The 57,671-nt window shown below is 56.9% G+C and carries 47 protein-coding genes (2 of these 47 only partly in view); 13 read left to right on the top strand and 34 right to left on the bottom strand.

Annotated features, from left to right (window positions below):
• From AB1L30_RS11375 to AB1L30_RS11350, 6 genes are all read right to left on the bottom strand, one after another.
• On the bottom strand, nucleotides 1-389 hold the beginning of the coding sequence (locus tag AB1L30_RS11375; protein ID WP_367013539.1) for a DUF1559 domain-containing protein. 1,720 nt of this gene lie to the left of the window's left edge; 389 of the gene's 2,109 nt are visible here — the first part of the coding sequence; the start codon lies at nucleotides 387-389; its stop codon lies off the left edge, out of view.
• 202 nt (nucleotides 390-591) lie between these two features.
• A complete protein-coding gene (locus AB1L30_RS11370; RefSeq protein ID WP_367013538.1) occupies nucleotides 592-1,005 on the bottom strand; it encodes a CrcB family protein in 414 nt (137 codons plus the stop codon).
• A gap of 33 nt (nucleotides 1,006-1,038) precedes the next feature.
• Entirely contained in the window at nucleotides 1,039-1,596 is a 558-nt protein-coding gene (locus tag AB1L30_RS11365; protein ID WP_367013537.1) for a DinB family protein, read from the bottom strand.
• Nucleotides 1,597-1,676: 80 nt separating this feature from the next.
• A complete protein-coding gene (locus AB1L30_RS11360; RefSeq protein ID WP_367013536.1) occupies nucleotides 1,677-2,864 on the bottom strand; it encodes a phosphoglycerate kinase in 1,188 nt (395 codons plus the stop codon).
• Nucleotides 2,865-3,015: 151 nt separating this feature from the next.
• The gene (locus tag AB1L30_RS11355) at nucleotides 3,016-3,768 is read right to left on the bottom strand and encodes a hypothetical protein (protein ID WP_367013535.1); all 753 of its coding nucleotides are present in this window, start codon (nucleotides 3,766-3,768) and stop codon (nucleotides 3,016-3,018) included.
• Complete coding sequence (locus tag AB1L30_RS11350) at nucleotides 3,746-4,108, bottom strand: PadR family transcriptional regulator (RefSeq protein ID WP_367013534.1); 363 nt, start codon at nucleotides 4,106-4,108, stop codon at nucleotides 3,746-3,748. The genes AB1L30_RS11355 and AB1L30_RS11350 overlap by 23 nt, the downstream gene beginning before the upstream one ends.
• Nucleotides 4,109-4,304: 196 nt before the next feature.
• Here AB1L30_RS11350 and AB1L30_RS11345 point away from each other — a divergent pair, with 196 nt between their 5' ends.
• Nucleotides 4,305-4,787 carry a hypothetical protein gene (locus AB1L30_RS11345; RefSeq protein WP_367013533.1) on the top strand — a complete coding sequence of 161 codons (483 nt, stop codon included), beginning with the start codon at nucleotides 4,305-4,307 and terminating at the stop codon, nucleotides 4,785-4,787.
• A 49-nt stretch (nucleotides 4,788-4,836) separates the two neighbouring features.
• Here AB1L30_RS11345 and AB1L30_RS11340 read toward each other — a convergent pair whose 3' ends face one another.
• Entirely contained in the window at nucleotides 4,837-7,044 is a 2,208-nt protein-coding gene (locus AB1L30_RS11340) for a cation-translocating P-type ATPase (RefSeq protein WP_367013532.1), read from the bottom strand.
• A 189-nt stretch (nucleotides 7,045-7,233) separates the two neighbouring features.
• Here AB1L30_RS11340 and AB1L30_RS11335 point away from each other — a divergent pair, with 189 nt between their 5' ends.
• Nucleotides 7,234-8,175 (top strand): ZIP family metal transporter, encoded by a 942-nt coding sequence (locus tag AB1L30_RS11335; RefSeq protein ID WP_367013531.1) that lies wholly within the window; start codon nucleotides 7,234-7,236, stop codon nucleotides 8,173-8,175.
• Between the two features lie 29 nt (nucleotides 8,176-8,204).
• On the opposite strand, the gene AB1L30_RS11330 is transcribed toward AB1L30_RS11335, so the two are convergent.
• Nucleotides 8,205-8,993 (bottom strand): hypothetical protein, encoded by a 789-nt coding sequence (locus AB1L30_RS11330; protein ID WP_367013530.1) that lies wholly within the window; start codon nucleotides 8,991-8,993, stop codon nucleotides 8,205-8,207.
• Nucleotides 8,994-9,271: 278 nt separating this feature from the next.
• On the opposite strand from AB1L30_RS11330, the gene AB1L30_RS11325 reads away from it, so the two are divergent.
• On the top strand, nucleotides 9,272-9,901 hold the full coding sequence (locus tag AB1L30_RS11325) for a DUF1080 domain-containing protein (protein ID WP_367013529.1): 630 nt from the start codon (nucleotides 9,272-9,274) through the stop codon (nucleotides 9,899-9,901).
• Nucleotides 9,902-9,983: 82 nt separating this feature from the next.
• On the opposite strand, the gene AB1L30_RS11320 is transcribed toward AB1L30_RS11325, so the two are convergent.
• Genes AB1L30_RS11320 through AB1L30_RS11300 form a run of 5 tightly spaced genes read right to left on the bottom strand, consistent with a single transcriptional unit; the run spans nucleotide 9,984 to nucleotide 16,781 of the window.
• Nucleotides 9,984-11,204, bottom strand: a complete 1,221-nt coding sequence (locus tag AB1L30_RS11320) for a glycosyl transferase (RefSeq protein ID WP_367013528.1) — start codon at nucleotides 11,202-11,204, stop codon at nucleotides 9,984-9,986.
• A gap of 57 nt (nucleotides 11,205-11,261) precedes the next feature.
• Nucleotides 11,262-12,995: an alpha-amylase family glycosyl hydrolase gene (locus tag AB1L30_RS11315; RefSeq protein ID WP_367013527.1), complete on the bottom strand. Its 1,734-nt coding sequence runs from the start codon at nucleotides 12,993-12,995 to the stop codon at nucleotides 11,262-11,264.
• 49 nt (nucleotides 12,996-13,044) lie between these two features.
• On the bottom strand, nucleotides 13,045-14,325 hold the full coding sequence (locus AB1L30_RS11310) for a glycosyltransferase family 4 protein (protein ID WP_367013526.1): 1,281 nt from the start codon (nucleotides 14,323-14,325) through the stop codon (nucleotides 13,045-13,047).
• A gap of 6 nt (nucleotides 14,326-14,331) precedes the next feature.
• Nucleotides 14,332-15,213 carry an HAD family hydrolase gene (locus AB1L30_RS11305; RefSeq protein ID WP_367013525.1) on the bottom strand — a complete coding sequence of 294 codons (882 nt, stop codon included), beginning with the start codon at nucleotides 15,211-15,213 and terminating at the stop codon, nucleotides 14,332-14,334.
• A complete protein-coding gene (locus AB1L30_RS11300; protein WP_367013524.1) occupies nucleotides 15,210-16,781 on the bottom strand; it encodes a hypothetical protein in 1,572 nt (523 codons plus the stop codon). Before AB1L30_RS11300 ends, AB1L30_RS11305 begins: the two co-directional genes overlap by 4 nt.
• 141 nt (nucleotides 16,782-16,922) lie before the next feature.
• Here AB1L30_RS11300 and AB1L30_RS11295 point away from each other — a divergent pair, with 141 nt between their 5' ends.
• Complete coding sequence (locus tag AB1L30_RS11295; RefSeq protein WP_367013523.1) at nucleotides 16,923-17,501, top strand: sigma-70 family RNA polymerase sigma factor; 579 nt, start codon at nucleotides 16,923-16,925, stop codon at nucleotides 17,499-17,501.
• A gap of 12 nt (nucleotides 17,502-17,513) precedes the next feature.
• Entirely contained in the window at nucleotides 17,514-19,178 is a 1,665-nt protein-coding gene (locus AB1L30_RS11290; RefSeq protein ID WP_367013522.1) for a serine/threonine-protein kinase, read from the top strand.
• An 80-nt stretch (nucleotides 19,179-19,258) separates the two neighbouring features.
• Here the strand turns inward: AB1L30_RS11290 and AB1L30_RS11285 are convergent, their stop codons facing one another.
• The 4 genes from AB1L30_RS11285 to AB1L30_RS11270 all read right to left on the bottom strand — a co-directional run bounded on the left by AB1L30_RS11285 (nucleotide 19,259) and on the right by AB1L30_RS11270 (nucleotide 26,939).
• The gene (locus AB1L30_RS11285; RefSeq protein WP_367013521.1) at nucleotides 19,259-21,043 is read right to left on the bottom strand and encodes a hypothetical protein; all 1,785 of its coding nucleotides are present in this window, start codon (nucleotides 21,041-21,043) and stop codon (nucleotides 19,259-19,261) included.
• Nucleotides 21,044-21,126: 83 nt separating this feature from the next.
• Nucleotides 21,127-23,733, bottom strand: coding sequence for a PVC-type heme-binding CxxCH protein (locus AB1L30_RS11280; RefSeq protein ID WP_367013520.1), 2,607 nt, complete (start codon nucleotides 23,731-23,733; stop codon nucleotides 21,127-21,129).
• A 365-nt stretch (nucleotides 23,734-24,098) separates the two neighbouring features.
• Nucleotides 24,099-26,108 (bottom strand): alpha/beta fold hydrolase, encoded by a 2,010-nt coding sequence (locus AB1L30_RS11275; protein ID WP_367013519.1) that lies wholly within the window; start codon nucleotides 26,106-26,108, stop codon nucleotides 24,099-24,101.
• 396 nt (nucleotides 26,109-26,504) lie between these two features.
• Nucleotides 26,505-26,939 carry a response regulator gene (locus AB1L30_RS11270; protein WP_367013518.1) on the bottom strand — a complete coding sequence of 145 codons (435 nt, stop codon included), beginning with the start codon at nucleotides 26,937-26,939 and terminating at the stop codon, nucleotides 26,505-26,507.
• 144 nt (nucleotides 26,940-27,083) lie between these two features.
• Between AB1L30_RS11270 and AB1L30_RS11265 the strand changes: the two genes are divergently transcribed.
• Nucleotides 27,084-27,296 (top strand): DUF2007 domain-containing protein, encoded by a 213-nt coding sequence (locus AB1L30_RS11265; RefSeq protein WP_367013517.1) that lies wholly within the window; start codon nucleotides 27,084-27,086, stop codon nucleotides 27,294-27,296.
• A 12-nt stretch (nucleotides 27,297-27,308) separates the two neighbouring features.
• On the opposite strand, the gene folK is transcribed toward AB1L30_RS11265, so the two are convergent.
• Both folK and AB1L30_RS11255 read right to left on the bottom strand, forming a co-directional pair.
• Nucleotides 27,309-28,271 carry a 2-amino-4-hydroxy-6-hydroxymethyldihydropteridine diphosphokinase gene (gene folK / locus AB1L30_RS11260; protein ID WP_367013516.1) on the bottom strand — a complete coding sequence of 321 codons (963 nt, stop codon included), beginning with the start codon at nucleotides 28,269-28,271 and terminating at the stop codon, nucleotides 27,309-27,311.
• A 669-nt stretch (nucleotides 28,272-28,940) separates the two neighbouring features.
• Entirely contained in the window at nucleotides 28,941-29,756 is an 816-nt protein-coding gene (locus AB1L30_RS11255; RefSeq protein ID WP_367013515.1) for a carbon-nitrogen hydrolase family protein, read from the bottom strand.
• A gap of 124 nt (nucleotides 29,757-29,880) precedes the next feature.
• Between AB1L30_RS11255 and AB1L30_RS11250 the strand changes: the two genes are divergently transcribed.
• The gene (locus AB1L30_RS11250) at nucleotides 29,881-30,720 is read left to right on the top strand and encodes a glycosyltransferase family 2 protein (protein ID WP_367013514.1); all 840 of its coding nucleotides are present in this window, start codon (nucleotides 29,881-29,883) and stop codon (nucleotides 30,718-30,720) included.
• 33 nt (nucleotides 30,721-30,753) lie between these two features.
• Nucleotides 30,754-32,289, top strand: coding sequence for a lipopolysaccharide biosynthesis protein (locus AB1L30_RS11245; RefSeq protein WP_367013512.1), 1,536 nt, complete (start codon nucleotides 30,754-30,756; stop codon nucleotides 32,287-32,289).
• 12 nt (nucleotides 32,290-32,301) lie between these two features.
• Here the strand turns inward: AB1L30_RS11245 and AB1L30_RS11240 are convergent, their stop codons facing one another.
• The 7 genes from AB1L30_RS11240 to AB1L30_RS11210 form a co-directional block, all read right to left on the bottom strand.
• Nucleotides 32,302-33,666 carry a cyclopropane-fatty-acyl-phospholipid synthase family protein gene (locus AB1L30_RS11240; protein WP_367013511.1) on the bottom strand — a complete coding sequence of 455 codons (1,365 nt, stop codon included), beginning with the start codon at nucleotides 33,664-33,666 and terminating at the stop codon, nucleotides 32,302-32,304.
• Nucleotides 33,594-34,385, bottom strand: a complete 792-nt coding sequence (locus AB1L30_RS11235) for a DUF1365 domain-containing protein (RefSeq protein WP_367013510.1) — start codon at nucleotides 34,383-34,385, stop codon at nucleotides 33,594-33,596. Before AB1L30_RS11235 ends, AB1L30_RS11240 begins: the two co-directional genes overlap by 73 nt.
• Nucleotides 34,307-35,647, bottom strand: a complete 1,341-nt coding sequence (locus AB1L30_RS11230; protein ID WP_367013509.1) for an FAD-dependent oxidoreductase — start codon at nucleotides 35,645-35,647, stop codon at nucleotides 34,307-34,309. The genes AB1L30_RS11235 and AB1L30_RS11230 overlap by 79 nt, the downstream gene beginning before the upstream one ends.
• Nucleotides 35,648-35,657: 10 nt before the next feature.
• Nucleotides 35,658-36,479: a DUF1295 domain-containing protein gene (locus AB1L30_RS11225; protein ID WP_367013508.1), complete on the bottom strand. Its 822-nt coding sequence runs from the start codon at nucleotides 36,477-36,479 to the stop codon at nucleotides 35,658-35,660.
• A gap of 91 nt (nucleotides 36,480-36,570) precedes the next feature.
• A complete protein-coding gene (locus AB1L30_RS11220) occupies nucleotides 36,571-38,343 on the bottom strand; it encodes a DUF885 domain-containing protein (RefSeq protein ID WP_367013507.1) in 1,773 nt (590 codons plus the stop codon).
• A 102-nt stretch (nucleotides 38,344-38,445) separates the two neighbouring features.
• On the bottom strand, nucleotides 38,446-39,750 hold the full coding sequence (locus tag AB1L30_RS11215) for a Glu/Leu/Phe/Val dehydrogenase (protein ID WP_367013506.1): 1,305 nt from the start codon (nucleotides 39,748-39,750) through the stop codon (nucleotides 38,446-38,448).
• 128 nt (nucleotides 39,751-39,878) lie between these two features.
• Nucleotides 39,879-41,051, bottom strand: coding sequence for a glycosyltransferase family 4 protein (locus tag AB1L30_RS11210; protein ID WP_367013505.1), 1,173 nt, complete (start codon nucleotides 41,049-41,051; stop codon nucleotides 39,879-39,881).
• A gap of 223 nt (nucleotides 41,052-41,274) precedes the next feature.
• On the opposite strand from AB1L30_RS11210, the gene AB1L30_RS11205 reads away from it, so the two are divergent.
• The 3 genes from AB1L30_RS11205 to AB1L30_RS11195 are packed head-to-tail and all read left to right on the top strand — an operon-like array spanning nucleotide 41,275 to nucleotide 43,459.
• Nucleotides 41,275-42,024 carry a phage holin family protein gene (locus AB1L30_RS11205; RefSeq protein ID WP_367013504.1) on the top strand — a complete coding sequence of 250 codons (750 nt, stop codon included), beginning with the start codon at nucleotides 41,275-41,277 and terminating at the stop codon, nucleotides 42,022-42,024.
• Nucleotides 42,025-42,042: 18 nt separating this feature from the next.
• On the top strand, nucleotides 42,043-42,771 hold the full coding sequence (locus AB1L30_RS11200) for a hypothetical protein (RefSeq protein ID WP_367013503.1): 729 nt from the start codon (nucleotides 42,043-42,045) through the stop codon (nucleotides 42,769-42,771).
• Between the two features lie 7 nt (nucleotides 42,772-42,778).
• Nucleotides 42,779-43,459 carry a hypothetical protein gene (locus AB1L30_RS11195; protein WP_367013502.1) on the top strand — a complete coding sequence of 227 codons (681 nt, stop codon included), beginning with the start codon at nucleotides 42,779-42,781 and terminating at the stop codon, nucleotides 43,457-43,459.
• Here AB1L30_RS11195 and rdgB read toward each other — a convergent pair.
• The 3 genes from rdgB to AB1L30_RS11180 all read right to left on the bottom strand — a co-directional run bounded on the left by rdgB (nucleotide 43,456) and on the right by AB1L30_RS11180 (nucleotide 47,266).
• Nucleotides 43,456-44,073: an RdgB/HAM1 family non-canonical purine NTP pyrophosphatase gene (gene rdgB / locus AB1L30_RS11190; protein ID WP_367013501.1), complete on the bottom strand. Its 618-nt coding sequence runs from the start codon at nucleotides 44,071-44,073 to the stop codon at nucleotides 43,456-43,458. The genes AB1L30_RS11195 and rdgB overlap by 4 nt on opposite strands.
• Nucleotides 44,074-44,087: 14 nt before the next feature.
• Entirely contained in the window at nucleotides 44,088-46,622 is a 2,535-nt protein-coding gene (locus tag AB1L30_RS11185) for a DUF3656 domain-containing protein (RefSeq protein WP_367013500.1), read from the bottom strand.
• 203 nt (nucleotides 46,623-46,825) lie between these two features.
• Complete coding sequence (locus AB1L30_RS11180; protein WP_367013499.1) at nucleotides 46,826-47,266, bottom strand: hypothetical protein; 441 nt, start codon at nucleotides 47,264-47,266, stop codon at nucleotides 46,826-46,828.
• Nucleotides 47,267-47,707: 441 nt separating this feature from the next.
• On the opposite strand from AB1L30_RS11180, the gene AB1L30_RS11175 reads away from it, so the two are divergent.
• Both AB1L30_RS11175 and AB1L30_RS11170 read left to right on the top strand, forming a co-directional pair.
• Nucleotides 47,708-48,604, top strand: a complete 897-nt coding sequence (locus AB1L30_RS11175; RefSeq protein ID WP_367013498.1) for a DUF4261 domain-containing protein — start codon at nucleotides 47,708-47,710, stop codon at nucleotides 48,602-48,604.
• A gap of 122 nt (nucleotides 48,605-48,726) precedes the next feature.
• Complete coding sequence (locus tag AB1L30_RS11170) at nucleotides 48,727-49,275, top strand: carboxymuconolactone decarboxylase family protein (protein WP_367013497.1); 549 nt, start codon at nucleotides 48,727-48,729, stop codon at nucleotides 49,273-49,275.
• A 66-nt stretch (nucleotides 49,276-49,341) separates the two neighbouring features.
• On the opposite strand, the gene AB1L30_RS11165 is transcribed toward AB1L30_RS11170, so the two are convergent.
• The 5 genes from AB1L30_RS11165 to AB1L30_RS11145 form a co-directional block, all read right to left on the bottom strand.
• Complete coding sequence (locus AB1L30_RS11165) at nucleotides 49,342-51,393, bottom strand: right-handed parallel beta-helix repeat-containing protein (RefSeq protein WP_367013496.1); 2,052 nt, start codon at nucleotides 51,391-51,393, stop codon at nucleotides 49,342-49,344.
• A gap of 94 nt (nucleotides 51,394-51,487) precedes the next feature.
• Nucleotides 51,488-53,305: a serine/threonine-protein kinase gene (locus AB1L30_RS11160; RefSeq protein ID WP_367013495.1), complete on the bottom strand. Its 1,818-nt coding sequence runs from the start codon at nucleotides 53,303-53,305 to the stop codon at nucleotides 51,488-51,490.
• A 98-nt stretch (nucleotides 53,306-53,403) separates the two neighbouring features.
• Nucleotides 53,404-55,134, bottom strand: a complete 1,731-nt coding sequence (locus AB1L30_RS11155; RefSeq protein WP_367013494.1) for an FMN-binding protein — start codon at nucleotides 55,132-55,134, stop codon at nucleotides 53,404-53,406.
• A 9-nt stretch (nucleotides 55,135-55,143) separates the two neighbouring features.
• Nucleotides 55,144-57,414: an FAD-dependent oxidoreductase gene (locus AB1L30_RS11150; RefSeq protein ID WP_367013493.1), complete on the bottom strand. Its 2,271-nt coding sequence runs from the start codon at nucleotides 57,412-57,414 to the stop codon at nucleotides 55,144-55,146.
• Between the two features lie 204 nt (nucleotides 57,415-57,618).
• A protein-coding gene (locus tag AB1L30_RS11145; protein ID WP_367013492.1) for a hypothetical protein crosses the window boundary here: on the bottom strand, nucleotides 57,619-57,671 show its 3' portion. 349 nt of this gene lie beyond the right edge of the window; only the last 53 of its 402 coding nucleotides appear in the window; its start codon lies off the right edge, out of view — the gene reads right to left on this strand; its stop codon occupies nucleotides 57,619-57,621.

The raw sequence follows: 57,671 nt of genomic DNA, 5'->3' as shown, positions 1-57,671 counted from the left end.
GTCGTGGCTGGGGCTGGTGTCGTCGCAGCCGCAGCGGCAGGCTGCGCGGCTGGTTCTGGCTTGCTTGTCGCTGGCTGGGCAGCCGGAGCAGGTGCCGGGGTAGCCGCAGGCTGAGGCTTCACTTCTTCGGCTGGTTTCGGCGGAGGTGTTTCCGCGGGCTTCTCCGGCTGAGCAGCAGTCGCGGAGGGTTTGGCTTCCGCGGCAGGCTTTGCTTTCGCTGCTTGTTCGTCCGCATCAGGGGCACGGGTAAAGTTGAATCGCGCGAGCTTATCACTCGGCGAGCTGCCGCCGCAGCCACCACAACCACTGACCGAAATCAGTAACAGAATGGCCAGAGGTGCCGAAACGAGACGCTGAGAAGTTGCCCAATTCAGGAAGCCGAAAGTCATCGCTAACCATGGGGTTCAGGTTGATGGCGACCAGCACGCATCAACACGGTTTCAGATTTTCATTCCGACCAGATCGTGGGCCGGATTTCATGCCAAGCGCTGCATTGTAAGCAAGTTCCGATTTTGCCAATCCGAACTGAGGTGCAATTAGCGCATTCTTCACGCCCTCGCAACATAGAACTTGCGCAGCATAAATGCTTAGCTAGTTACCGGTCGTTAAACGGCCGATTTGCAGCCCTAAAAGAATCGCGCCGAGGCCCAGCGTCACATTCAGCAAGATGTTGGCGGCCGCCAGGTAAAGCTTGCCGTGCGGCGCGTCTTCGTACAAAAGAATGGTCTCGAAACTGAACGTCGAGAAGGTGGTGAACGAGCCGAGGAGGCCAGACAGTAAGGCCGTTCGCCAGAACGGAGGCAGGACATCGTGATGATGTCCAAGGAAGCCGAGGTAACCGAAGATCAAGCAGCCCAGTACATTCACCAGTAACGTGCCGACGGGGAAGCGGATCGAATCGTATACCGGCACCAGGCCTTGGATGAACGTCCCGAGATAGACCCGGCCGAGTGCGCCGAGGGCTCCGAACAGAGCAATGGTCAATATCAGGTAAGCCTTGGCCATGACGGTGATCCTCTGCCAGTTGCTTTCTGGCGGTTACGATTGTTCCAGCGACTGGGCGCGTGCCAGGGTGATGAGCATCGACTGCGGCAGCGTTTCCACACCGACATGGCGTAGCATGTTGATGGCCTGAGCGGTGGTGTAATGCGCGTGCGTCGCGACATGCAAAAGGACATCCATCGCGGAGACGCCAATCGCCTGACCTTGGAAACTGCTACTGCTCTTTTTGTAGATTGTCACCGAAAGCAGATCTGGCGTGAGCGTTGTCAGGTAGGCGTTCCAAAGTTGATCGAGCCGTTTCCAGCGATCGAACAATTCGGCCGAGGTAGTGACGGCACCCTCCCCTTCCTGATTGCCTGGCAGCTTGCCAGGGACATCGCCGGGGCAAAGCGTTTCGACTTTGCCTTGTAATGCCTCCAGCCAAACATATTCGGCGGCGTACATGTGGCAGAGCGTTTTCCAGAGCGTACCTTGCCCGATGGCGTGCTGCTGATGGAGCTGCTCTGACGTCAGCGAAAGGCAAGCCTGGCGAAGGTTTTCGTTGGCCCACATGCGATGTTCGTGCAGGCGAACAATGGGCGTGGTCGCGTTCATTCGATCGACTTTCTCATAAAAAAAGCGGCCCTGCTATTCAGGACCGCTTCCATGGTATTCGATCACCGAAGTGATGGCGACTACTTGTCGTCGAGGATATCGACAGCCTTGAAGGCCTGACCTTCGAGCATCGAGAGGCTGGCACCACCACCGGTCGAAACGTGGGTGACCTTGTCGTCCAGACCAAACTGGCCGATTGCGGCGGCACTGTCACCACCACCGATGATGCTGATGGCATCCGATTCGGCGATTGCGTCAGCGACAGCCTTGGTTCCGGCGTCGAATGGAGGCATCTCGAACACGCCCATTGGACCGTTCCAAACGACCGTCTTGGCGTCCTTCACCAGGTCGGCGTACAGCTTGGCGGTTTCTGGACCGACGTCGAGGCCCTCGAAGTCGTCTGGAATTTCGCCAGCCTTAACGACCTGCTTGTTGCAGCTTCCGCTGAAGTCGTCGCCGCAGTGGGTGTCGACGGGCAGAACCAACTTGTCGCCACCTTGGGCGATCAGTTCCTTGGCCAGTTCAACCTTGTCCTTTTCGACCAGGCTCTTGCCAACCTTGCCGCCTTGAGCGAGCGAGAAGGTGTAGGCCATAGCACCACCGATGAGCACTTTGTCGCAGATACCCAACAGATTCTTGATGACCATGATCTTGTCGGAGACCTTGGCACCACCCAGGATCGCGACGAATGGGCGCTTTGGGTTGCCGATGGCATCGGACAAGTAGGTGATTTCTTTTTCGACCAGGAAGCCGACAACCTTGGGCTTGCTTCCCATCGCTTCTGGAACGGCAACCATCGAAGCATCGGTACGATGGCAGGTACCGAAGGCATCGTTGCAGTAGATGTCGGCGAAGGCGGCCAGCTTGCCAGCGAATTCGGCGTCGCCCTTTTTTTCGCCCTTTTCAAATCGCAGGTTTTCCAGCACGACCACGCCACCATCGGTCAGGGCGGCAACCTTGGCGGCGGCATCTTCGCCGACGGTGTCGCTGGCGAAAGCAACTTCCTTGCTCAACAGTTCGCCCAGGCGAACGGCGGCTGGCTTCAGGCTGTAAGCCGAGTTGTCGGCGCCTGGTTCAGGACGGCCAAGGTGGCTCATCAGGATCAGTTGGCCACCACGGTCGACAACCGACTTGATCGAAGGAAGGGCCATTTCGATTCGACGATCGTCGGTGATCTTGCCGCTGTCATCGAGGGGGACATTGAAGTCGACCCGCATCAAGACTTTTTTTCCACTGACGTCGACATCGGCGATCGATAGCTTTGCCATTTTGGATTCAAGCTCCAAGAAAGGTTTTCTTTTCGTTTTCGTTTGAAACCGACAATGTAACGTCCTGGCGGGCATCGCAAAAGGTGCCGCAATCGGACGGGGCCAGCGACACCGCAGAGGCCCCTGGAAGGGGAAAACGATCCCCTAGGGGCTAATCGGCGTCGATCGTTCCGGCGGAATGGGGCATGCGTGGCCAGTGATTCAGGCCAAGGCAAACCAGGACGACCAGCATCGGCAATGTCGCTTGCAGGGCCTGGATCGCGAAATCGGAAAGGGACTGCGGAGTACTCATCTGCAAGCTGAGCTGCATGTTCCGGCCCAGTTCGGACTCGACGCTTTGAATCCGCAATGTGATCGTGCTGGCCAGACAGAACACCGCCACCAAACCGGAAGAAAGCCAAATCCAGCCTTTCATCCAACCACCCCGATACGCCAGCCGAAATAATAGCAAAGCACACGCGATCGGGACGACCACTTCACCGATCGTGTTGAGCAACCCGGCAGAAAGGTTGCCCAGCAGTTGAGCTTCGGGCGTATGAGGAATCAGCCAGCCATTCCGCGTCAGCCAAAGGAACGCTTGCGGAATCATGGCTACGCTGACTAGGTAAAACAGAGCTGCTCCGAGAAAGCTTAACGGAATCGGCAGCAGGCCGAAGATCAACCCTGGGTGCCGACCTGCGAAGCTTTGCTGGCGATACTCGGAAACCAGCCGCTGCGTCAGTTGATCGATCGTGCCGAAGCGATCGAGGCACCGGGCCAATTGCTCCGGCGATTGGCTGCTGAAGCGGAGCAGATCCTCGAAATGGTCCTCCAGTTCGAGCACAGTGCGATCGACATAGTTGCGAGGCAAACCTTGATCGATCAAACGTGTTCGGAGTGAGTCAAGAAATGGAAGCGTTTCCACGGTCATCCTCTCCGTGAAGAACTTTTTCAATGGCGAGCATGGTCTGTTCCCAGAGCGATTGCTGCTGCTCTAGTTTCTTACGACCTGCCCGGGTAACCCGATAGACGACGCGGCTGCGTCCGCTGACCGTCTCTCGCTTCGAGGCGAGCTTCTTGTCGCGTTCCAGACGATGCAGGATCGGATAGATGCATCCCTCGCCGAACTCCAATTCGCCATCACTGGCCAGGCGGATCGCTTGAACCAGCTCGTAACCATACATCGGACGACGAGCCAACAGACGCAACAAAAGAAGCTCTGGCACGCCATTGAGGAAATCGGGATTGCTACTTTTCGGGGCCATCCGTGACGACACGATCTCAGGCAAGAAGTGTTCCAATCACGGGATAATACCTAGAACGACAAGGTATGTCAATTAAGACTTAAATCGAGCAATGTCACATTGCCATGCCTTGAACCAATAGGTATCGTCCCGCGTAAGTCAATCAGGCGTTGGTGTCACGGTGATTCCAACCCGTTTTGTGATAGGGAGATCCAAAATGATTCGAGCGATGTTGTGCTGCGGCGTTGTCGCAGGGACCCTGTTGTTGGCGAGTTCCCTCTACGCGGAAGGGCCGATCGGCATGCCTTTGGAAGGGAAATGGGTCGGGCAGATGGAGACGAGCTACGACCGTGTGGACGAAGTGCTGAAGCGAGATGGCATGTCGTTGCCGATGCGACTGATGCTGGTCCCGTACGTGCGTTGGCAGATCAGCAAATGCCAGATGAGCGTCGAATTCAAACCGAACGGCGACGCGGCAATCGAGGTGACGGGCTCCGATTCCATCCATGTCGAAGCCGAAGACCCGAAGTGGCTCGCCAGTCAGAATTCCCAAGGCCAATGGGAAGTGGCCATCGCAGGCAAGGCCAAGACGCATATCTGGCAGGCCGACATGGCCGACGACGGCGACACGCTGTTGGTTTCCGGAGATAGCTGGCAAGCGACGCCGTTTCAAGTGACCCGTTTCCGTCGCCAGCCGTGACGATGCTAGTAACAGACATTCACGCGAGTGAAAGCGTTTGGGCGTGCTTTCACTCGTGCTTGGAATCGATCCGCAGCAGACGGAGGCTGTTGGCAATCACCGCCAGCGAAACGCCGGTGTCGGCCAGGATCGCCAGCCACAGATTGGAATAGCCAATCATCGTCAGTAAGACGAAGACCGCCTTGATCGCCAGCGCGGCGAAGATGTTCTGCCGGATCAGAGACAACGTTCGTCGGCCGTGATGGATCAGCCAGGGAAGCTTTTCGATTTCGTCCGACATCAGGGCGACATCGGCCGTTTCAATTGCCGTGTCACTTCCCATCGCCCCCATGGCGATGCCGACATCTGCCGCGGCAAGTGCCGGGCCATCGTTGATGCCATCCCCGACCATGGCGACCAGTCCGTGCTCGTGATGCAGCCTGCCGACCGCTTCTATTTTTTGCTCAGGCAGTTGCTCGCCCCTCCAGGCATCGACGCCGACCGTTTCGGCCACGCTGCGAACCACGTCGTTGCGATCGCCGGAAATCAATTCGATCTGGGAAACGCCTAACCGATGCAGCGCAGCCACCGCAGCCGTAGCGGTCTCTCGTAATTGATCTTGTAAATAGAATGCAGCGAGCAGTTGATTTTCATGTCCAAGCAGAACAATGTTGCTGCCTGGCTCAGGCGAAGCTTCTTGCAGTAGTCCCGCGTCGATCGATTGTTCTTCCGCCAGCCGCATGCTGCCGAGCCAGACCGAGCGACCGTTGACTTCGCCACGGATACCACGCCCAGGGATCTCTTCGACCTGGTTGGCATCAGCGGAGGTGCCCCCTTGATCTTGGGTGAACTTCAGAATCGCTTTCGCGATCGGGTGCGTACTGTGCTGTTGAAGTGACGCGGCGATGGAGTTGGCTTCGTTCGAATCCATGTCGTTGAACGTGCGAATCGAAGTAACCGATGGCATGCCGGTGGTAAGCGTTCCGGTTTTGTCGAGGACGATTGCTTTGACCTTCGCCAAGGTTTCCAGCGAAAGGCCACCTTTGACCAGCACGCCGTTTCGGGCGGCTGCCGTCAGGCCGGAAACGATGCTGACCGGAGTCGAGATCACCAGAGCACATGGGCAGGCAATCACCAGCAGCACCAGGCCGTTATAGAACCAGGTCGTTGCGTTTTCGACGGTCCAGCCAAACAGCGTCGGCGGAATCACCATCATGGCAACCGCCAGCAGCATCATGGTGGGCGTGTAATAACGAGCGAACTTGTCGACCCATTGTTCGCTTGGGGCACGGCGCTGATACGCTTGATCGATCAGTCGCACAATACGCGTGAGCAAGGTCGAACCGGACGTTCCTTCAACGCGAAACTCGAGGCTGCCGCTGCCATTGATCGTTCCGGCATAAACCGGATCGCCCGGCTGCTTTTCGACGGGAACCGATTCGCCAGTGATGGGGGCCTGATCGACAGCGGACAAGCCTTCAGTGATCGTGCCATCAAGCGGAATCCGTTCGCCAGGTCGAACGACACAAATCTGGCCATCCTGAACGTCGTCGGTGGGGATCTCTTGAATCTCGCAGCAACTCTTCACGCGAGCGATGTCCGGGGCCAGCGTCATCAGCGACTGGATCGAGCGCCGGGCACGGCTCACACTTTGTTGTTCGAGCACTTCCGAGAGGGTGAATAAGAAGACGACCATCGCGCCTTCAAACAGTTCGCCCAGGATCACGGCTCCGGCAACCGCCACGCACATCAGCACGTTCATGTCGGCGGTGAATCGCCAGACCGATTTGAGTGCCTTCGGCAAGATCCAGCGGATCCCCAGCCCAATCGAGACAAGGTAAAGGAAGCTGGCGACGACCGAGACTGAGTGAGCCGATTCTTCGATGCTGAACAGAGCCCAGATCGAACCCATGTCCCAGGCTTGGACGGCGACGGCGACCAGCAAGAACGCACCGCAGCGGATCAAAGCTCGTTCGCGATCACGCCCGGCCGGGGACGGCTTGGCTTCGTCGGCTTTTGCTTTTGTTTCCTGAAAACGCTGAGCCGTCATCCCGAGGGTACCGACCTCGTCGATCAGTTGCTGAATATTCCAATGATCGGAGTCGTAGTAGATATCCATCCGCCCGCGCATGACATCGAAATCGAGTTTTTCGATGCCAGGCTTGCTGGCGAGCCCCTCTTTCAGGATCCGAGCTTCTTCCGAGCAATCGAGTTCTGTCACTTTCAGGCTAACCTGTGAGGACGATTCGAGCGTCTTTTCTGGGGCTGGATTAGGCATCCGGAACTACTGTCGTAATATGGATTTATGAGAGGTTATGGTCTTTGAATCGTAGCGTTCCAGGCCAGCAGGTCAAAGCCCCGCATCCACTTGGCATGGGGGGAATGCGCGTCTAAGCTGAAAGGTTTCCCTGGATTGTGCCGAAATCGGCTAGGGAATCAGGTTCTTCCAACTGTGGAATCGTAGGTCATGTTTCCCCTGGCGTTGATTGCCATTTACTGCCTGCTGATCATCGCCGCCTCTCTGCTGGGAGGTTGGTTGCCGGTCGTCATGCGTCTGACGCATACCCGGATGCAGATGATGATGAGTGCGGTTGGTGGCTTGATGCTGGGAGTTGGCATCCTGCATATGCTGCCGCATGGCATCAGCGATTGCGGTTCGATCGACTGGGCGATGGGTGGTCTGCTGCTGGGTTTGCTGACCACCTTCTTCCTGATGCGTCTGTTTCATTTTCATGAACACGCCCCGGTCGAGAACGACTATCCTGGCACCGCGGCTGGCGACCATGAACATGGCGGTCACCTGCACTGCGAACACGATCATGGCCACCACCATCATGGGCACGATCACTCCGAGGACGCGGCCGATTCGCGAATGCGTTGGCTCGGAATCTTCCTCGGGCTTTCGCTGCACACGCTGCTAGATGGTGTCGCTTTGGCGGCCGGAGTTTCGGCGGCAGCCCATCACGATCCGAACGCGGTCGGAATCATGGGGCTGGGGGTCTTCCTGGGAATCTTTCTGCACAAGCCGCTCGATGCCTTGTCGATCACGTTCGTCATGCGACAAAGCAAGTGGCCGATTCAAACGATCAACATCGTCAACCTTGGCTACGCGTTGATGTGCCCGCTCGGCGTGTTGTTGTTCTACACCGGCTACAACGGGCTCGATACCTCGAAGCAGTTTATGGTCGGCATGGCTCTTTGCTTCTCGGCGGGCGTCTTCCTTTGTATCTCGCTGGCAGACATCTTGCCGGAAGTGCAGTTCCATTCACACGACAAAGTGAAGCTTTCGCTGGTGATGCTGCTGGGGGTTGGCGTTGCCTATCTGATTGGTTTCGCCGAACCAGGCGGACTGCATAATCATGATCAGCCTGCCCCACCTGCCGCGACGGAAGTCTCGCAGCCTGAGTGATCTTCGCGCGGCAAATTCTCACGCCGGTGCTAGGGCGAGCGGGGTACGCGGGCATCGACGCCGGGGCGTTTGCGAGGCTTGGGATCGATCGGCACGTTGATGAACCAGTTCAGAAACAAGCCAAGCAGGAAGCCGACAACCAGCATCGTCAAAAATGGGTACGGCGCATTGGCGGTCTCGAACCCGTGGCGGAGCGACGAACCGAACACGGTTGCCAAAGTAGCGATCGGAAAGAACAACGCCACCAGGATATTGAGCCGATGTGCCGAGACCGACATGCGGTGTGAACTCGCGGCTTGTTGTTCGCTGCGCTGGGCAATCAGGAAATCGAGCTCATTCTTCGACTCGTTGTAGAGCAGTTCGGCGGAACGCTCGAGTTCGTAACTGCGGTCGCGATAGTTGATCATCAGGCGATCGTTGCCAGAGAGTTCGCGAGCCTTCTGGAGCGTCGCGTGCAGGTTTCTAGTGGCTCGCAGCAAGGGGGCCAGTTCGCTGATTACTCGAAAATAGTCTTCGCTCGATTGGGCGTCGTTTTCGGCCTTCTCCAGCCTCTCGATCGCGACAGTGTATTCGTCCAGGTGCTTGAGCATGGCGGAAGGGCCCTGGCCAAGATCGCTGCTAATCCATTTCCCTTCCGGCGACCTCCAAAAATAGCGACCGCTCCGAATGCGATCGCCCAGCTTCGGCGGACGATGCACGACCAGCAGCAGGTGGCCGTTGGCCTCCATCACGCGCTGACGACCAGGTCCATCGCCAAGTCGTTGCCGAAGAATCTCTGGGACTTCCCAGCTCATTGGCAAAATCGAAGGGGTAGCCATGGCCGACCGCTCCAGATGTGGGGTGTGAAATGTTGGGGCAATTGAGATTGGTTCCCGAATGGGATTCGCTACAGACATCAAAAAATACAGGAATATGGCCACGAATCCATAAAAACCGTCCAGGAATGTTTGGGAATCTTGTCATCGCTCGGGGTTTCAACCAAAATCAGTTCTTGAATATCGCGTCGTGACTGCCCAGGGCATAGGTACAAACCCTGAACGCCGCCGCGAACCATCCCCGGACCAAGAAGACATTCGCACTTCGTAAAGGAAAACTCATGTTGAAACGTTTGGCCGCTGGTGCCGCTTTTTGTTTGTTGCTGACCGCTGTCGCAACCGCCGCTGAAGGCGAATGGAAGTCGTTGATGGACGGCAAGACCTTCGACGGTTGGAAGATCAGCGAAAACCCACAATCGTGGGCAGTGGAAGACGGCGCTTTTGTTGCCAAGGGCGATCGCAGCCACTTGTTCTACGTGGGCGAAGACAAGCCTTTCAAGAACTTCGAGTTCAAGGCGAAAGTTAAGACCGACAAGAACAGCAACGGCGGTATCTACTTCCACACCAAGTTCCAAGACAAGGGTTGGCCAAAGTATGGCTTCGAAGCCCAGGTCAACAACACTCACGGCGATCCTAAGAAGACCGGCGGCATTTACTCGGTGAAGGACGTCATGAACAACTCGCCAGCGAAGGATGGCGAATGGTTCGACTACTACATCAAGGTGGATGGCAAGCATGTCATCATCAAGATCAACGGTGAAGTCACCGCGGATTACACCGAACCAGAAGGTGCCAAGCCAGGTAATGACTTCACCCGAGTCCTCGACAAGGGCACCTTCGCCCTGCAGGCTCACGATCCAGGCAGCACTGTCTGGTTCAAGGACATCGAAGTCCGTCGTCTGGACGACTAACGCATCTGCGTCCCGCCGATCAACAGAAATGGCCGCGAACTTATTCGCGGCCATTTCTATTTCTTGAAGTCGTAAGCAGCGACTAGGTGTATTCCATCATGTCACCTTCAACCATGCGACGGAGCGTGCTGGGGAAGTCAGGCAGCGCACTTCGTACACGCGTCCAGGTCGGCATCTCGTGGGCAGATACAGGGTTCTCGAAGAATTCTTGACCGCACTGCGTGATCAGCCGGGCGAAGCCTTCGACAGATTGTTCTTCACTGTGACGATCGAACGAGAGGCCGTTGATTACCGCGTCGGCGTGATACTGCCGAATGGCGTCCTGGGCATAACGCAGGTAAGCCGATTCCAGGGTGTTAAACATCCCCATGCTGAACACGATCCCGCGACTCGAAAGCGTGCGGTAGATGCTGTGCAGGATGTCGGAGGTCATCTTCATCAGCCCGCGCTGAGCATCTTCCAGCGAGACTGGCTGATGCTTGTGTTCGTACGGATGTCCCAGGTCGATCTGGCAAATGCGCTTGGGGCTTGTATTCCGGAACACTTCGGCCAAGGTGCCCACCTCCAGGCCCCAGTCACTGGGAATGCGATTGGCACGCACCAGCGTCGACGTGATGGCAAACTCGCCTGAGAGTGGGTAGCGAAAGCTGTCAAGGAAGACCAGGAAGTCGTCGTTGCCGATCACACCGATCAGCGATCGCAGCAGCGGTGTCATCAGCAAGCGAACCACGCGGCCATGCATCCGGTCGGTGACTCGGGCGTAGTACGCTTTGCAGAAATCGAAGTCGAACCCGCGGTGGGCCATCGGCAAGCAAAGCCGCATCAACATGTCGCGGTGGTAATTAACGATGTCGCAGTCATGCAGCGCCATCGCTTTGATTTCAGGATCGGCCAGCAAGTAGCCAAACGCGGTCCATACGGCTCGTCCCTTGCCGGGAACGGAAACGTTGAAGCCTGCATCGGTCAGCTGTTGGAAAGCGGCAATCCCTCGCGGACCATCGGTCCACAGCACACGAGCCATGTTGCCCAGGCCGGACGTTAACTGGCGGCACTCGCGATAATCGTCCACCGACTCTGCCCGGTTCAACACGATCACAATCGTCTTCAGAAACGACGTGCCTTCCAGTTCCTTCATAATGGTCGAGAAGGCCGGGGCTCGCATGTCGCTGGCCGTGACCGGCAAGATCAACCCCATTGGGTATTCGCTCGTCGCATCGACCAGCGTTTGCTCCAACTGCGCCGAATCGACCGTGCCGAAATCGTGCAGTGTAGAGATTGGGCCTTGTTGGATAAAGTCGGACAAGTGGGGTTACTCCTCGCCGGGAACTGGGGTGTGGGATGGGCTGTTGATAAGGGGCGTTTACGTCTCGTCCGGCTCAGTCAGCCAGACAACCTGGTAAGGATCAAGCGTGATGCCTTGCGACTCGACGACGAACGATTCGCTGATCGCGTCGTATTTCAGCTCTTTCAGCTTAGGATCGCTGAGGGGCAAGCTTTGCAGTTTGTCGGTCAGGTTCGCGAGTACCAGAATCGTTTGGTCTCGCTCCGGTGACGTACGAAGGAAACCGAAGATGGCCGGATTGCCGGTCGCGTAGACTTCGCTCGGGCCATCGGGATGAAACGCTGGCTGGGCGATCCGCGCCTTCAACAGCGATTGATAGCCATGGAACACGCGCTGCTGCAGCGAGTCTGGCTTCGAGATCTGGTTCTCAAGTTCCAGACGCTCGAACTTGCGGCGATTAATGCGGCGTGGAATGCCACTTTCTTCGACGCCGGTGATATGGTTCTGCGTGCCGACCAGGCTATGGAAGTAGATCCCAGGGATCCCCTTCATTGCCAGCATGATGGCCTGAGTTGCCAGGAAGCGGGCCGCATGCAGTTCAGGACCGAACCCTTCCGGTTCGCCCATCGCGTCGACGTAGGTGATGTTCAACTCGTACGGCTTCTGCGATCCGTCGGGCATCGTTCGCATACCGACCAGGCCGCCTCGATCGCGCGTCGCGGTGACTAGTTTATCGAGGCGTTCCGAAGGAACGAGTCCTTCCAGAGGTCGCACCCCAATGCCATCGTGCGAGGCGGTGAAGTTGAAGTAAGTCGTTCCGGCAGGAATGTCGTACAGCGATTGCATCCACTCGTTGAGCGAACTGGCATCTTCGTTCAGGTAGGCATCGTAAAGCAGCGGCGGCAAGCTGAACTGATAGACCATGTGTGCTTCGTCCGCCAGGCCAAAGTAGCTGATGTTCTCGGCATGCGGGACGTTGGTTTCGGTGAGCAGCAGCACGTGCGGAGCGACCATCTCGGTCGCCGTTCGCATCAGTTTGACTGCCTCATGCGTTTCATCCAGATGCAGGCAATTCGTGCCGATCGTTTTCCATAGGAACGCGATCGCATCGAGGCGGACAATACGGGCACCGTTCTCGATATAAAAAAGCAGCACATCGAGCATCGCCAGCAAGACTTCCGGGCTGCCGAAATTCAGGTCGACCTGGTCGGCGCTGAAGGTTGTCCAGACATGCTTTTCACCAGATGCCGATGGAAACGGCGTCAGCAGAGGCAACGCTCTTGGACGGACGACGGCGCTCAGGTCGGTGCTGGGATCAACGTCGATAAAGAACTCGTCGTAAGGTTTTTCACCGGCGAGGTACTTCTGAAACCATTCGTTTTTCTGCGAGCAGTGGTTCGTCACGAAGTCGAAGGCGAGATTGAAATCTTCCGCCAGGCCAGCCACGTCCGGCCAATCGCCAGAACCTGGATCGACTTGCTTGTAGTCGACGACAGAGAATCCATCGTCGGACGTATACGGATAAAATGGAAGCAGGTGAACCGTGTTGATCAGGTCCTGATAGCCATGCTGCACCAGGAACTCGCGAAGCACTGCCAGCGGCGGCTTGTCAGTACCATAGACCTGGTCGGCATAGGTGATCAGCACGACGTCGGTCTCGTCCCAGCCGATACGTTTGGCGGCCGGGATCTTGGCGGTGTACGACTCCAGCAGTTCGACGATACGCGGCAGAACGACGTCGGCAGTTGACTCGCCATACATCCGAGTCAGGTGCATCTTAAGAGTATCGTGTTGTTCTGACGTGCCGATCATGGAACCTCCCTATTCGATTGTCGCGTCTGGGGCCAACACACGACAAGCTTTATAAATCGTCCATACCGGTGAAGTTGGTCACCAGGGCCCGCAGTTTGCGTTTGAGCACCGAGTAGCTAAAGAAACGCTTGCCCAGTTCAAAGTTGTGCTCGACCACTTCCTGGCGATAAGCTTCGTCTTCCATCAGGTTGCGAACCTGGGTGACGACGTCCTTGGTGAGATAGCCATTCATCGTCACGACCTTGAAGCCCTTGGGCTCGATGTCGGTCACGAAGATCGAATAGCGATTCACCAGGATCGGTTTCTTGAAATAGAACGCCTCGATCAAGGCGTTGCCGAAACCTTCGTAAAGGCTCGGATAACTAATGAAGTCGGCGGCTGCGTAACAGTCGCCCAGTGTGTAAATCTTGCGGCCTTCGGAATCGAGCCCGCGCTCTTCACCGACACGGTCGGCAACAAAGCGAAGATCGACGTTCTGGCGATCGGCCATCTCTTGCAAGGCATTCATGTACTCGTCACCCTCGTCGCCAGATTCGTGGGTCACGACCAATTTGTATTGAGGATTGTTGAGCGAATTGACCAGCGAGATCGCGTGCTCGATCCCTTTTCGCGGCACGACACGCGTCGGTTGCAAGATCACGATGTCGTTAGGCGAAAGTCCGATGTCCTCTTTAAAGCTAAGAGGATACTCGTCACGGACCGGTGGATCTTCGAAGTCGAGAACGTTCGGCACGAGGATCGACGATTGACCTTTGCGGTGCGACAGATCGGCCTGACCAGGCAGGTTAATCGTCACATGCTGAATCGATGGCAGCGTCGGTGGAAATGCCATCGACAAGATGTCACCCACCGCGTTCACCGAGAACCGATCGCGTTCCCAGTAGAAATCGTGATGGTGAGCGATAGTCGGGAAGCCGGTCTCGGCAATGAACATGGTGATGGCGACGCCCAGTGGAACATTCATTGGAATGCACAGGGCGTTTTGCACAATCATCACCTCGATATTGAACCGACGGGTGAACTCGTAAAGTGTGTGCTTGAGGTATTCGGCCAGGGCGAAAATTCTTCGCGAGACCTCGGGGTCGCGGGTCGTCGTGCCGAAGATCCTTCGATTGATCCACTGAATATCGGGATGACCGAAATAGGCATGGGGTACCAGGCTGGTGATGTCTGGATTGGTATCCATCTTCCCACCGTACCAGTAGCTGACATGCTTGTTATCCCACAACACCTTGGCCCACTTCGCAGCTTCCAGCGACACACCGTCGGTGCCTGCGAAACGAGTCCCCACAAAGCCAATATTGTGGCCTGTGATTTCAGGAATGTTCATGATGAATTATCTCGGAAGACAGGCCAAAATGTCAGAAAGTCGTGTGAGGGTTACATCAGGGTGTATTGGCAACATTCGAGCGTCATCCTTCCGCAGCCTCAGGCTGCGCTGGTCTCCTGCGAAGAGAGCAGTTTTCATGCCAACTTGGGCCGCTGGTTGAACGTCGTTCAGCATGTCGTTGCCAACATACAAAATATGACACACGTCGATTCCCTGGTCGGATAAACTCCGCGCAGCGGCTGAATAAAGGTCGGTCCCAGGCTTGGCAACGCGATGCTCGTACGAGAAAAAACAGTTCTCCGGGGGGAATCCATTTTCCTCAAGTGGCGATTGCAGGAACGTTTCCACGATTTTTGGCGTAAAGAACTGGGCGTTACTGATGATTCCCAAGCGATAGCCCCGCTGGTGCAGCGTCCCCAGAACCTCGCTGAAATCAGGCATTGGCCAGGTAGGATTCACCCTGGTTTCAAACTCGACAGCGAATCGCTTCACGTCGAAATCGGGGGGGACTTCGATCTGCTGGGAAGCGATGGCGGCATCAAAAATTTTTTGCCAGATTTCCTCGATCACGACCTCGGGATAAGAAGTGCCTCTTTTGGTGGCAACTTCGTGATCACCTTTGATGGCGGCGTACAGTCGCGCGATCAATTCATCTGCGGGAACCTTGCTGGTGATTCCGCAGGCACCAAGTGCTGCTTCCAAAGCACTTCCTTTGGTCATGTTCATCGCGGTGCCGACGTCGCCGCTGCCGCTAACCAGCAGCGTTCCGTAAACATCGAACAAGATCGCCTGGATATCAGGAAGAACCTTCAGGTCGGCAGAGAGTTCCGTCGGAATTGGTTCCAGGGGCTGACAATTACGCTGCAAGATATCCGAGAGCCAGTTCATCCGTTTTCCAATCGCACTGGCTGAAATCGTTTGATGTCGACCAGTTGTCGCAAGATCTTATTGGCCCCGTTGAACGAAGAGACAGGGCCAGGGTTCAGTTTCTTCAGCAATTCGTAACGCTCCCGCAATCGTTGACCGGTCCCCTTCAGGCCGAACTTTGTCAACACGATTTGCGAGTTGATTTGAATCGTCGCGTCGAAGTTCACGTTCTCTTCGGTGAGCGGACGCATCACGTGAGCGTTCTCTTGTACGATTGCCGCGGCGAGCTCCGGATCGCTGGCGACTTGCCGGATCACTTCGGTTTGCGCTTCGACCGTCAGCAGGGCGAAGTCGATCCAGTCTTCCGCCAGGCGTTCGTCCAGCTTCTGCTCGAAGTCTTCCAGGTCGGGCTCTTCCTGACCGAAGTCGACGAGTACCTGGCTGAACAGTTCCCGCATTCGCGTCCGATAGTTTGATTCCGAAAAGACCATGCGTCCGTCGATTGGACAGCGTTTGGGGATCCACATCGCGGCCGACAAACTATCAAGCCGCAGGCCTGCTTCTTTGAAATCGGCGGAAATCTCGGGCAGATCGCGACCAATCAGTAGGTTCTCGCTCAGCCACGCTTCCAGAAATACGAGACCAAATCCCTCGGCAACGCTGGTGTTGATAATCGCGTCGGCCGCGGCCAGGTTCTCGAGATAAGTCAGACCACCTTCGCCGCCGACATTAAACTTGCAAGGCAGCTTTAACTCTTCGGCGAGTGCCTTCCATTTTTCATAAGGCTTCAGTTCCACCGGATTGACCGGGGCGAGCGTGATCGCGAAAGTTGCCGGACCTGGCGTGAGCGCGGACCAAAGCAGCATCTCGCCGACGTTCTTGCGGCGGATCCCACGCACGGGATACAGCACGTAGCATTCGTTTGACTTAACTCCGAACGTATCAGCTAGTTTTTTGCGAACATCGGATCGATGTGGCAAAGCGGGGAATGGATCGACCGGGTTGGGAAGCCAGGCCAGCTTGGCTTCGTCGAGGCCTGCGTGATGCAGCAGTTCGCGGTCGCGAGAATTCAATACGGCGTAGTGGACGTGCGGTGCCTGGAAGTAAACGCCAGCCATGCCGCTTCCCTTTTCGGCATAGAACTCGACCTGGCGGCGATAGTTATCGGGGCGAAAGTCTTCGGCAAAATCGTGCAACTGCAGCAGCATGCGGTAGCCGTCGTTCGCCAGGTGGGCGAGTGCTTTCGGCCAGGCGACATTCTTCCCGAGCGTGTGATTGTGCACATGCAGGATGGTTTCATCCGGCGTTAGATCGAGCCGCTGAAGCGATTCGCTGGTGGCGGTGTAAGGATCGGGGCTGCCTGCGGGAACGACCGAGTCGTAATCGATGCTCGGAACGACTTCCAGCTGGACGTCTTCCAGAGCAGGCTCGGAGGCCTCAGGCCAGCCAGTCTTCCGACCGCCGTAAAGTACCACAATACGGTCGAACGCCTCAGTAGCACCAGCTTCATGCAGGGCTCGCAGGTGATTTAAGATCACCTGGGTGACGCCGCCGCGATTCAGGTGGTGGTGCACGATTACCAGGTTCATCGCGATCCTTCGATTTCCGGCTGGCCAACAAATCTCGGCAGAGCATTCTCGGCTGCCCTGTCGACTGTTAAGCTAGACGTGGAGGCCAAGAGAATCAAGCCGGGCCCCCCTTCTCTGCCCTAACAGGAAAACGAAAACTCCATGAGCGACGACGTGGAAAGCCTGCTCGCTTCCCTTTCTGAGGGGAATCAGGATGCGGCAGAAAAGCTGTTGCCGGTTCTTTATCAGGAACTGAAGGGGATCGCCAGTCAGCATATGCGCAACGAAAGGGCCGACCATACGCTGCAAGCTACGGCCCTGGTGCACGAAGCTTTTCTGAAGCTGGTCGATCAAAATCGAGTGCAGTGGAAGGGAAAGGCGCATTTCTGTGCGGTCGCCTCGAACATCATGCGTCGGATTCTGGTCGATCACGCACGCACCAAAAACGCCGCCAAGCGTGGCAAAGGTGCCCAGCGAATCACGCTGGAAGAAGGGCTCGTCGCGGGCGACCCGCAGGGGAATGTCGATCTGGTCGAACTGGATGAGCTGCTGACCGAACTGGCCAAGCTGAACCCTCGCCACGCCAAGATCATCGAAATGCGATATTTCGCAGGCATGACCGTGGAAGAAACGGCAGCCGCACTGGACGTTTCGGTTTCGACCGTCAAAGGCGACTGGCGATTGGCCAAGGCCTGGTTGATGTCTCGCTTGGAAGGTGGATCGTCCGCCACGGAAGGTTAAGACCGACGACGCATGACTCCGGAAGATTATCAACGACTGTGCGAGGCGTTCGAGCAAGCCTTGCTGCTGCCAGAAGAAAATCGCGATCGCTGGTTAGACTCTCACTTCGCCGATCGATCTGACTTGGCGAACGAACTTCGCAGCATGTTGGCGGCCGATGACAACTCGGCTCTGGATAACTCGCCAGTTCACCAGCATTTGAAGGTCGACGATCTGACACCGGCCACGGTCGATCTGGATGCGGATCCCGAAAGGACTCGCTCCACGAAGCGGAAGCTCGACACGATCGACACGCTGCCCGGCTACGAACTTCTGCAAGAGCTGGGGCGAGGGGGCATGGGGGTGGTCTTCAAAGCTCGGCAATTATCGCCTGACCGCACGGTCGCGGTGAAGATGATTTTGTCGGGCCAGTTTGCTTCGGCTCTCGAAATTCAACGTTTCCGCGCTGAAGCTGAGGCCGCCGCGAACCTCGCACATGCCGGGATCGTGCCGATCTATGAAGTGGGGCACCATCAAGGACGGCACTTCTTTTCGATGGGCTATATCGAAGGACGGAGCCTGGCCGACGTCATCCGCCAAGGAGGCATGAGTCCCGAAGCCATCGCGGAATTGACGCTGAAGATTGCCTCGGCAATGGCGCACGCCCATGCGGTCGGGATCGTTCATCGTGACTTGAAGCCATCCAATATCTTGATCGATGCGGAGGGAAACCCACACGTCACCGACTTTGGTCTGGCGAAACGGATGGATGGCAATTCCGAAATGACCTACTCCGGGCAGATCCTGGGCTCGCCTGGCTACATGGCCCCAGAGCAGGCCGCCGGTCGCAACGATCAGATCAATCACGCCACCGATATTTATGGCCTGGGTGCGATCTTATACGCACTTCTGACCGGCAAGCCACCCTTCTCTGGCAATAACATCCTGGACGCGATCGATCAGATTTGTACGGCGAATCCGGTTCCGCCGCGCAAGTTGAACTGGCACGCTCCTCGGGCACTTGAAACGATCTGTCTGAAGTGCATGCACAAATCCCCTGCCGCACGGTATCGCTGCATGAAAGACGTTGCCGAGGACCTCGCGGCGTTTCTCCGGCACGAGCCGATCCGAGCCAAGCCGTTGGGGATCGGCGAACGGATTGTCTATTGGGCTCGTCGCAAGCCAGGCCTGGCCAGCACATTGGCCTGCGTGATTTTGTTTTTCAGCTATCACGCGATCAGCTCTTACATTTTGCAAGAGCCAATCTCGGCGAGGCCTTGGTTCCGCATCGCTTCGGTTGGTTTCGCGATTGCCTTCTCCGCGGCGGCTTGGTTTTTTCAGCGAATGTATGAACGTCCCAGCACCCGGAATGTGGCGATCTATTCGTGGATGACCTGGAACTTCGTGCTGCTGACGGGGCTGCTGTTCCTGGTGCATGGTGCGGCCAGCCCGTTGTCGCTGGTCTATCTATTGCTGGTCGCGGCGAGCGCGACGCTTTACGAGAAAGGCCTGGTCGGCTACACGATGACGCTGGCCGGGATTGGTTATATGACGCATGTGATCGTCGGGGCAACGTTGCGGCCAGTGGCGTTTGTTGACTTCTATCACGCGACCTGCATGATGTTGTCGATCGTAATCCTGGGGATGATTCAGTACTTTGTCGTGCGGCGAATTCGTCGCACGCTGGATGAAGGTTAGGCATCGCAGCGCACAAAAAAAGCAGGCCTTCCTCAATTGAGAAAGGCCTGCGTGTTGGCTGCGGTTTTGCGTGAAGCAGTTTAGCTTCCGCCCACCACGGTGTACTGAGCCGTTGAATCACTCGGCTTGGTGACGACTGCTCGGAAGGTGTCCCCTTCCAGCTTTCGCTTGTCCAAGCGGAACGTGATCTTGTGACGTCCGGGCAGAACATCGGCCACGATCGGTTCGCTGCCGTTGAACTCGTCGTCGATAATCCAAACGGTCACGCCAGCGGTCTGGCTCATCTTGACCGCGACCTTCCCGGCGTCGACCACTTCGATTTCCGCTTGAAGGAAAAGGATCGGGCTTTCGATCTCGGCAAGGTCAGCCAGAGGAAGCTTGCCGTTCACCTTGCCGTATACCGGCATCCAAGCGTCTTCGCCCAGGCCAAGAATCTGCGATTCAAATTCGCCGGTCGAAGGATTGGCTTCGCCTTGCAGGCCTTCGGGAACTTCCTTCAGCACGCGCCATCGCTGGATGGTTGGCTCGCTGCGGATACCATACGGACCTGGCTTGCCCAGTTCCGCGACGTAGCGAACCAGGTCGAGAAATTCCTCTTCGGTCAGGAAGTTCGCCAGGCCTTTCGGCATGAGTGAGCCTCCTTCTTTTTCGAGATCGATATCGTCGGCCGGAATGATCAGCTCTTTGCCGTTGGCATCTTTCAGCACAACACGATCGTCGTTCTCGTCGACGACAACGCCTTGGTGCATCTTGCCGTCGTAGTCGACAATCGTCTTCATGATGTACGCCTCTTTCACTGCCATCTCTGGGAAGAGGATCGAGTTGATCACGTAGTCGACCGGGCTTGTCGCTCCGACAGGACTTAGGTCCGGACCGATCTGGCCCCCAGCGCCACTGATTGCATGGCACTTCAAGCAGCTCAGTTCTTTGCGGCGGAAGATGTCTTCGCCCCGGGCCGGATCCCCCTTCTCCAAAACCTTGGCGACGAGCGACTGAAGCTGTTCGTCGGTCAGCGGGTCCGGATTGTTATCGATTCCGGCTGCGGTGCTCAGCACATCGACCAGCGAGGCATCGGAACGCCCGACCGAGTACATCTGACGAAGGCACATCTTCGCAACGTCGCCATCGAGCATCTTGTCCTTCAGTGCCGCGGCCAACGCATCGGGGCCTTTCGTATCCGCGAGGAAGGCATCGATCATGTCGGCTGGGTCGGTGGACGTATCGGCGGAGGCCAGCACTTCGGCCGCGGCTTGGGCTGCCTGTTGAATGTCGATATTGGTCAACGCGGCAACACCAACGTAGCGGATTGAAAGCGGCTGGTTGGCGTCGGTCAGCTTGGCGACCGTCGCGGCCGTTTGATCGCTGCCCGTTTCGATAAGCGAGTCAATCGCCAACCGGCGGAGCTTCAGCGGCTGATCGTTGGCTAGGGCAATCGCAGCGAGGGTATCGGCGGTGGCTTGAACTTTCCAGAGCCCTGCCAGCTGGATACCGAGCGTCTTGAGCGTTGGATCTTCGCTGCTGATCATGCCGCTGATGGCGGACAGATCGCCAGCCGGAACCAGGTTGCGGCTTTCGCTCGCCTTCTTCAGGGCACTAAGAGCTTCCAACTTCAACTGTGGATTGAAGCCATCGGCCTTGGTGGTTTCCTGAAACAAGATACCGAGATTCTCTTCGTTGCCACGTTCGGCAATCATGCCGATCACCGTGCCGACGCGGGAATCGGGCAGCTTGCCACTTTGAAGCAGGCGTACCATCGCGTCGGTTGCTCCTTGAGCGAACGCCGCCTCAGGCATGGCCACTACAAGCGTCGCGGCAATTAAGAGGCCAGGGAAGATCCATCGATTCAACATGGTGGAGTGTTTCATCGGAAGTTGAGTTCCATCGAAAAAAAGAGTCATCCTCTCGATTGAGGATGACTCGGAATGGGTTAGCTAATCAAACCGCAGACTTAGTCCTTCTTGGCACGCTTGTCGAGCGTCTCGAGCGTTTCCTTGAAGGTGTACTCGAGGTACTCGTCCTGGTCGTGGACCAGCGACTGCAGTGCGATTTCCTGGGCTCGTTCGACGTCGCTTCCTTCGAAGAAGCTCAACGCACGAATCGCTTCCAAACGGACGCGTGGGTTTTCGTCGTTGACTTGAACTTCCAGCAGGTCGAGGGCGCCTGGGACACGATCACGCCAGTAGCAAAGCACGCGTGTGGCAGCGGCACGAGCACGGAAGTCACTGTCGGTTAGCACTCGCTTCAGCAGGTCGGCGTCGACCAGGTCGAGGTTTTGCTTGACCCACAAGGCTTCCAGCAGGTGATGGCTGTAGTTGGGATCGTTCTTGTCGAGTTCGGCCAGCCAGCCTTCGAGGGCAGCGGAAACTTCCTTGCCGTCGTGGCTACGCAGTTCGCGGCGAACGCGATAACGGGTGCGATACTCGGGTTCCTTCAGCAGGTCCAGCAGCTCGGTCACCGAGGCATCGGCGATCTTCGGTTCTTTGACCAGATCGTTGCCGGTGTAACGAATACGCCAGATACGACCATGATGCTTGTCACGCTTCGGATCACGCAGCGAGTGTTGCATGTGACCGACCAGTGGGTTGTACCAGTCGACAATGTAAAGCGCTCCGTCCGGGCCGAACTGAATGTCGACCGGGCGGAAACTGGTGTCTTCCGAAACGAGCAGTGGATCGACCGGGTCGGCATGGAAACCGCTTCCTTCGTCCTTCATCTTGTACTGCAAAATCCCCTGGAAACCGATGCAGTTGTTCAGCAGGTAGTTGCCCTGAGCTGACTCTGGGAAGTTGCGGCTCGAAACGATTTCGCAACCAGCGGTCGGACGCCACTGCTTGGTGAGGAACTGCTTCAAACGACCATGCTTCTGTGGGTAAACCACGTCGCCGCTGAATGCCGCACCAAAGTAGTTGGCACCACCGGAAGCGTCGGCCACAAAGTTCTGGCCCCAGTCATCAAACGTATGGCCCCATGGATTGGCAAAGCCGTACGAAACGAAGATGTCGAGCTTCTCGGTCGACGGTTCGTAGCGGAAGATGCCAGCATTGGCGACGCGCTCTGGACCGTAAGGGGTTTCGACCTGCGAATGGTGGAAGGTCCCTTCCTGGAAGTACAAATCGCCGCCTGGGCCCCAGGTGAACGCACTGATCGAGTGATGCGAGTCAGCCGTGTCGAAACCGTGCAGGATCAGCGATCGTTCGTCCGCCTTGTCGTCGCCATCTTTGTCGGCGAGGAACATCAGGTTAGGTTGCTGGGCGACATAAGCACCCCCGTCACCCAGTTCGATACCGGTCGGAACGTGCAGGCCATCGGCGAAGACGATTTGCTTGTCTGCCTTGCCATCTTTGTCGGTGTCTTCCAGGATTAACACCTTGTCGTCCGGAGGCGTACCTGGCAGGTACATCGGGTAGCTTTCCATCGTGGTGACCCACAAGCGACCCTTGGAATCGAATGCCATTTGAACTGGGTTTTCCAGATCGGGGAATTCGACTTCCGAGGCAAACAGGTTGATCTCGTAGCCTTCCGGCAGCTTGAAGGTTTTCGCTTCGGCTTCCGGGCTGAAGATATCGACCGGACGGTTCACGTTGGTCTCGACCTGGGTGAAGTCGCCGGTGTTGCTATCGTCGATCTCAGCAGGAACCGTTTCGCCGTTGGCAACCTTCCAGATCCGCTGATCGCGGTTCTCGATCATCTTCCGCAGCTTGGCGAATTCGGCAGGAAAGTTGACCACGCCGAACGGATTCTTTCGGCCACCATAGATGTAGTAACCATTGACCGCGCGGTGATCGTAGAAGAACTGCAGGTCCTTCTCTTTCACTTCGGGATAGAGCTTAGCCAGGTCGCACTTGTAGGCTGGGGCAGGGCCGAAGAGGGCTTCGTCCAGAACCTTGCCAAAGACCTGGTAACCTTCGTCATTCAAGTGAATGCCGTTGATCGTCAGATCGTCGTTGCCAGCCATTGGGTCGAGCATCGGTGCATAGACATCCGCGAAGACGACATTATGCTTGTCGGCCAGTTTCTTCATGCTCTCGGTGTAGAGGGCGATGTTGTCGTTGTTGGCTTTGCCATCCGGCAGAAACCGCGAGTGCAAATCTTCGTGCGGGATTGGCGAAACCAGAACCAGCGTCGGGCTCTTGCCGTCGTACTTGGTGTTCTTGGTATCGTTGATAAACTTTTCCAGTTCCGACTCAAATTTCGCCAGGCCTTCTTTAGCGGCGAACGATTCGTTGAAACCGAAGAATGCCATGATCACGTCGGGCTTGTGATCGTCCAGACGCGTGGCGTGATCGTTGAAGTCTTTGCTGCGAGGACGCAGGTCCAATTCGTCGGCCGACCAGCCGAGGTCGCGAACCGTGAGGTTCAACTGGGGGAAACGTGCCTGAAGACGCGTTTCAAAGTGAGGGAAATACTGCATCCGTTCGGCCAGCGTATTCCCGATATAAACGATCTTGTCTCCCTTCTTCAGTTCCAGCTTGGCAGCCGCTTCCACTGAAGAGGAATGGATCAGCGACATACACAGACCCAAGAGGAGGGCCGCGGTACACGTTGGTCGAATCATGACGTTCCTGTGATGTACGGGTAACAGAGATTGGGGCGTTATCTAACGGGTGGGAAATCGAAGAGCGGGGCCGGTAAGGAGGCCCGTGACTTCGCCAGCGAAGCGAGGTAGGAAATTCGCAGTGGCCAGGACCTAGCCTGAGTGGGCGGCTCGGTGGCCATAGGCCTTCCGATTATAACCCGCTCGCCGCAACGGTTGGAAGTTTTGATGAGGATTTCGACTTTGTCCGTTTCCGACATCTTAGAACGATTCGGACAAGAGTGCGGGAATCGGCGGCGTTATTTGGTCGATGCGTGGGGCTAGTGGTTTCGGCGAGGGCAAATCTCAAGATGCGTTTTTCAGGGGCTGAAGGGGTGGTAACGGACCTACCGAACCGATGCCGGGGGGCCAGCGAAGGCCGGACGCGTTGCGTGCACACGTAAGATGCGGAGCACTTCGCACACCGTACCAGCGTCTCGGTTGAGATGGGTGTGCTGCGTATTGACCATGATTTCAGTCTGCACGCCTGGGAGGCGAGCGCTCGAAACCGGCACGACACCATCGCTGCGACCATCATGCACCGACCACCAACCGGAACCCAGGATGGTATGGCTGGGAACCTCCGGAGCAATCGGCAAGCGATAGATGCCCTTCAACAGCAAACTGTCGGGATTGATCAAGTCGAGGCTGATCGGAACGCGATGGCGGAACTCTTTGCGGAAGGCGGCCGGGTTGTCGTCGATCAGTTCTTTGTGGGCCTCTTGCAAACACGAATCTTGATGCACCAGCTTCGCGCTGAAGTGGCCGACCGAACTGGAAGTGTGCGACGTCCCTTGATGCGGCGTACCAATAAAGACCAGGCGACCTACATGCGGCGAATGGGTGAAGTAGAACTGTCGCCGGAGATATTCATTCATCTTCGGTGTGGTGTCGAGCGTGTTGAGCGGCTGGAACGCGGTATGTTCCCACAGCACGTTGCCACTGTCGGTTGCCTGAAGCTTGGCGAGGAGTCCCCCCATGCTATGACCGACCAGGACGACATTTCGCAGTTCGCGATCGAAGCCGCTCGGATCCATCTCCATGATGATCTGATCGAGTTGTTCACGCAGGACCGCCGCGGTCTCCAGGAACGGAGCCCCGGTCGGATAATAGAATCCCCACACTTCGTAACGGGAAGCAAGGTCTGGATTGCTGTCGATCTCGTTGGCGATGCCTGCCCAGGTGTACGGAGCCGAAAGCAGTCCATGCACGAAGATCACCGGGATCTTACCTTTGCGGTGCGGCTCGAGAATGAACAAGCCGCGGTCGTCCAGGTTTCGGCTCGGATGCAATGCGGCCAACTTCGATTCGCCACGCGTTTCGCTCAGCATGTAGGCATACGGCGCGGTGGTATCTTTCGCTAGCGGGACCTGGCGGCACTTGAATTCAACATCGCCGGTGAAACGTGGATCGTAAAGTTCCAGCTTCGCCACGATTTGCTCGACGTGGGTTCCATCTGGAACGGTTGCTTCCGTCGTCGCATCGTAGAGGCAGACTTCGCTTTCCGGACGCAAGATACCTGTCACTGCGAACGGGACTTCCGCTGGATACCATTTGTCCGCCTTCTTCCGGTCACGAATCGCCACCATTGGCACACCAAGCCCTGGCTGGCGATGCTTGGTGAGCAGGTATTTCGATTGGTAGTCACCCACGATCTGCCAGTGATCGAAGTCTTCAGCCGTGCGTTGGAAGTTGGCGTACTCGAATTCCACAATGCGATAGCCGCCGTTGACCGGCAGCTTGATACCGACTTGCTTGTCGATCATGCCGGTGCGATCGGCAATGAAGATTAGACGCGCGATCGAGCTGTGATAAACTTCCCAGGCCCGCGATGTCCCTTTGCTCGTTTGCGGTTGAGGCGGGACAAGTTCCATGTAGCGATAGGCTGAGATCGCCGCATCGAGATACATGTTCATCGCCGACTCGTCGTGCAGTTTGTCGGCATCGATGGCCATCGCGTAGTACGACTCGGCTTGGCGAAGCTGGATATCGGCAGGCTCCGATTGAGGAACTTCCTCGGTCAGCTCCGGCATGTAAAGGAACTCGCCCTCTTGCAGATCGCTCTTAAAGAACTCGGGGCCAGGTTCGAGCGGTTCGCCAATATATTGTGGGCCAATGCCAGAAACCGGTGGTCGACCGATGTCTTCGCCGGAGTATGGGATGCTGTTGGGCATCTGCGTACCGGTGGTGACCGGTTGGCTGAGGACCGCTTCTGAATTGGGGCTGTTCGTGTTCAGCTTACGCGGCGGGGCGGCGACTTCTTCTTCCTCGAAAGCACAAAGCTGAATAAAAGAGGCAACCGGACGGGCATCGTCGAGTTGATCGGCAGCTTCTTCGTAAGCTTCGATCGAAGTCATATCGCACGGACGCCAACCCAGGCCGCATGGATATTGCGATTTGGGATGGGCTTCGAGACACGGCGCGACAATGTCAGGCTCTTTCCATCGCCCTCGTTTACACCACGCACAGCCGGAGGCGATTTGGAGCATCGCAATCAGCGCGCACAGAGTCGCAATTGTCGGCTTCCAGCGGACCACGAGATTCGCTTCCTGCAGTGTTGAGAATGGGGAGTTGCCATGCGAGCCTCCGTGGCTAGCGATCGGCAGTCAGCGAAGTCCAATCCAGATTTCGCCGCAAAAGATTACCTCACCCCAAAGGTCCGCGCAGCCAAATGTCTCAGCGCAAGCAGGAAAAATCCCCGGCTGCGGTTCGAGTCGTAGCGGTCGCTCTGGTTATCGGGAGTTCAATCCCGATTAGGTGCCTGCCTGCGAGGCCTGGCGTGGGAACAAAGCCGACTGCCAGCGTGCGGCGCGGTCGATATGTTGCTGGACAATATTGCACAGTTCTTCCCGCTTGATGGGCTTCAGCAGGAAGTCGGAAGCACCATTTTCGATTGCTTCGGTGACATGAATCCAGTTGGAATGGCCAGTCAAAAAGACGACCTGGGTCCAGGCATTTCGGTGCTTGGCGAACAACAACATGTCCATTCCGTTGATATCAGGCATTTCGATATCGCTGATCAGCAGGTCACAGCAGTTGGACGAGATCCATCGCTTCGCTTCGTGCACGTCAGTAAAGTCGTGCAGGTCAAGTTCGTTGCTGAATGCTCCACGCAGGATTGTCTTCACCAAGCGCACGATGCCCGGGTCGTCGTCGAGAATGACAGTCTTCAGCGAGCGGCTCGTCATGGCGAGAAATCCTAAATGCACAGAGAATGGATGTAACGGAAAGCTATTCTTGGGAAGCGTAGGTTACAATTCCGATGCCGGGTTAGCTTGATGCGGGTGTCCGTGAAGCTTCGGCGTCCCCCAAAAATATGGAGTACCAGTTTTATGGATAACATCGATCTTGTGGCCGTGCGTACGTGCCAGAGTCACGAAGAGGCCACCATTATTAAGAGTGCTCTGGAAGAAGAAGGTATTCCTTGCGCACTTGATAACGACCATCAGGGTGGCCTGACCGGCGTGCTGGCGATCCGGATTCTGGTTCCTGCCGACCGAAAAGAAGATGCCGCTGCCTTCCTGGGCAAGCATCACGAGAGATAAACGTCTCGACCGTCAATCGAGAATGGCTTGAATGGCAGCGGCAACTTCGGTCACGGCCGAATCGATGTCGTTGCCATCGAGCCAGAGTCTTGGGCCTCGCACCCTATCTTCGACTTTCTGGGCGAGGTTCTCCTGCAGCAGTTCTCGCTGTGGGCCATCCCACCACGTGCCTTCCGCTTCTGAGAAGGTATCGTCGGGGCGTTTCCAGAACACCACCAGTCGCGCGCCAGTCGTCTCTTGTGAAGGGCAAACCAGGTCGGGGGCGATGACCTCGGAGGTTGCCTGCCACCAGGGAACAATTCGGACGGCATGGCCTGGGGGTAAGTTACTCCATTCCGATCCGCGATCCGCGATCGATCGAAGTGTTCCTTCGAGCGTCGCGTCTTCTTTTAGGTTCGCCCACAGATCGTTAGGGTGCGAAACGACGTCGTCGCCAAGTTCCGCCGCGACGCGTTCGCACAAAACGTGCAAAACGGGACCAGGCAGCGAAGCGATCTCGACGAGCGGCGGCGCGCTTTGCAGTTGCTGCCAAAGCTCGCCGATCGATGCGTGGAGCGTTGGGTGGACCATCTCGGCGGCGACTTCCGCGGATGGCTGCATCACGAACTTGCGAAAGCTCATCCGAGGATGTGGCACCGTCAGGCTTGGCGTCGCGATGACCTGGTCGTCGTAGAGAAGCAAGTCGAGATCGAGCTTGCGGGCACCCCAGCGTTGCTTTCGCACGCGTCCATGCTGTTGTTCGATGTCGATCAGCTTCTGATGGACTTGATCGGGTGAAAGCTCGGTCGCCAGCTTGGCGGCGGCATTCAAGAAGTCAGGCTGGCCAGCGGGGCCGCCAACCGGTTTGGTTACCAGCAGTTCGCTGCGTTGCAGCAAGGTGAAAGCTGGATCAGCTGCCAACTGGTCAATCGCCTCGAGCAGCGTTTCGCCGCGATCCCCAAGGTTCGCGCCCAAGGCAATCAGGATCGTGGGCACGTCGGCTCTGCTTTAATGAACGGGGGAGCGAGAGAAATGAGAACCAACTTTCCGACGATGTGTCACACTAAAAAGCAAGAAGGGATATCCATAAAACAGGCCCGAAGGTCTGTCGCGGTCGCTCCAGTCGGTCGTCGCCCTTCAAGTTTTTAGTGGGAGAGTTTGCCAACCTTTGAGTGGCAAATCCGTTTGCCGGAAAGCAATGCTCTCGCACATATCGTGACCTCTCTCCGACGAGATCTTCTCGCTGGCCAGCCCTTTCGTCGTTGTTGCTTTCCCGGCGCGCAGACCTTCCGTAGGGAAGTCTGTTTTTCTAGCCAGGAACCGGTTGGTCAGAACGACCAAATTGCAACAAATGACACGAGTTTTGGCGAGGAGGAGAGGTGATTAAGACGCGATTAGCGTCCCTTGGTTCCAATCAACATAGGGACTAATTTTGCGAAGCGAGCACGAGTTGTCAAGCAACCATGGGAATCTTTTTTCGACATTGCGGTTCCTACTCGAAAACCACCGAGGAAAAAACTTTTTCGATCCTCGTCGATAACGTGCGTCGATAAATGGTATGCAATAACTTGTGAATAAGTTGTGTGCAAGTCATGAGCTATCGAAGCGTTAATCGTCTAAGAGTCGTTCAGGGCACGCAGCAAGTCATTCGAACGTCAAGCGGTTCTACGCAAGGCGACGATGCGTCAAGGCGGGCAACTCGGAGCGAATCCTACGTAGCTTAGCGAGATCAATCTCGGCTAAAATGATCCCTGGTTCGCGCGACGATCCGCGTGCCAGGACCTCGCCCCATGGATCGATGATCATCGAGTTCCCGTAGCACTGGATCGAGTCGGCATACAGCCCGCATTGATTTGCGGCGATTACGTAGATCTGGTTTTCGATGGCACGGGCTCGCGCAAGAATTTCCCAGTGAGCCTGGCCCGTCTTGTCCGTAAATGCGGCTGGCAAAACACAGATCTGCATCCCGTCTTCTGTCAGGTGCCGAAACACTTCGGGGAACCGTAAGTCGTAGCAGATCGCCTGGCCTACGTGCCCCAGCGGTGTCGCGGATACCGAAAGCTGCGATCCGGCACGAACATGTTCCGATTCCATCACCGTGACATCAGGCAGGCGGATATCGAAGCAATGGATCTTGTCGTACGTGGATAAAGTTTGCCCATGAGGACCAAAGACGAGGCTTCGATTTACCACCTTATTGGGATCGTTGCTGGCCTCGATCGCGATACTTCCAGCACACAGCACCAATTGATGCTTGATTGCCAGCTGCCGCATCCGTTCGAGTGTCCCTCCGTCCATGGTTTCCGCGTTTTTTCGCAGTTCGGTGACCTTTCCCAGGAAGGGGAAAAGCTCGGGCAAGACGACCAGTTTGGCTCCCTGTTGGGCCGCTTCGGCGATCAATGATTCCGCTTGTTCCAGATTGGCCGATTTTTCCGCGCCCGAAGACATCTGAATCGCAGCTGCGACGAAAGGGGGGATCATGAAGAACATCTCCTAGGTTTCGTTTTCTTCGGCCAGTGCACTATACTTGAAGGCGGACTTGGGCGGTCGCTGTGGCCATCAGCGGGTTCGTGCAACCATCTTCTCGGAATTACCCGAACACCAAATGAGCATCCATTCCGATAACGAGCAGTTCGAGTTGTCGCACGTACAGCAGGCCTTACTGGAGACCTCTTTGGACGATTCGCGTCGCGTTGAGTTGTTGCAGCAGTTGCTGGGGGAAGCCGCATGTTACCGGCTGGCGATCTACGAGATCCCGCTCGACTTCGTGCTGTCGGTGGTGATTCCCATCTTCAACGAAGTGAACTCGCTGCAACAGGTTATTGCAGCAGTTCGGCAGTGCGGTTTCAAGTGTGAAATCATCCTGGTCGACGATGGAAGCACCGACGGAACACGCGACCTGCTGGAATCGCTCCGTGGTCAATCCGACTTGAAGATCATTCTCCACGAGAAAAACCAGGGCAAGGGTGCCGCCTTGGCAACTGGTTTCAAGGAAGCGACTGGCGACGCCGTGATCATCCAGGATGCCGATCTGGAATACACGCCGAAAGATTATCGCGTCTTGTTACAGCCGATCATCTGTGAAGGGGTCGACGCCGTTTACGGCAGTCGCTTCATCACCGGACATCGTAATGTGCCGCGCGTCCGACATTATCTGGCCAACAAGTTGGTGACCATGTGGTCGAACTTGTTCACAAATCTGTTGCTGACCGACATGGAAACCTGTTACAAGGTGTTCCGTCGCGAAGTCATCCAGGAAATTGCCCCCACCCTTCGCGAAAAGCGATTTGGTGTTGAACCCGAAATCACTGCCAAGCTGGCTCGTCGCAAGGGTCTGCGAATCCGCGAAGTACCGATCCGTTACTTTCCTCGCACGTTCGAGGAAGGTAAGAAGATCGGCTGGAAGGATGGGATCCGGGCATTGTGGTGTGCGATTCGTTACTAACAGCTCTCCCCTCCCACTCCCCTTCCCCGCCCCATGAATGATGCCCCGTCTTCGGAGATTGGTTCGTCTCCCGTCGATCCCAATCTCTTCAAGAAGACGCAGCGCGCTACGCGACTGACCATGATCGGTCAGATCGCCGGCCAGGTGATCTCGCTAATTGTTCTGGCCGAAATGTACCGATTGGTTGATCCGGTCGAGTTCGGCCTGCTGGGAATGTTCATGCCGATCTTACTACTGGTCCGTTCGTTCGGATCACTAGGCATGGACATCGCGACTGTTCAAAAACGGAATCTTACCGACGAACAGTCGTCGACGTTGTTCTGGTACCAGGTCATCACCGGCGTAATCCTCGTCGTTGTGTTGGCTGGGCTCAGTCCGCTGCTTTCCTATTGGTTTCATGCCGAACGGCTGTTGCCGGTGGGCATCGCCTTGTCGGGCACCGCCCTGCTCTACAACTCGTACTCGCAGCACAAATCACTTGCCGAAAAAAAACTGCGATTCGGTCGGCTGACCATCGTGCGCCTGCTTTCGCTGGTGATCAGTGGTGGCCTGGGGATTGTGGCCGCGTGGTTCGACTATGGCGTGTGGGCGTTGGTGATTCAGCAGTACGCCGAATTGATCGTTCTGAACATCGGCTTCTGGGCGATCGAGCCTTGGCGACCCGGTCGAAGGGCTCACTTCTCGGAAGTTCGCAATCTGCTGCAGTTCAGCGGGTTCTATACCCTCAGCGGTTTGTTCTTCGCGTTCGGTCAGAATCTCGACAAGATCTTGCTGGGCGTGTTGATGGGTGGCACCAACGTCGGTCACGAATGGATCGGGTACTATACCCAGGCCTACAACCAGATGATTCGCCCAGTCTATTTGTTGACGTCGCCGGTCACTGCGGCCATGTTGCCTGCGCTTTCGCACGCGCGTGGCAATACCGAAGTATTCACGCGTTTGACCGGCAACTTCTATCGCATGGTGGGCATCATGCTCGCACCATGTTCGATCGGTATGTTTCTGGTGGGCGAGCGATTGATGCCGGTGCTCGGTGGTGACGAGTGGATCGAGTCTGGCGAGCTGCTGGCGGTGATGGGTCTGATGATTCTGGCGCAAGCGTGGATCAACATCTCTGGCAGTTTAATGAGCGCCGCTGGACGGGCCGATATGCTTGCCGTCGGTGCTTTCGGAACGCTGATTTCGTTGGGGGCGGCTTGCTGGTTCGCTCTGGCAACCATCGGTTCCGATCCATACGCTGTGACGCTTGAACTCGCCTTGGCGATGTCATTGGCGACGATCTTGATGTGCGGTCCTTATCTCTACTTCTGCTTCCACTTTGCCGGGATCGACGCCAGGGCGATCTTCTGGAAGCTAGTGCCCGCGATTGGTGCCTCGTTGTTGATGGGGCTGGTGGTGTCGCTCGTAGGCTATGCCGAAAGCTTTGTGCCTCAGGCCGTGGTCCTGGTCAAACAGGTCGTGGTGGGCGTGGTCGCTTACATGCTGTTCGCGCGAAGCGAGATTACCTGGCTGTGGCGGCAACTGCGTGGATTGAGCGCGGACGAAGACATCCACACCGTCATTGATTGAGCGTCGGCGTTTCTAGAAGCTGCCCAGGATCGAATCGCCTCGAAACTTCGGTCGAGCCAACACCATCTGACTGACGCCGATCTGACGTTCATGAAATCCTGCTTCGCAGTAGGCAAGATAGTATTCCCACATCCGCAGGAAGTAGTCGTCCATGCCAAGCTTGCGAATGCGGGGCATGTTCTCGAAGAAGTTCATTCGCCAATCGGCCAGCGTGCGAGCATAGTGAGGACCGAAGTCTTCGGTATGCAAAATTCGCAGATCCGACTTGTTCGCGATCGATCGAGACAGCAAGTGGTAAGACGGCAAGAAACCGCCAGGGAAGATGTACTTCTGGATGAAGTCGACACCGCGCGAGTAACTTTCGACACGTTCGTCCGGAATCGTGATCACTTGTAGAGCCATCGTCCCCTCAGGCTTCAGCAGCGAGGCACATTTCTGGAAGTAAGTGTCGAGATAATCTCGCCCGACCGCTTCGATCATCTCGATGCTGACGACATGATCGAACTGCCCAGTAAGATCACGATAGTCCGACTTGAGCAGCGTGATCTGGTCGTCGAGACCAGCGGCTTTAAATCGCTTGCGAGCGAACTCGTGTTGTTGCTCCGAAATGGTGGTCGTCGTCACGTGACAGCCATAATGCTTCGCGGCGAACTCCGCGAAGCCTCCCCAGCCCGTGCCAATCTCCAGGACGTGACTCCCTGGTTTGATATCAAGTTTCCGGCAAATGCGATCAAGCTTCGCAAGGGATGCCTCCGCCAACGGCGTCTGCTCGTTGCGGTAAATAGCCGAAGAGTACATCATCGACTCGTCCAGCATCAGACCGAAAAACTCGTTGCTCAAGTCGTAATGGGCCGCGATGTTCTTGCGGCTGCCAGACTTTGAGTTACGAGTCTGCCACTGCTGAAGCTTCCGCCACGGACCGAGCCAGAACGACGTTCGTTTCTCGATTCCTTTGAGTGACTCCAGATTGCGAGCCATGATTCGCAGCAGTGCGGTCAGGTCACTGCAAACCCACTTTCCGTCCAGGTAAGCTTCCGCAGCGGCGAGCGTGCCCCCGAAAATCATGCGGCGATAAACACGCAGGTCATCGATCCGCACCACTGCCCGCAGTTCGACATCGCTGCTCGGCCCGAATTGATGCTGCCCCAGTGGGTCGACGATCAGGACGTGCCCGGCATCAATTTGTGAGAGAGCCTGATGAAGTAGTCGGCGGCACTGCCGCGAAACCCAACAATGAAGCCCTGCCGCCACCTTGGCTTTCATGCCGCTGGCAGGCCGAATCGATGCTTGAAGTGCAATTTCGCCTACAGCGGTTTGGTCGCCGGGGCAGCCATTTTGCTGCCGGATTGTTTTCGCGGGTGAGGATAGATGGGACATCGTTTCCACCAAAGTTTCCAGGCTTCCAAGTAGATTGCCGCGACGACCTTCAGGCTCATAGCAGGCACACTAGGTATGAACCGTCGAGTACCCCGGGGTGCTAACAGCTTTTTTTCTAAATCCATCCCAGCCCCAAAGATGGGACGCCCGGCGTCGATGTTCTCGAGCCCCACTGAAAGGCGCTCGCCGAACGAGCGAAACGTCCAGCGATATCGTTGATCCATCGGCATGAAGGGGGAGACATGCATCTGCTTGGGATGCTCGCAGGTCCAAGCCTGTTTCTCATCGTTCCAACTCGGCTCGAGGAGATAGGCGTGCTGCTCGCCCCACGGGATATTGTTCACTTCGGCGATGATCTGCGAAGGTGCCGCCGTTGGTGTTTTGCCTTCGATCAGAAACAAGTTCAGCGGGCTGAAGTAATAGCCGAAGTTCCGAAGCTGCGTGAGCAAGCGAATGGACCCCTCGGGCCGCTTACCCGATTGCTGCTCGACAAATTGCCGCACACGAGTATCGAGGCTTCCGGAAAGATGTCGGAGATGCACATCACGAGGAAACGAAACCCCGGCCCAGCGATGATCACTTAGCAGTCGATTCGGACCGACAATTTGATCGAGTTCGGCCAGATCGAAACAGGCCATCGTTATCCGATACCGGAAGTGATGAGGGACCGGCGTATGTCGCGAGTGTGTGACAAGTCCTTCGTAGAGGCAGCTTCGCATGCGTCGAGGTTCTTTCCAAAATAGGCGGCGACCGCCAAAGCACTCTTCACGCCATCTTCGTGGAAGCCATACCCACACCAGGCACCACAGAAGTACGTATTCCGCTTCCCTTGAATCTCAGGCAGACGCTGCTGCGCCGCAAAGGAATGACGGTTATAGGCTGGATGATCGTACTTGAGCGTCTTCAAGATCATCGAAGGATCAATCCGATCGGTAATATTCAAACTGAGCAGGATCGGCCGCGGAGAATCGACGTTCTGCAAACGCGATAGGTCGTACGTAACGCTGGCGGTCGTCTGATGATTGGCCGGCAGGAAATAGTTCCAGCTTGCCCAAGCATGTTGATGCGTCGGCAGCAAGCTGGTGTCGGTGTGCAGAACGGCTTCGTTGGGCTGATAAGGGAAGTGCGACAGAAGCTCGCACTCGGCCTCGGTCGGCTCGTCGAGCATCCGCAGAGATTGATCGGCATGCGTCGCCAGGATGACCTGATCGAAGGTCTCGGTCACGTCGTGAGATGTCGTGATTATCACTTGATCGTCGGTGCGGCGGATCGATTCGACGGGCGAGCTCAAACGCACGCGATCGACCAGCGGTGCGATCAGCTTCTGCACGTACTGCTTCGATCCCCCCACGATCGTTCGCCACTGGGGACGATTGCGAATGGCCATCAGGCCGTGATTATCACAAAAGCCGAGAAAGAATTCGGCGGGAAAGTCAAGGATTTGTTCGGGATCGGACGACCAAATGGCGGCAGCCATCGGGACGAGATACTTCTCGCGAAACATCGTGCCGACCCGGCAGCGTTCGAGAAATTGCCCGACCGTTTCGTTCGGCTGGATGGCGTTCTCTGCGACTGCTTTCGTCCCATGATGATTGAATCGCAGAATGTCCCGCAGCATGGTCCAGTAACGAAGGGAAGTGAGATTTCGCCAGCTTGGAAAGAGGCCTCTCAGGCTACTGCCCTGATATTCGAGACCACTTTGCTCGCAGCGAACGCTGAAGCTCATATCGCTCTTCTGCGACTCGACTCCCAGCATGTCGAGCATGCGGCAGAAGTTCGGATAAGTTCGATCGTTGAACACCATGAAGCCGGTGTCGACGTCGTAGGGCTTACCATCCAGTTCGCACGTGACGGTGTTGCTGTGCCCGCCTGGGTAGTCGGCCGCCTCGAACAAGGTGACCTCGTGGTCGGCGTGTAAAAGCCTTGCGACCAGATTTCCGCTGATGCCACCTCCAACCACAGCAATTCGCTGACGACGCATCGACGAGCTCCTAAGGAGTTGGGGAATGACTATGAACCGGCGAGGACGACGACTTCGATTCCGGTGGCCAAGGGAAGAAGGCACTCGTACGGCGAATGTAATCGGCGTACTCGGGGCGACGGTTCGGGATCCGTTTCTCGAGGTGGGCGACGCCAGAGAACCACAGCAGGCAGAACGTCATCAGCGCCGGACCGATCACGGTCCACCATGCCGATTCATCGACCGACACCACCAGAATGTAGTAGCCCCACCAGAGCACACAGTCTCCGAAGTAATTCGGATGCCGTGTGTAGCGCCACAATCCCTGATCAAGCACCTTGCCTTTGTTCGATGGATCGCTCTTGAAGCGAGACAGTTGCCAGTCGCCGATCGATTCGAAGGCGAGACCGATCATCCACAATCCAATGCCCAGCACCGAGAGGGCCGTGAATGAGCCTTCCAATGTTGGCATAATTTGGAGAGGCAAAGAAACGATCCACATGATCGTCCCCTGGAGGCCGTAAACGACCACCAGGCTGAAGAGAGCGAAGTTCCGACCGGGCTTCTCTCGCATCTCGCGGTAGCGAGAATCTTCCCCCTTGCCGATGTTGCGCCAGGCTAAGTAGCCAGCCAGACGGCAGCCCCACAGGGTGACCATACCGACCAGGATCCACGCCAGAAGGCTCGGGGCTGCTGCATTCAAGACCGAGCTCCAGGCGATCACCACGAAGCCGAAGCCCCAAAAGATGTCGACGATACTGGCATCCTTCAGGACCAGACTCAGCAGCCATAGCAGCACCATGCAGCCCAGCACGATGCCGGCGTTGGTCAGAAGTAAGGTGCTGAAGTCCATGAAAAAAGCCGCGGTCCCGTATCAGGAAGAAAAAGGCCTGATGTCGGAAACCGCAGCTTTTGGACGCGATTAACGGGCGGAACGGAAGTTTTTAGCCCGCTTTCTTTTCGGAAATCCAGCGATCGACCTGCCGTTCCAGAATCGGGAGCGGGAGAGCACCGCTATCGAGAACCACGTTATGGAACTCGCGAAGATCGAAATCTTCCCCCAGTTCCGTTTCGGCCTTGGCTCGCAGCTGCTTGATTTTCAGCTCGCCAATCTTGTAGCCCAGGGCCTGGCCTGGCCAGACGATATAGCGATCGATCTCGACGGCAACTTCCAGGTCGCTCTTGCCGCTGTTTTCTTTAAAGAACTTGATGGCCTGGGCTCGGCTCCAACCCATGTTGTGGATGCCGGTATCGACCACCAGGCGGCAAGCTCGCCACATCTCGAAGGTAAGCTGGCCGAACTTGTCGTAAGGGGTCTGGTAAAAGCCCATCTCTTCCCCCAGCGACTCGGCGTACAAAGCCCAACCTTCAACATACGCGGTGAAGTGCCCATGACGTCGGAAGTTTGGCAGGTCGGTAAGTTCCTGGGCGCGAGCGATCTGCAGGTGGTGACCTGGGACCGCTTCATGCAGTGTCAACGCTTCCATTTCATACTTCGGACGGCTGTCCAATGCGTAGGTGTTCGCCATGAAGAAACCGGCTCGGGCCGCTTCCGGTGCACCAGGGTAGTACCGTGCCGAAGTCTGGTTTGGCGCTTCATAGTCCGGGAAGGCCTTCACACCGTAGGGAAGCCGAGGCAGTTCAACGAACAGCTTGGGCAGTTCCGCATCGACTCGCTTGGCAATGTCGCGGTAGCCAATCAACAGGTCGTTGGGGTCGGTGTAATAGAACTGCGGATCAGTCTTCAGGAATTTGATGAAGTCGTCGAAGTCCCCTTCGAAGCCAGACTCGCGAATGACCTTCTCCATCTCGCCCCGGATTCGCTTCACTTCGCTCATGCCGATCTCGTGAATCTCTTCCGGACTTAGATCGGTCGTCGTCGAAGCGCGGCAGCGGAAGGCGTAGTACTGCTTGCCGTTGGGAAGCGCCGAAGCACCAATGATCTCGGCGGCGTTCGGAAGGTATTCGTCTTCCAGGAACGCCTTAAATTTCAGCAGCGCTGGGAAGACTTGATTGGCGATCGCTTCTTTACCCGCCTTCTTCAGGCGAGCCTGGTCTTCGGCTGATATCGAATCGGGGAAGTCTTCGAAAGGATCGAACAGCGGGCTGTCGGTAGCGTCGGCCAAGACCTGACCACTGATCTGGCGAGGGATACTGCCCAGCGGACCAGGCGGCTGGACCCAGCGTTTTTCCAGCCCTTCCTTCAGCAGGTCGACGTTCTGCTGGAGGAAGTTCGGATACTTATTCAATCGCGAAAGATAGTTCTCGTAATCTTTGACGGTCTTGAACGGCATGTTCGTCGCCGTTTGGGCCATCATGAACTGAGGACCATCGAGCTGATCGACCGCCAGGAGTTCGCTCGGGTACTTCTCGCCATCGATCGAGCGACGCAGGTCGTACTCGAACAGTTCGTACGACAACAGGTCCTCGCCGGTCAGTTGGCTGGCGTCGATCGTTTGCAGCTTCTCCAGCATTTCGTGCGGGTGCTGTTTCCGTTTGTCGATCGCTTCTCGCGAAAGGTCGGTCCAGCGATCGTTGCCGCGAGGATCCCCCAGCCATGTCCCCATGGTGGGATGATTATCGAGCTGCCACTCCCAGTCTTCGTCGAACAAGGCGTGGAGTTGTTTGGAGGCGGAGTTATCTTCCGCAAAGGCAGCCGCCGGAGCGAACACGCTCAAGGCGATCAAAGAAAGAGCCAGCAGGCGAAGCGACGACATGGGAATTCCTTGCGTGGAACCAAACGCGAGTAAGGCAGACCAGGGGCAAGGTCTATTCTGAACGACGGTCGGGCGGTCGCCAACCAGTGAGAATGTACAAAATCACGAATCGTTGTCTGAAAAATACTGGACAGTCCCCAGCGATTCGATCGCTTCGCCGATTCTAGACAGGGCCACCGCATACGCGGCTGTCCGCATGTCGATCTTCTTTTCGACCATCCAGTCGTAGATGTGATTGAACTCTTGTCGCATCATGGCGTGCAGCCGCTGCTGGACTTCTTCGAGGCTCCAATAAAACCCTTGCTGGTTCTGGACCCACTCGAAGTAACTGACAGTCACACCCCCTGCGTTGGCCAGGATGTCGGGGATCACCAGTTTCTCATTTTCGTTGAGAATCTCGTCGGCCTCGCCGGTGGTTGGACCGTTGGCCACTTCCACGATCACCGGGGCCGTAATCCGCTGGGCGTTCTCGGCCGTGATCACATTTTCCAGCGCCGCTGGTATCAGCAGGTCGACGTCAAGTTCCAGAAGCTGCTCGTTGGTGATGGTCTTCGCCTCAACTGCTTCGCAAACCGAGCCGGTGCAATAAACCGCCTGAAGCCGCCGCGACTCGTTTTTGATTTGAATCAAGCTCGGGATATCGAATCCGCCAGGCTTGTAGATCCCGCCGCGCGAATCACTGACGGCGACCACCTGGTATCCATCGGCATGCAGAAGTCGCGCGATACTTTGCCCGGCGTTGCCGAAGCCCTGGACGGCGACCCGCGTTTGCTTCGGAACCCAATCCCGCTTCTTAGCGAGCTCTTGAATGCAGTAGTAAGCTCCGCGGCCCGTAGCGTCGTCGCGTCCCTGGCTGCCACCCAGTGGGATCGGCTTGCCGGTAATCACGCCTGGGGTGCGGCGACGATGGATCTTCGAATACTCGTCCATCATCCACCCCATGATCATGGCATTGGTATACATGTCAGGGGCTGGGATATCGGTGTCGGGGCCGATGAAGTCGGCGACTTGTTCGATGAACCCGCGCGAGAGCCGCTCGAGCTCCATTCGCGAAAGTTCTTTCGCGTTCACGCAGATGCCACCTTTCGCGCCGCCATAAGGAATGTTCATCACGGCGCATTTAAAGGTCATCCAGAACGCCAGCGCTTTCACTTCGGCGATGTCGACACTCGGTGAGTATCGCAGACCACCTTTCGTGGGCCCGCGTGTGTCGTCGTGACGCACACGATAACCGCTGAAGACTCGCAGCGATCCGTCATCCATGCGAAGCGGGATCGAGACTTGCAGAATCTGCTTGGGGTGCTTCAGGCGCTCGAGCGCTTCGGCATCGATCTCGGCAAACTGGAAAGCCTTATCCAGCCGGGCGATCGCTCCTTCGAAAAGGTCAGGACTCGTAGAGGCGTTCATGGTGGGGTTCCTCACGGCGCGATGGGAGAGAGGTGTCTCAACGGCAGATCGGGAGAATGCCGCGAGTGGTGCTCACGCTTGTATTCTTCCCCTCAAGAATAGGGGAAGCAAGGGAAATAGGTCGGGTTCTATCGATGATAGACCATCGGAGGCAGTCCGACCGTTGGAATCGATGCAGGCCGAGGTTCCAGCGGAACGCTAGGCCAGGCGACCTCGCGGCGGAGGACGCGACGTGCGACGTCGGCATAAATCTCTTCGTGTCGGACCACGTTGCGGTGGTTGTCGAACATATCGAGGAAACGGGCACGTCCGGCCTGGCCCATCTGCTGGGCCAATTGGTCATCGCGCAGGATCTTGATGATCGCCTCGCCCAAGGCATCAGCGTTCTGGCTGGGGACCAGGTAACCGGTCTCGCCATCAGCGACGCTCTCGATCAGACCGCCAACCCGCGTGGCGACCACGGGTTTGCAGGCCGCCATTGCTTCGGGAGGTGTCAGGCCGAAGGCTTCCTGGGTGGGGCAAGCGACTAAAAGATCGATGGCTCGCATCACGTTGGGAATGTCGTTCTGGAAATTGATGAAGCGAAACGCATCGCGAACGCCCATCCGAATGACCTGGGAACGAACCCGCTTGATGTAGATCGGGCAGCGGTTACCAATCACGGCGATCTTCGCATTGGGAACTTGCCGTAAAATGGCCGGCAACGCTTTGAGCAGCAGCAGGTGGTTTTTGCGAGGACACACGTCACCGACGATGCCAACCACTTTGTCCTCTTCACGGAAGCCATGTTCTTCTCGCCAGGCCTGGCGGAGTTCGTCGGCGTTGCGAGGGATCGGGGCATGATCGATCAGGGCTCGAACGGTCTCGACATTCTGTTGGCGAACGCGATTCCAGTTAACTTCGACACTACGGGTATGATCCGAGTTCGCGATCACAAAGTCTTTCATCGCCCAATAGGCGTGGACTTTGGTGTGATGGGCCGTGGCGACGACCGGGACGCGGGTGAACATCTTCAGCATGATGCCAAAGAGCTGGCCGCTGGTGTTGTGCGTATGAACGATGTCGACATTTTCGTCTTCGATCCAGCGGGCCATTTGTTTGACCTGCTTCAGCGGCCAGCGGCGTAGTGCGGAATCGACAAACTTGATGTTGGTCCCTTCGACTTGCTCTTGAATCCATGAGCCTTCACGACCAATCAAAGTAACGTCATGACCGCGCCGGGCGAGGGCTTCGGTCAATCTCAAGCACTGGATAATGGCTCCGTTGACGCCGAATCCGGAGATGAGTTGGACGATTTTCATGGGAGGCTGCAGGGTTTCATGGGGATTTCGACAAGTCGATCTGCCAGCACGGAAACAGTTCGAAGGGCGTAATTAGCTAATTTCCCATAGCAAGGCAAGACGAACCCGCCTGGATTATTTCGAGATCCCCCAACGGCAAGGGAGCGTCGCCCTGCCTTTCGCAGTTGTGGTAGAGTATCCCCATTGGCTTACCTCCCTGGATTGATAGCAACGATAGCACCCGATGACGCAGTATTCTGGCAATGGCGGGACCGACGGCGCGAACATGGTGATGTTCTGGCCTGAGAATCTCCCGGAAGAAGCAGACACCATGCTCCGGAACGATCCGATTTCCTTCGTCGATACCATGCGCGAGGAAGGCCGGGTCATCTGGTTCTATTGTGATGGCGATGGTCAATATGCGGTGACCATCTTTCTGGATGAAGACCCACCGGGTGAGCTCCGCAAATTCATGGTTGATGAAGAGGTCTACCCCGACGTCCGGGTCCAAGGCACTACCTATTTCGGCGGGCTCGAGTACATGTACCAGGAAGATGACGGGATGATTCAAGAGTTCCCGGGCATGTGTAATACAATCGATCTGCCCGAGGGAACCTATCAGGGGGCGGTCTATCGGACCGACATCCCAGCGGCTTTCAGCCGGCAATGGCTGATGCAACGGATGGGGACCAGCCGGTACCGGATTCTGCACTGGCAACAACTTCTCAGCAAAGCGGCTGTCTTTGGGGCAGTGGGTGTACTGTTCGCCTTCTTTTTCCTGGTCTGGTATGTCTGGCTGGTTTCGGTGGGGGCTGTTGCGTTAACCTTTGTGGCCGCGGTCTTGCTGGCCCGGTCGGAATCGTGCCGGGAAGCGATCGTGGCGATCGACGAATTCACCGAGACCTTCCCAGAATACGTCGTCGTGCTTTCGTCGCAGTCCCCTGCCTCGCTGGAAGAGCCTGAGTCCGAACAATTGGCCATGCCCGTCGGTTAGCCACCAGGAGCACCATGCATGAAGCTGAGATGTCCTATTTGCGAGATCTACCTCCCTGCCCGGCAGATGAATGTCGAGAAAGACATTGTGATCTGCTACGACTGTAACGAGGCGTTTTCGATCTCGAACTTGTTGGGCGTGACGAAATCGCCGGGTGCCCCGATCGGCAATGGTTGGCAGTCCGAAACCGGGTATTCGACGACCGCGGAGTCGAACTTCTCCTTCGACATCAACATGCCCCCACGTGGGATCGCCTACGATAACAGCGGCATGGGGTGGCGCATCGCGGCGACCACTCGGAACTGGATGGCACTTTTCCTGATTCCGTTCATGTGCGTCTGGTCTGGCTTCTCGCTCGGGGGGATCTATGGCTCGCAGATCATGGACGGTGAGTTCAACCTGTTCTTGTCGCTCTTCGGCATCCCGTTCCTGTTGGGAACGTTGGTTATGGGGTGGATGGCATTGATGAGTCTCTTCGGCCAGGTCGTCGTGCGAGCGGACGAAATGGATCGCGACGGAGGGATTGTCTTTCAAGGAATCTGGCCACTGGGACGCACCCGCCGATTCCGTTGGTCCGAAGTGCAGAACATCGACGAGACGCAGTCTTTCACACGCAAAGGTGGGGCAACGACCCATATACGACTGATGCGAACCGAAGGGGATATCAAGTTTGGTGGCATGCTTTCGGAAGAGCGTCGCCGCTATATCATGCAGGCTTTGCTTCAATTGACAGGACGTCGCGGTTAGCAGGGATATGCGATTCTTCAATCAGCGTGTTTTGTGGTGCGACGACATCGCCTTGGTATGCCCGGAGTGGTCCCAGATCCAAGATCAGGACTCGCCGCAGACCAATCCGTTGGCGGCGTTAGGGAAAGCAGAGCAGCAAGAACGAGTGATCTCGTTTGTCGATGTCCGCCGCAGCGCGTTTGCTCTGTACGTCGACGAACCGCTGCCAGCGAGCCTCGTCGAGTTTGCTCGTAAAGACCAGCCGCCGAGAACCATGCGCATCGAGCCGCCGATCTATCTGGGGCCGGCTGAGATGGAGACCAGCGAAGAGGAAGAGCTTCGCGACGAGTTCGAGGCCTTCGATATTCCCGCAGGCCAATACGTGGTTGAAGCATCCCACATTCGGATTCCGGCGGGCTTCGAACGGAAGACGATCCTGGGTCGAGCCGGCCTTCTGGGAAGCTGTTTGCTGCTGATGTGGAAGGCGTGGGTCTTCAGTCTCGCGATCGGCGTGCTGGCGATGACGATGGCCCTGACCAAGTTTTCGCTGATGGTCGGAATCGCCGTCACCTGCGTTGTGATGCTAGGGCTCGCGGTAACTTTCCTGGGACGGCGAACCAAGGCGTATCAAACCGCCTGGGAAACACAGATGGCATTCGACCAGGAGTTCCCCGAGTTGGTTGTCGTACTGAAGTCGACCAAAGGCTAGGTATGCCGCTGCCAGGCAGCCACCAACGCTCGGGCCGCATGCCCCCGGTGCCCAACCGCTGCGGTCTTGTCGTCGTCGAGTTGGGCCAAGGTTTGGTCGAGGCCTGCGACGAGAAACATCGCATCGTAACCGAACCCGAATTCGCCAATAGGGGCCGTGCCGATCTGCCCGCGACACTCGCCGCTCGATTCCAGCACAACGTTGCCATCCGGATCCGCAACGCAGAGGTGACACATAAAGCGAGCCTTGCGATCTTCCTCGTCGACATCTGCCAGGTGTTCGATTAACAGTGCCAGGTTCATCGCCATGGTGGCGTCGTCGCCGGCATAGCGGGCCGAGCGAACGCCTGGGGCGCCGTCGAGTGCGTCGACTTCCAGGCCAGTGTCATCCGCCAAGACCCATTGGCCAAGCTGCGTGGCATGGCCGATTGCCTTTTTCCGAGCGTTCTCTTGCAGCGTCTCGCCATCTTCTTCGAGCGCGGCTAGATCCGCATCGTCCGGCAACGACCGAACCGGGATACCCAGCGGAATAAGCAGCGTCGACAACTCGCGAACCTTATGAGGGTTCGAGGTCGCGACGAAGATCTCGGTACAATCTGACAAAGGACGAGGCATGGGCCCGCTGCTTTCTAAATGATCGCCAGGGGATCGCGATCGTGCTCCAGCGTGCCGCGAGTCACACCAACGCGGTTAAGTGCTTTCAGTTCTCGCCAGACGTCTTCGCCATCGACATGGCCTGCCAACAGATCGCGGTAAAGTTGGATGACCCGAGCGATCTCTTGCGGAGGATCGTCGTTCAGCAGTTCAATGCGGAAGGTGCGGACACCCAGGTCAAGCAGCGGCTGAACGATCTCGGCTCCACTTTGCGGAGTCTTGTTGAAGAGCGTATTGCGGCAGCCAACGTCCGCCTTCAAGGGATGCTCGGCCCCAACACGGTCGCGAAGTTTCACGTCGTGCTCGTCACACGGACGACCACAATTGGTTTTGTTCGTTCCGGGCGAAAGAACGCTGCAGAAGACGCAGTGTTCCATATGGAACATCGGCATGTGCTGGTGAATCACCGGTTCCAGCAGATGAGCGGCGCAGTTCTCGGCCATCACCAGCAACTGATCGCGATTCAAATCGTAGGATGGCGTGATCCGCTCGGCTCCGCGTTTTCGCAGCCAATCGACCGTCAGTTGATTGGCGGCATTGAACGAGAAGTCTGCCACGCAAGCGACGCCCAGTTCCGTGAAGAACTTCAGCCCCGACAAGTTGCGGACAACGTAGCCATCGGCACCATGCTTCGAGAGAGCTTTGAAGATGCCCATCTCGCCTGGCTTCTGAATCCGTGGCGTAACGATGTAAATGGTCGCTTGAAACTCGCGAGCCAGCGGGACCGCGTGTTTGTATTCGCGGATGTCCTGGAAGTCGACGTACACCGTCTTGATGTCGGCACGCAGGACCGATTCCAACTGGTGCATGGTACGAGCCAGGACAATCAACTTGGGATCGCCTGGTTCGATCTTGGCCGGTTCGACTTCAGCTTGAATTTGCGGCAGGACTAAATCTTGATCGATGATCCGGCGACGCGTTGCCATCTGCTGACGGGCTTCGTCGAGTTGGGTCACCATTTCTTTTCGCAGCTTGCCAAGCACGCTTAGCGGAACCATCGGGGTGCCGGCGATCTTGGCCGTCAATTGCTCCAGGCTGTAGCCGCTGCCACCTAGTCGCGAGAGTTGTTGCTGCAAGCTTTCTTCAGTTAGCGAGTGCTTCTGAGCTTGTTCCAATGGCTGCTCAGTTGCCAGTTCCAGCTTGCCGAGGGCTCGGCTTTGCACCCAGATTCGTAGCGGCTGGCCAACCTTCGCGGTGGCATCGATGGTCAACGGAATATCACGGCCGTGCAGTTCGCCGCTGAAGCTCTTACGAAGTTCCCGCGTCAGGGCGGGATCGTCGCTCTTCCAGACTTGCAGTCCTGGCTTCAAGTATTGAAAGTCGACCGAACCACGTGGGAAGTCGACTTCGACCACGCCACGCGTTGCTTCGCCGGTGACGCGTCGGCCATTCTGGCTGACGGTGAAGACGCGGCCACCTTGTTCGTTGCCGGCAGCACGGTCTCCCTGGAAAACGATCCCGTCGCCTGCTTTCAATCGACCGAGGAGTTCCAGCTTGACCCGTTTGCGACGGTCGTCGACCGAGACCACTTCCGCCACCAGAACGCCCCGTTTGGCACTGCTGGTCGCCGGGACGAGCATCTTGTGATCGCAGCCATGCAGCCAGCCTGGCGAGAACCCACGCGAGAAGCTGAGTTCCATCTCTTCGACTTGACGCTGCGTGAAAGTTACCGGCTTGCCGGCCAAGGCGGAATCGATGGCCTGACGATAGTGCCGGGTGATGTTGGCCACGTACTCAGGCGTTTTCAAACGCCCTTCGATCTTGAACGAAACGACACCAGCCTCGAGCAGTTCCGGCACCAGGGAGAACGCGGCGAGATCTTGCGGGCTGAGCAAATACTTCTGGTCCCCCAGGTCAATGTCGGCTCCATCGCAGACAAGCTCGTACGGAAGGCGACAGGCCTGGGCACATTGACCACGGTTTGCACTACGGCCGCCAAGCGATTCGCTGGTAAGGCACTGCCCGCTGTACGCAACACACAAGGCACCATGCACAAACGCTTCCAGCGGCATCTGCGTCTGGGCATGGATCTTCGCGATCTCGTCGACCGAAAGCTCGCGAGCGAGCACGACCCGTTCGATACCGGTGTCTTCGATTTCGGCGATACACTCGGCACTGGTCAACGTCATCTGGGTTGACGCATGAATCGGCAACTCGGGAGCGGTCCGTCGGATCAGGTTAACTAAGCCCAGGTCTTGAACCAACACGGCATCGGTGCCCGCTTCCGCAATGCGGCGGATGATCGGTTCGATGGTCGACAGCTCGTCGGCGAAGGTCAGCGTGTTGACCGTGGTGTAGCCGCGGACGCCATGCCAATGGAGCATTTCCATCAGGGCCGGCAGGTCATCGAGCGAGAAGTTCTTGGCGCGGGCGCGGGCATTGAAGCCGGTTTCAAGGCCGAAATAGATCGCATCGGCCCCGTTAGCAATGGCCGCGCGAGCGCAGTCCCAATCTCCTGCCGGAGCCAAAAGCTCTGGTCGCGTGGATGCGGCTGGCTGCGATTCGGTCATCAGTTTTCGTACTTTGCCCAGTAATGGATAAAAGGTGCCTCGGAATCGGTTGATTTTACCGGGGGATCAGGCAGGCGGATAGGGACGAAATCGCCAGGAATCGAGCCGAAAACAGCCAGGTACGGCCACAAAAAAAGATGGCATGCCGCCCAGGATATGGGGGAAGGCCATCTTATTGGACCAGTTCGTGAGGTGGACCAGAGCTAATCGCCCACGCCGATGTCGTCTTCTAAAGCCTTCTGGACGACGGCATTTTCGTGATGCTCGTGATTCAAAAAGCGGGTGGTGAAGTCACGAAATCGTACGTGGAACGTCGACAGGGTTTCGTCCGGACTGTGATGCAGATCGTCGAGCATGGCGTCTATGTCGCTCAGCAGCAAACGGTGCTCGTGGCGAAGTTGCTCGCATTCGGCAGAGTAGCGGGGGGCGATGCTGATGGTGTCGCGGAGATAGCCGCCATACTCTTCCCGCGCGAACTGGTCATGCATCATGTCGCGCAGTTCAAGCAAGCCCAACACCAGCGGTTCTGGTGAGTCCCCTTCGGCGGTGATGCGATCTGCTTCTTCCAGCAGGTCGTAAAGAAGGGCGTGCTCGGTTAGAAGTTTGGTTACAGCGGCATCCGTCAATCGTTGCAGGTCGGGCATGGCATTCTCCTTCTCGTTGCGGAATGATCAGGCGGGTGCCCCTTCCAGGTCGAAGTGAGTTGCGAATCCTGCAATCATTTTGCTTCCCTTCATCTGTCGTTTTATGTCGGAAACTGGGGGTCGTCAATGAATTCCTGGCGCGTTTGGTTCAAAAAAGGTAGGCGCGATTTACCACGGAAGAGCTCGCCATTTCTATCGGCATTCATAGATGTGAAATGGCAAACATGAAGATTGAAAAGGGCGCGGAAATAGGAAGACCTTAACGTGGACGATCTGCCCGGATCGTAGCACTCGATCTATTCAATCTGGGGGGAGTCCAGTTGGTGGCTAGGTTTTGCTGGCATTCAGGACTGCTTGAAGATACTCTGAGGAGAGTGGAGTATACTGGTAGGAAATCCCCCAGAGGGGTTCTTGGGAATTTGCTGGGTCGAAGGAGCTTTTGTGGCTGACGACAACGACGTTTCGCGCGATTACCGCGTTCGGCTGTTCTATAAAACGAAGCCAGAACCATCGAAGGCCGCCATCCTCGACAAGATGCAAGTCTTGTCGGAAGGATTCGCTCCGCGCGACGGCAAACGCGATTCCGATCGTCTCGACTTTCGTCATCCACGCTTCGTCGCCAACATCGGTGGTAAGTCGGTCGGGGCGACCTGGAGCATTCGAGAAGAAGAGATCGAATACCCCGGCGACCTCACGCCATTTCTGCCGGCTCTGGAACAATCATGGTTGTGGGACGATGCCGAGCAAGTGGTGGGCGACTGTGAACATCAATTGCTGATCACCGATCAGACGGCCGCGAACATGCGTCCGATTGAGCGGCTGCAGATGATGCAGTTTCTCGTTTCCGCCGTGGTCGAAGCCACGGCCTGCGATGCGATCTACTGGGAAGCGACCGAGCAGTTTCTCGATCCACAGAAGTTTGTCGCAGGACTTCACCAGTTCGGGGCGAAACCTTGGAAGGCACCGGGTGCTTTCAATGTCCGCGTGTCGCGCGTGATCGGTTATGGGGAACGTCGCGACGACGAGTCACGCGACATGATCATCGATAGCTTGGGATTAGGCATTCTTGGCTGGCCCGATTTTCAGTGTCATTTCCGCGGGCTCGATTGGCGTGAGATCCAGCAGATCATCTACGAAAACGCCCTCGAGGTCTTCGAGAACGGACCGAAGCTGCAAGATGGTCAGGCCTTCACCTCGGTGAAAGCCACCCAGGTTTGGAAGTGCCGTTACGAAGAGGCACTACTGGGACCGCCCCGCAAAGTGATCGACATCGATCCGGGCATTCCTTACTGCGCTGGCCTGCGATATGCCGTCACCGCAGGCGTCTATGTGAAGTAGTTCACGCCCACATCAAGTTTCCGATCGAATCTCGTTTTCCTGCGTAACGCCCGAAAACGATGGGGAATCGTAGTGCTCAGATTTGCCAGTTTTTGGTTCTTTCTGACACAAGGAAATACCCCATGCCTCGTTTGCAACCTATCTCGATCGAATCGTCTGAAGGCAAAACCCGCGACCTCTTGGAAGCTGCCAAGAAGAAGTTGGGCAAGCATGTGAATCTCATCGCCACGATGGCCAACGCTCCGGTGGTCCTCGAGGCCTACCTCGGGTTCTCTGGTGCGTTGGGTCATACCCGGTTACCGGCCAAGGCCCGGGAGGCGGTCGCCATGGCCATCGGCGAGAAGAATCATTGCCAGTACTGCGTCTCCGCTCACACGATGGTTGGTCAGTCGATCGGTTACACCCAAGAGGAAACGGTCCGCATCCGTCAGGGAGAGGCCGCCGATCCGAAGGTTCAGGCGGTCATTGATCTGGCGGCAGCGATTGTCGACTCGAAAGGCTTGATCAGCGAAACGCAGTTTGCTGCCGCGCAGCAGGCTGGGCTGAGTGATGAAGAGATTTCCGAAGTGGTCGGCCTGGTCGCTTTGAATATCTTCACGAACTACTTCAACCACGTTGCCGAGACCGAAGTCGACTTCCCGAAAGTCGAACTGTTCGCCGAAGCGCACTAAGCGGATGTTGGACGGAAGCGTTCCCTGCCGGTCATCAACGAGGCCGGCAGGGAACCTTCTTTATCGCTACTCGGCATGAACCGGAGGGTAACTTCCGCTCTTCGCTTTCTCGATCCACTGCGGCTTGCCATACACGCCAACGTCGTCGGTGTTGAAGGGCTTGAATCCCAGCTTCAAGGCCGGAGAATCGCTGGCCAGGGTGAAGTCGTGATGTTCTGGATCGGCGAACTTCGGATCGGCGATGATCGAGCCCTTCTCGTGCCCGGTCTTTTGCCATTCTTCCAGCGACTTGCCTTCAAACGTGACCGGTTTGCCTGAGGCGTCGAAGTAACAGTTCCGAGCACTGTCGTGCTTCACCTGGCTGAAACGACCATCGAGCAGCGACCCGGTGTCGTAATAAACAATGTTCTGCTCGAAGACAAACGAACGATGTTCTTCGGGGCGAGAGGCACGCAACTGATAGAGCAAAGCGAACGCGAGAATGTTGTTTCGCACGATGTTGTCTTTGCCGTAGTGCTGATGGAATCCCCCGGTCTTGGTATTATAGACGAGGTTGTTCTCGAACAGGATATCGCTGCTGCCTTCGTCGGTATACATCCCCCAGCCGCCATAGCTGTAGGCATGAATGTCGTGGAAAACGTTACCGGTCACGACGGTCCCTTCGGAAGGACCAAGCGTATAGATGCCTCCCATGTCGCTCAGCAAGCCGTAGCCCAGGTGATGGACATGGTTCTTGGTGATCGTGTTTCGTTTCGCCAGCGACTCGGCGTATCCCCAACGCCATCCGACCGAGATTCCGCTGTAAAAGTAATCGGCGATTTCGTTGTGGCTGACGACGTTGTCGGGACTATGGCCAATCCAAAGTCCAACGGCACAAGGGAAAACTCGGCCACCACTGTTCAGAATGTTGTTGTCGACCGTGATATGATCGGTCAGTAGGTTCGCTTCGTGACGAAGCGCGGTCTCGCCGATCCGAACACCCCCGGCGCCTGTATCGTGGACCCACGTTCGCTCGATCCGACAATCGTGGCAGCCACGGCGAAACCAGATGCCGAAGATGCCGACATGGCCAACCTCGCAGTCGGCGATGGTCAGGTGCCGGGCTCCATCGATCTGCACGGCAGCTTCAATCGGCGAAGCGGCCTGGCTCGGTTCAAAACCTTGCTTGGGAGTCGTCCAGCGACCGTGACAGAAGCGGAGGCCTTCGATGGTGACATGCTCGACAAACTGGTTCGCTTCCGGCTTGCCGGCAACAACCAAAAGCTTTTCGAGCCGCGGCACGATCATCGGCAGCTGCGAAGGATCTTCCCCTTCGCGTGGCAAGTAACGAATTTTGCCATCGGGCGAAGCAAACCATTCGCCAGGCGTATCCATTGCGGCGGCGAAGTTCTCGAGGCGAAATTGCGTCTTTTCGTTAAGTGGATTGTGCCCCTTCATCTTCCGGCCTGAGCTGACCATGGCATGTTCTTCCGGGATCAGCTTATCGAGATGACGGCGGGTGTTATCCCACTTGTGATAAGCCAGGAACTGAACCTGGGGCAGTTCCTCCGGGGTGACCTTCGCCAGCGTGGCCGCGTAATCTTCAGGCGTCAGACGCAGCATTTGCGTGGCAGGCTTCTTGGGCTCGGCTTCCTCGGTGACGCCGACGAACGTGAACAAGCCTTCGTCCGGTTCGCGTGCGAGCGTGGTGGGCTTCGTGCCGGCAATCAGTTGTTCCGGCAGTGGCAATCGAAGATCTTCCGGCAGCGTCGCGACCCAGACATTTCCTTCCTGCTTCCAGCCAGTTACCTGGCTGCCGCCACTTATTAGTGGAGTGGCACCTTCGATGGCACGGTACCGAATGGGATGGTCGGCCGTGCCACTATCTTCAGGCGTTAGCTGAAAGGGAGCCGACAACGTGTAGGTGCCGTCGGCAACCCAGACGGTGTGCGACTGCGGCGGTCCTGCTTTTTTCGCCGAACGAATCGCATTGCGAGCCGCTTCGAGCGAAGCGAAGGGGGCTTCCTTTGTGCCGGCGGCGGAGTCGTTGCCGTTTGTGGCGACATACCAATCGGCGGCAGAAAGCGTGGTGGTGAACAGAGCCAACAGGCCCAGCGAGGCAAGTCGCAGCGACTTCATCAAATGCATCCAGAGGTGGGAGGGAAGGCGGGTGGTGGGAGGTATCTTCTATGATAAGCCGCCACCCGCGAGAGTCCAACCTCTTTCGCAGCGGCTATCGATTCTGCAACGCGTTGAGTTGCTCTCGCGCTTCCTCTAGCAGGTGGCTTCCCCACGATTCATTCTGCAGCAGTTGAATCACACCCACATAGATCCGCCGGGCCTCGTCAGGCTTGTCACCGGAGATCCGACGAGCGTAGTCCAAGCGTTCGCGAAGCGAGGCGGTTTGCTGCTTGTTTTGATAGGCGAGCGTTGTGTTCAATTGCTTCAAACGCCGTTCGGCCAGAACCAGACAACGGGCGATGTCCCCTTCCTGAGCGTCGGCGGGACCATAGACCAGCAGAAGTCCCTGAAGCTTGTCACGGGCTGCCTGCGGGTCGAAGTCGGTTGTCTTCATCGCATCCAGATAAAGATGCTCGACCGGATGCATTCCCTGGCTGACACGACCGATTGCCGCGGCCAGGCGATAGCGATTCTCTTGTCGACGAAGGTTCAACTCTTCGCGGAGTTGAGCGATATATTCCGAGCGTGGATCTTCAGGAAAGCGGTCGAGGAACGAGTCCATCTCTTCCGCAACATCGCCCAGGTTGCCTTCGTTGGCACTTGATTCGATGGTGCGGTAAACGTCGTCGGCATCCGGTTGCTTGGGTGCGACGAACATGATGCCAATGACCACGCTCAACGCGATCAGCAGACCACCAATCTGCAAGTAGTTGATCCACGCATTTCCTTTTTCACGCTGCGACTCTTCCTCTGACTTTCGTTGCCGTTGTTCGGCTACGGTGGTGAACCGGGTTTGCGGTTCGTCAGACTTGGGACGTCGCTGAGTGATAATGGTCTTTGGTGCAGCGGTCTGATCGCTATCGGCGACCGACTGAGCTGGATCGGATGTCCCTGGGTTGGTGAGCTGCATCGTTGGTGCTTCGGCCAGCTTCCGAGCCGTAGGATCGACGGTCGGAAAGTCGTCGCCCCCATCTTTCAGCTGGTATTCGTCGACTGGTGCAGAGGGAGCCTGGGTCGAGTAGTCGGCCAGGTTCATCTCGAAGTCCGTGTCTTCCGGCAGATCCAAGATGGCTTGCAGTCGGCGGCAAAGTGCCCGGGCCGTCGGAACGCGATGCTCTGGATTCTTTTCCAGAAGCTGCATGATCAGTTGGGAGAGATCGTTGGGAATGGTGTCGACCAGGCGTCCGATTGGCGTAGGATCGGAGTAACGAAGCTTGTCGAGGATCTCGGCGATCGTGTTGCCCCGAAACGGTGGCTGTCGCGAGAGCATCGCATACATCAGCGCGCCCAAACTGTAGAGATCTGCCTTGGGCGTGACCCCTTCGCCGAAAGCTTGTTCAGGCGCCATGTAGTCGGCGGTACCGACAATGCCGCCGGCCATCGTGACACCGGTCGCTCCGAAGAGACGTGCGATGCCGAAGTCGAGGATTTTGACTTTGTCGCCGCGCGTTATCAGGATGTTCGCTGGTTTAATGTCGCGATGAACGATCCCCATGTCATGCGCTTGTCGCAGTCCCGAGGCAATCTCCAAGGCATAGCGGACAACGGTTCGCCAGCTTTTGATCGGGGTCTTCACGATCACCTCGGCCAGGCTGCGCCCTTCGACCAGTTCCATGGCATAGAACAGTTCGCCATCCTCTTCGCCGAAACCAAACAGCCGCACAATGTTGGGGTGCTTCAGCTGCAGCAGCGTCTCGATTTCACGCTGGAAGCGTTCGCGCAGGCCTTCGTTATGGGACATGCCGCTGGGCAGGACTTTGATTGCCGCCTGGTCGCCGGTACGTTCGTCGATGCCACGATAAACGGTCCCCATACCACCACTGCCAATGGTGGTTTCCAGCCGATAGGGACCCATCTTCTTTTCGGTCATGGGGAAGCTACTTCCGTTACGAGAAGATTGCGCAGAGGAGAATTGCCAGATCACTGCGACCCATTATAGAGACGAATCGAGCAAACTTCGACGACCGCTTACAGCCAGAAACAAATCACCGCGAGGCCCAAAAGCAGGGTGGCAACACTGTCGCGAACGCTCCACTGGTCGCTCGAGGCATTCCAGCGGACATGCGAGATCACCGCTCCGGTCGGGCAAGCAAATCGGCAGAAGCCCATCGGAACGAACGCCGAGAAGATCAATCCACCGATGGCGATCGAAAGGGAGGCCCAGCCAGCGATCGTCGGAACATAGGCATCGAATGGCTCGAGAGCGGCCAGGTTGCCATCGATGATCGAGAAGGCGATCAGGATGGCTACGGCCAAAAGAATGGCCGGAATGGCCGATAAGACGACACGCAGTTTCTTCGGCACCGTCCAGTGCCATTTCGAGAACCGCAGGATCATCATCTGGGCCGCACCATGTGGGCAAAGGTGATTGCAGTAAACCTGCTTCTTGCTGAAAAGAGGCACGGCGAAGGCCGCAATCGCGACCGCCACCAGGCCGATGCATTTCTGCCAGGGGACTGGGTGACTGGCCCAGCCAACCAGCAGGGCCATCGACAGAATATCGCCCGCGAAGAAGCCGAGGTAAGCAATCACGATCAGCCCGAAACCAAACTGAACCGACTTCTTTCCACGCAAGTTCGTAAAGGCGATGACAAGGGCCGCGATCACAACGCCAATCGTGGCCAGGTCGCGCCAGCCGATGCTGATCGGAGTAGTCGCGATCGCTGGTGTTTCTTCCGCTTCCCTTTCCTGCTGATAAGCAGCTGCGGCGATTCCGATGGCGGCGGTTGCCGACTGACTGGTCATCGTCGCGCCGGAGACACCTTCGATCTCGGATTTCTCGATATCAAAATTCGCAAGCTGTGCCAGGTCGTAGCCAGCCAGGTATTCAGGAAACGACCAGTCTTCGCGAACGTAGCGGACATAGGGATCGTTGTCATAGCTATCGCGAAGCGCGACCGCTTTCAACTTATCTTCAGCGTCCATGATCACCAGGACATCGGTCGGCCCCTGGTAGCCTACATGCTGATCCGCCTTGGGACTGGTACGCCAGGCGGTGCCGATCTTCTGCCCGTCGGCGTTCAGGACATCGAACCAACCGCGAGGGCTTTCCTGCGGGGCAAGGCTTGTCGCTTCCGGCAAGATTTCGACGACTTCTTCTAGCGTAATCTCGTCAGGGAAGCGGTAGTTGGGAGGATCGCTGCCGAGAACCTTCGTAACCGATTCGATAATCGCCAGGCTGGTGAGCGTTGCCCCGGAGACGGCGTCGAGACGTTTCTCGCCGCCAAGCTGGGCGACCGGAACGCCTGAGAACTGTCGTGGAAACCAGGTCGCGTTGCGGACCGCGTCGAGATGCTCTGGCGTATCTTTGCTCGAGAGGATCTCGATTCCGCAAAGGTTGTTGCCACTGTCGACGACGACCAGCGTATTGGTTGGGCCTGAGAACCCAATGATCTTATTGGCGGTCGGCAGCGTGGTGATCGCCCAGCCGATTCGCTTGCCGCTGGCGTCTTGCACGTAGGCTCCGTCCCGATCGGTCGCAGGCGTCAGCGAGGCGGCATCGGGCAAGAATGCCTGAACCGTTCCCAGTGAGATATCGACGGGGCCAACATCTGCCCGGTCTTCGCTTTGCACGTGCAAGCGTACGAGAATCGCAATCGCCGCGATCAGTGCGAAACGATAGCCATGCAGCAGGAAACGCAGGCCCGAAGACCTGCGTTTCTTTTTGACAGTGACGTGCTGATCCGAATCGTTCGGCATCGGTGCGGACTATTTCCCGTCCATCGGAATCAGTTGGACCGCATCCGCGTGAACGTTACCGTTGCCGCTGGAGACAACTTCGACGTACGAATCTTCGCCGGGCTTGATGGTGAAGGTGCCGAGCGAGACGAACCCACCTTCGATGGGTGGTTGCTCTTTCATGTTGACGATGGTCGATTCCTTCGAGGTTTCGATCACCAGCGTCACGTTGACCTGAGCACTGCGATTTTCGTGTGGAAGGTAAGCGTAGCGGACTTCGTAGTTGCCTGCCTTCTTCACCTTGATCGGGAACCGAACGGTGGCGCCCTTCTGTCCCGAGTACAGATAGCCGTGACCGACGTAACCTTTCAGGCCGCTACCTTCCGACCACTGGCCACTCTTTTCGGCCTGACGATCGTCGATGACCATGCCAGCCATCTTGTTCGGATCGAGCCCGGTTGGAGGACCGTAGGGCGAAATTGGCTGAATGTTCTTCGGCATTTCGATTTCGGCGTTGACCGTTTCGCGACGGGCCTGACCTGGAAGCTGCAGAAGCTTGTCCATTTCAGCCCAATGCTCTTCGTAAACTTCGCGTGGCGAGCAGTCGTGCAGCTTGCAGATCGAAACGGCCTTGCCGACCACTTCGCCCATCATGCCGCAGGTCTTCATCACGCGAACGGTACCGAGGGCCTCGTGTGTGACGCTAATGCAGCGACCTGCCATGAAGAGGTTCGGTACGTTCTTCGAGTAGAAGCAGCGGTAAGGGACCGGGTAGCCATAGGCACGGTCGACACGCTGATCGTGAACGGCGATCGAGATGAATGGATTCTCGGGGAACTTGTCGGCGAATTCTTTCTTCGGATAGTGAAGGTCGATCGACCAGGTGCTTGGCACGCAGCCATCGGGGAATTCACGCTTCGCGACGATGTCTTCTTGCGTCAGGATCACGTCGCCGATCAAGCGTCGCGATTCACGTGGACCACCGACATACGCCAGCCAGGTCAGCTCGGCGTTCTTGTGCTTCGAGGCACCATCGCGGTTCTTCATGGCGTTGAACGCACCATAGACGGCTCGCAGGTTCCAGTCGCGAATCGCTTCGGCGCCGCCGATCGGATCTTTGTCGAAACCGCTTTCCCAGAACCACTGGCCGTGATGGTCACGTGGGTAAGGGAAGTCCTTCATCGTCAGGTCCAACGCCCACGGAGTTTCGGGGAAGGTTGTCGGCTGATCGGCTTCGTCCCAACGCCACATGTTGCTCATGCCCATGCGACCCTTGTCGGTTTGATCGTATAAGGCACCTGCCAAGGCACCAATCGAGCCATGACCGGTCGCGTCGCAGAAGAAACTGCCTTCAAACTTGCGAACCTGGCTGGTACGGGTATCGAAGGCGGTGACCGACGCGATCTCGCCATCCTTCATTTCCAGGTCGTTGGCGTGGTGATTCAGGAAGAGATCGATGTTGGGTTCGGCACGAACAAGGGCTTCCTTCTTGTCGTCGCCGAATTCTTCGTAAGTGCCTGGCGACTTCTTCGCTTTGTCGGCGAATTCATCGATGATCTCGCCAATGCGTGGGTACTTACCACGGCGGATCAAACCCATCGCCCAGACGCGGACTTCGCTGCTGCCGTTGCCGCCCAGCACCGGGCGATCTTGGATCAGGGCCACTTTGCAGCCCATGCGAGCCGCACTCAGCGCGGCACCCATGCCGGAGTAGCCACCACCGATCACGACCAGATCGTAAGGACCTTCTGTTTTGATGTCTTCGACGATACCAAGTTGGTCTTTACGCCACTTGGCCAACTGCGAGCCGCCAGACGGAGGCGTCGCGGTGGTGTCGTTGGTGAAGTAGATCGCGTCGCAGCGGCCATCGAAACCAGTCAGGTCTTTTAGGCGCAGCGTGACGGTTTCGTTTTCGATGTCGACCACGCCGCCATCGTGCCAGAACCAATCGGCGCTCTTGGTGCCGAAGGTTTCTTCAAGCGGCTTGCCATCGATCGCCAGTTGGAACTTGCCAGGCTGCCCTTCGGCGTTCCAGCGAGCCACCCAATCTTTGGTGCGAACGAAGACGCGGTAGCGACCCTTGGTAGGGAATGTGACTTCTGTCTTCGCTTCCGCAACCGGTTTGCCCAAGCCATGGGCCAGCAGATAGGGGGAACCCATCTCGCCGATGAACTGGGTATCCAGCTTCCAGCCGCCATGGTCGGTAAAGCTCTCTGCTTCTACCAACAGATCGGCAGCCAACAACGACGAGGACCAGAGACACAACAAGGCCGCCAGGGCGGCGGAAGCAGCGTATTTCATAGAAGATTCGATGCCAGGGGTAGGAAAGGCGGGTATGGGGCAATGGAAAGAAAAAAATCTCACCGTAGTTGCTAGTTTAACACAATTTCCCTCGAATCAGGAAACTGGAACCAGCAAAGTGGGTTATGCAGAACCAGCCCCCACAATCGACAGAAATCGATGAGATAAGGGGGCTGATTGCTTGCACGAATCCTGCTCGGAGATCTATTTCGAGGTCACCGCGAATTGAAAATCGTTGATTTGTTTGTCTGTAGTGA

Source organism: Bremerella sp. JC817 (genome assembly GCF_040718835.1).
In the GTDB taxonomy this organism is placed as follows: domain Bacteria; phylum Planctomycetota; class Planctomycetia; order Pirellulales; family Pirellulaceae; genus Bremerella.
The sequence above is the reverse complement of the archived record's forward strand: the minus strand, read 5'-3'. Positions and strand labels throughout refer to the sequence as shown.

Excerpts from the sequence above, each read along its gene's own strand:
- AB1L30_RS11225 (WP_367013508.1), bottom strand. The coding sequence starts at position 36,479 with ATGGACTTCAGCACCTTACTTCTGACCAACGCCGGCATCGTGCTGGGC.
- AB1L30_RS11200 (WP_367013503.1), top strand. The coding sequence starts at position 42,043 with ATGAAGCTGAGATGTCCTATTTGCGAGATCTACCTCCCTGCCCGGCAG.
- AB1L30_RS11340 (WP_367013532.1), bottom strand. The coding sequence starts at position 7,044 with ATGCCTAATCCAGCCCCAGAAAAGACGCTCGAATCGTCCTCACAGGTT.
- AB1L30_RS11345 (WP_367013533.1), top strand. The coding sequence starts at position 4,305 with ATGATTCGAGCGATGTTGTGCTGCGGCGTTGTCGCAGGGACCCTGTTG.
- AB1L30_RS11150 (WP_367013493.1), bottom strand. The coding sequence starts at position 57,414 with ATGAAATACGCTGCTTCCGCCGCCCTGGCGGCCTTGTTGTGTCTCTGG.
- AB1L30_RS11220 (WP_367013507.1), bottom strand. The coding sequence starts at position 38,343 with ATGTCGTCGCTTCGCCTGCTGGCTCTTTCTTTGATCGCCTTGAGCGTG.
- AB1L30_RS11285 (WP_367013521.1), bottom strand. The coding sequence starts at position 21,043 with ATGAAACACTCCACCATGTTGAATCGATGGATCTTCCCTGGCCTCTTA.
- AB1L30_RS11230 (WP_367013509.1), bottom strand. The coding sequence starts at position 35,647 with ATGCGTCGTCAGCGAATTGCTGTGGTTGGAGGTGGCATCAGCGGAAAT.
- AB1L30_RS11335 (WP_367013531.1), top strand. The coding sequence starts at position 7,234 with ATGTTTCCCCTGGCGTTGATTGCCATTTACTGCCTGCTGATCATCGCC.
- AB1L30_RS11240 (WP_367013511.1), bottom strand. The coding sequence starts at position 33,666 with ATGTCCCATCTATCCTCACCCGCGAAAACAATCCGGCAGCAAAATGGC.
- AB1L30_RS11165 (WP_367013496.1), bottom strand. The coding sequence starts at position 51,393 with ATGAAGTCGCTGCGACTTGCCTCGCTGGGCCTGTTGGCTCTGTTCACC.
- AB1L30_RS11290 (WP_367013522.1), top strand. The coding sequence starts at position 17,514 with ATGACTCCGGAAGATTATCAACGACTGTGCGAGGCGTTCGAGCAAGCC.
- AB1L30_RS11195 (WP_367013502.1), top strand. The coding sequence starts at position 42,779 with ATGCGATTCTTCAATCAGCGTGTTTTGTGGTGCGACGACATCGCCTTG.
- AB1L30_RS11300 (WP_367013524.1), bottom strand. The coding sequence starts at position 16,781 with ATGAACCTGGTAATCGTGCACCACCACCTGAATCGCGGCGGCGTCACC.
- AB1L30_RS11180 (WP_367013499.1), bottom strand. The coding sequence starts at position 47,266 with ATGCCCGACCTGCAACGATTGACGGATGCCGCTGTAACCAAACTTCTA.
- AB1L30_RS11360 (WP_367013536.1), bottom strand. The coding sequence starts at position 2,864 with ATGGCAAAGCTATCGATCGCCGATGTCGACGTCAGTGGAAAAAAAGTC.
- AB1L30_RS11265 (WP_367013517.1), top strand. The coding sequence starts at position 27,084 with ATGGATAACATCGATCTTGTGGCCGTGCGTACGTGCCAGAGTCACGAA.
- AB1L30_RS11350 (WP_367013534.1), bottom strand. The coding sequence starts at position 4,108 with ATGGCCCCGAAAAGTAGCAATCCCGATTTCCTCAATGGCGTGCCAGAG.
- AB1L30_RS11295 (WP_367013523.1), top strand. The coding sequence starts at position 16,923 with ATGAGCGACGACGTGGAAAGCCTGCTCGCTTCCCTTTCTGAGGGGAAT.
- AB1L30_RS11280 (WP_367013520.1), bottom strand. The coding sequence starts at position 23,733 with ATGATTCGACCAACGTGTACCGCGGCCCTCCTCTTGGGTCTGTGTATG.
- AB1L30_RS11215 (WP_367013506.1), bottom strand. The coding sequence starts at position 39,750 with ATGAACGCCTCTACGAGTCCTGACCTTTTCGAAGGAGCGATCGCCCGG.
- AB1L30_RS11310 (WP_367013526.1), bottom strand. The coding sequence starts at position 14,325 with ATGAACATTCCTGAAATCACAGGCCACAATATTGGCTTTGTGGGGACT.
- AB1L30_RS11365 (WP_367013537.1), bottom strand. The coding sequence starts at position 1,596 with ATGAACGCGACCACGCCCATTGTTCGCCTGCACGAACATCGCATGTGG.
- AB1L30_RS11170 (WP_367013497.1), top strand. The coding sequence starts at position 48,727 with ATGCCTCGTTTGCAACCTATCTCGATCGAATCGTCTGAAGGCAAAACC.
- AB1L30_RS11205 (WP_367013504.1), top strand. The coding sequence starts at position 41,275 with ATGACGCAGTATTCTGGCAATGGCGGGACCGACGGCGCGAACATGGTG.
- AB1L30_RS11245 (WP_367013512.1), top strand. The coding sequence starts at position 30,754 with ATGAATGATGCCCCGTCTTCGGAGATTGGTTCGTCTCCCGTCGATCCC.
- AB1L30_RS11325 (WP_367013529.1), top strand. The coding sequence starts at position 9,272 with ATGTTGAAACGTTTGGCCGCTGGTGCCGCTTTTTGTTTGTTGCTGACC.
- rdgB (WP_367013501.1), bottom strand. The coding sequence starts at position 44,073 with ATGCCTCGTCCTTTGTCAGATTGTACCGAGATCTTCGTCGCGACCTCG.
- AB1L30_RS11155 (WP_367013494.1), bottom strand. The coding sequence starts at position 55,134 with ATGCCGAACGATTCGGATCAGCACGTCACTGTCAAAAAGAAACGCAGG.
- AB1L30_RS11235 (WP_367013510.1), bottom strand. The coding sequence starts at position 34,385 with ATGCGAAGCTGCCTCTACGAAGGACTTGTCACACACTCGCGACATACG.
- AB1L30_RS11270 (WP_367013518.1), bottom strand. The coding sequence starts at position 26,939 with ATGACGAGCCGCTCGCTGAAGACTGTCATTCTCGACGACGACCCGGGC.
- AB1L30_RS11370 (WP_367013538.1), bottom strand. The coding sequence starts at position 1,005 with ATGGCCAAGGCTTACCTGATATTGACCATTGCTCTGTTCGGAGCCCTC.
- AB1L30_RS11160 (WP_367013495.1), bottom strand. The coding sequence starts at position 53,305 with ATGACCGAAAAGAAGATGGGTCCCTATCGGCTGGAAACCACCATTGGC.
- AB1L30_RS11185 (WP_367013500.1), bottom strand. The coding sequence starts at position 46,622 with ATGACCGAATCGCAGCCAGCCGCATCCACGCGACCAGAGCTTTTGGCT.
- AB1L30_RS11255 (WP_367013515.1), bottom strand. The coding sequence starts at position 29,756 with ATGATCCCCCCTTTCGTCGCAGCTGCGATTCAGATGTCTTCGGGCGCG.
- AB1L30_RS11210 (WP_367013505.1), bottom strand. The coding sequence starts at position 41,051 with ATGAAAATCGTCCAACTCATCTCCGGATTCGGCGTCAACGGAGCCATT.
- AB1L30_RS11275 (WP_367013519.1), bottom strand. The coding sequence starts at position 26,108 with ATGACTTCGATCGAAGCTTACGAAGAAGCTGCCGATCAACTCGACGAT.
- AB1L30_RS11330 (WP_367013530.1), bottom strand. The coding sequence starts at position 8,993 with ATGGCTACCCCTTCGATTTTGCCAATGAGCTGGGAAGTCCCAGAGATT.
- AB1L30_RS11305 (WP_367013525.1), bottom strand. The coding sequence starts at position 15,213 with ATGAACTGGCTCTCGGATATCTTGCAGCGTAATTGTCAGCCCCTGGAA.
- AB1L30_RS11315 (WP_367013527.1), bottom strand. The coding sequence starts at position 12,995 with ATGATCGGCACGTCAGAACAACACGATACTCTTAAGATGCACCTGACT.
- AB1L30_RS11250 (WP_367013514.1), top strand. The coding sequence starts at position 29,881 with ATGAGCATCCATTCCGATAACGAGCAGTTCGAGTTGTCGCACGTACAG.